This window comes from Streptomyces sp. NPDC056231 (assembly GCF_048270745.1).
Classification (GTDB): Bacteria; Actinomycetota; Actinomycetes; order Streptomycetales; family Streptomycetaceae; genus Streptomyces.
The window spans coordinates 1-41,215 of sequence record NZ_JBLVKW010000069.1; the positions used below are offsets into that span (position 1 = coordinate 1).

Consider the following 41,215-nt stretch of genomic DNA (forward strand, 5'->3'; position numbering starts at 1 on the left):
TCACCATGGCTCCGCCATGCCTCAATCCTCCGCCTTGCAGCTGCACGCACCCAGCCCCGCTCCTTCTCCCACCTCCCATTTGCCGGTCGGTCTTAGTACCGCGTGGTACCACGCGGTGCCGTCCGCACATGGCCGGTCTGAAGCTGGTCGTGCCGGATGTGTGCCAGGGGGCACTGGAGATGCCCAAGATCGCGGAGCAGCTGCCTGGGTTCGCCAGGTAGACGTTCCCTGTGAAGAGGGTCTCAACGGAGCCGAACCACGGTTCGTTCATACGGGGTTCCAACCGGGCCCCCGGTAAGGTGGCCCGGTTGTCGTATCGCGTACGAGCCTCTCCCGCGGCCCGTACGGGCAGCACACCACGTACCCGAGAGACCCGAACCGGAGACCGTGACTACTACCGCCTCCCACCACCTCTCACCCGCCTATCCCGGCCGCGCCCCCTGGGGCACGGCCGGCAAGCTGCGAGCCTGGCAGCAGGGCGCCATGGAGAAGTACATCCAGGAGCAGCCGCGTGACTTCCTCGCGGTCGCCACGCCCGGCGCGGGGAAGACCACCTTCGCGCTGACCCTCGCGTCATGGCTGCTGCACCACCACGTCGTGCAGCAGATCACCGTCGTCGCGCCGACCGAGCATCTGAAGAAGCAGTGGGCCGAGGCCGCGGCCCGGATAGGCATCAAGCTCGACCCCGAGTACAGCGCCGGTCCGCTGAGCCGGGAGTACGACGGCGTCGCGGTCACCTACGCGGGTGTCGGCGTCCGCCCGATGCTGCACCGCAACCGGTGCGAGCAGCGCAAGACCCTCGTGATCCTCGACGAGATCCACCATGCCGGTGACTCGAAGTCCTGGGGCGAGGCGTGTCAGGAGGCGTTCGACCCGGCGACCCGGCGGCTCGCGCTCACCGGTACGCCGTTCCGGTCCGACACCAACCCGATCCCGTTCGTCCTTTACGAGGAGGGGAACGACGGGATCCGGCGCTCCTCGGCCGACTACACCTACGGCTACGGGAACGCGCTCGCCGACGGCGTCGTCCGCCCCGTGATCTTCCTCAGCTACAGCGGCAACATGCGCTGGCGTACCAAGGCCGGTGACGAGATCGCCGCGCGGCTCGGCGAGCCGATGACCAAGGACGCCATCGGCCAGGCGTGGCGGACCGCGCTGTCGCCGACCGGGGACTGGATCCCCAATGTGCTCGCCGCCGCCGACAAGCGGCTGACCGAAGTGCGCAAGGGCATTCCGGATGCGGGCGGGCTCGTGATCGCCACCGACCAGGAGTCCGCGCGCGAGTACGCCAAGATCCTCAAGAAGGTCACCGGCGAGAAGGCGACCGTGGTCCTCTCCGACGAGAAGGCCGCGTCGAAGAAGATCGACAAGTTCAGCGAGGACGACTCGCGGTGGATGGTCGCGGTCCGGATGGTGTCGGAGGGCGTCGACGTGCCGCGTCTCGCGGTCGGCGTGTACGCCACCACCATCTCGACCCCGCTCTTCTTCGCCCAGGCCGTCGGGCGCTTCGTGCGGTCGCGTCGGCGCGGCGAGACCGCTTCCGTCTTCGTGCCGACCATCCCGATGCTCCTCGACTTCGCCAACGAGATGGAGGTCGAGCGGGACCACGTCCTCGACAAGCCCAAGAAGGGCAGCGACGAGGAGAACCCGTTCTCCGAGGAGGACAAGCTCCTCGCCGACGCGGAACGCCTGGAGGACGAGGAGACCGAGGACCAGCTGCCGTTCGAGGCGCTGGAGTCCGACGCGGTCTTCGACCGGGTGCTGTACGACGGCGCCGAATTCGGCATGCAGGCGCACCCGGGCAGCGAGGAGGAGCAGGACTATCTGGGGATTCCCGGGCTGCTCGAACCCGACCAGGTGCAGTTGCTGCTGCAGAAGCGGCAGACCCGGCAGATCGCGCACAGCAGGCAGAAGCCGGCCGGGGAGGCCGATCTGCTGGAGAAGCCGGCGGAGGCCCGGCCGGTGGTCACGCACAAGCAGCTGCTGGGGCTGCGCAAGCAGCTCAACACGATGGTGTCGGCGTACACGCACCAGAGCGGCAAGCCGCACGGGGTGATCCACACCGAGCTGCGGCGGGTCTGCGGAGGGCCGCCGAGCGCTGAGGCGACGGCGGGACAGATCCAGCAGCGGATCAAGAAGGTGCAGGAGTGGGCCACCCGGATGAGGTGAGTCCGCTCGTGTCGGGTGCCGGCCCGGTACGGGGACAGGGATCCTCGTACCGGGCCGGCGTCGTCCGGTGGCCGGGTCAGGCCGCCGGGGTTTGTCCGTGAGCCTCCAGCGTGAGGTCCTGCCAGTCGGCCCAGGTCTTGAGCCGGTCGGTGTAGACCTGCTGGACGATCTGGTTGCCCTGGGTGCCGAAGAACACGCGCAGGGGCGGGTTCTCGGAGTCGACGATCTTGAGGAGTGCCCGGCCTGCGGCAGCCGGGTCGCCGAAGTCGAGCGTCTTCGCGAACGCGGCGAAGGTCTCGCGGAGACCGTCGTAGAGCGGGTCGGCCGGGGCGTGGACGGCGGAGGCGATCGCGTCGGTGGCATACGAGCCGGGCTCGACCAGGGTCACTTTGATGCCGAAACCGGCGACCTCTTGGGCGAGGGATTCGCTCAGGCCTTCGAGGGCCCACTTGGAGGCGCAGTATCCGCCGCTGAGCGGAAAGGCGGAGACCCCGGCCACCGAGGAGATCTGAATGATGCGCCCTCCGCCCTGCTCGCGCAGGTGAGGCAGTGCGGCCTGGACGACCCACACCGGGCCGAACAGGTTGGTCTCCAGCTGGTCCCGCAATTCCTGCTCGGACAGCTCCTCCACAGCGCCGGACAGGCCGTAGCCCGCGTTGTTCACGATGACGTCGAGGCGGCCGAAGTGCTCCTTGGCCCGCTTCACGCTCTCGTGGACGGCGGCCTTGTCGGTCACGTCCAGCTCAAGCGGGAGCACCGCCTCGCCATAGGCGGTGACCAGCTCATCGAGGTGTTCGGGGTTCCGGGCGGTCGCCGCCACCTTGTCGCCGCGGGACAGGGCGGCCTCGACGAAGTTGCGGCCCAGGCCGCGGGACGAACCGGTGACGAACCAGACCTTGCTCATGATGTCCTTCCGTTCCTTCTGCGGTGACGGTTACAGCCGTGAGGGACGAGGCGGGGACCGATCCTGGGACTGGGCGGCCGGCGGGCAGCCTGGTCCAGGAAGCGGGCCAACTCCCTTGCGGTTGTGGGTGGATATACCTCTGGGACGAGACAGCCCGGCGAGCTGTGACGTGGGCGAATGTGACGCGCGTCTCCCTCGTCGCACCGCGGCGCGGCCACCCGAGAACGGACGGACGAGCATGCGCGTGGGCGTATCCTCCGGCCCCGCAGAGGGTGTGTCAGGCCCGCCGGATCGCTGTGATGTCGAGCTCGAGCGTCACCTTTGCGCTGACCATGAGTCTGGTCGCGGCATTCCAGTTCACCCCCCAGTCGTTGCGGTCGATCGTGACGCCGCCCTTGAAAGCGACCCGGGTGCCGCCCCGTGGGTCGTTCTCGGCGCCGGTCAGCTCGAAGTCCACGGTGACCGGCTTGGTCACACCGCGGATGGTCAGGTCACCGGTGACCCTGAATCCGGTGTCGGCGAGCTGTTGCACCGTGGTCGAGGTGAAGGCGAGGGTGGGGTGATGGTCCGTGTCCAGGAACGTGCCGCACAGGTGGTCGTCACGCCGCCGGTCGCGGGTCTTGATGCTCTTCGCCTGGATCGTGAGCCGGGCACTGGACTTCGACGGGTCGTCGCCGTCGAAGTGCGCACTGCCCTCGAAGTCATCGAACTGGCCACGCACCCTGGTGGCCATCGCGTGCCGGGCGACGAAGCCGATCCGCGTACGGGTGGTGTCGAGCACGTAGTCGCCGGTCAGCTCGCTGAGTGTGGTCATGGTTGACATGCTGGGTCGCTCCTGGTGGGAAAGCGGGTAGGTGATCTCTCGGTTTCGGCCGGTCACGACGTGCGGACGGACCCGGGCGCTGCGTGGGGTGCCGAGCCCGCCGGCGGGGAGGCGTCGAAGTACCTGACCTCGTAGCGACGTTCGGTGAACTCGCCGCGCAGCGCCTCGATCTCGACACGGTCCGCAAGGGCCTGAAGGTCGGTCATGGCATCCAGGGCCTTCCTGTTCGATGACTGGTGTGAGCAGATGCGACCACGGAGAGTCGGTAACACCATGAACACCTTGTCCGAGCCGGAAGTCGATGGGCTCGATCCGGGCCTGAGCGCGATCATGAGCGAGCGGCATCAGCTGATCGGCGTGGCGTATCGGCTCCTCGGTTCGCTGGCCGATGCCGAGGACGTCGTACAGGAGACCTACGCGCGCTGGTACGCGATGTCCCGGCAGCAGCAGGAAGCCATCAACCGTCCCGGTGCCTGGCTGACGAAGGTCGCCAGTCGCATCTGCCTCGACCTGCTCGGCTCGGCACGGGCCAGGCGCGAGAGCTACGTGGGCGAATGGATCCCCGAGCCGCTGCCCGGACGTCCGGAGTGGATCAACGAGAGGCCGGGCGACACCACGGTCGACCCGGCTGAGAGGGTCACCCTCGACGAGTCGGTCCACATGGCCTTCCTCGTCGTCCTCGACTCGATGACTCCGGCCGAGCGCGTCGCGTTCATCCTGCACGACGTCTTCCGCTACTCCTTCGCCGAAGTGGCCGAGGTCGTCGGCCGCACTCCGGCCGCATGCCGCCAGCTGGCCTCTTCGGCCCGCCGGCGCATTCGTGCGTCGCAGGATTCCGAGGCTACGGCCGCTCGGCGGGCCGGCATCGTCCGGGACTTCAAACGGGCTTGGGAAGCCAAGGACATCGACGCGCTCATCGGCCTGCTCGACCCCGATGTTTGTGCGATCGGCGATGGTGGCGGCCTCGTGAGCGCCGAGTTGCGCCCCGTCGAAGGCGACGGGCAGGTCGCGCGCTACCTGGTCGATCTCGTCGGCAGGGTTCCCGACCTGACGATCCTGGAGCGGACGGTCAACGGTCAGGCCGGTCTGACGGTGCAGCAGGACGGCGCCACCGTGGCGGTCTTCGCGTTCGACGTCACCGATGACCGGATCGCGCACATCTGGGCGGTCCGGAACCCCGAGAAGCTCCGGCCCTGGACGGCGCAGACGGACTAGACCGGCCCCGCTCCTTCTCCCGCCCCCCATGTGCCGGTCGCGGGATTTGCCATTCGTGTCACAGGCGGGCGGGTTGTCTCGTCTCGGTTTTCGCAGACAGGTTCTGATCAGAAAGGTGATGATCATGCGGGTATTCGTGGCAGGGGGGACCGGTGTTCTCGGGCGGCGGCTGGTGCCGCAGCTGGTGGCGAGGGGGCACCAGGTGACGGCGACGACGACGACCGCGACCAAGCTGGGCCTGCTGCAGCGGCTGGGCGCGGACGGCGTCGTCATGGACGGTCTGGACGCGGCATCGGTCGGTGAGGCGGTGGCCCAGGCGCAGCCGGACACGATCGTGCATCAGATGACCGCCATCGCGGGCAAGCCCGACATGAAGCACATGGACCGCTGGTTCGCCACCACCAACCGGCTGCGTAACGAGGGGACGGACCACCTGCTTGCCGCCGCTCAGGCGACCGGCGTGTCCCACGTCGTCGCGCAGGGGTATGCGAACTGCAACGGCATCCGTGAGGGCAGCTGGGTGAAGACCGAGGAGGACCCACTGGACCTGATGGCAGGTACGTCCGCGGCCCCCGGCATGGCGGCGATACGCCACCTCGAGGAGAGGGTCGTGGGGGCCGGGGGCGTGGTCCTGCGCTACGGCGGGCTCTACGGGCCGGGCGCCACCGACGACCAGGTCGAGTTGATCCGGAAGCGGCAGTTCCCACTGGTGGGGCGCGCCACCGGCTACAGCTCGTGGGTGCATCTCGACGACGCGGCGAGCGCCACGGTCCTGGCCGTGGAGCAGAAGGCGCGGGGTGTGTTCAACATCGTCGACGACGAGCCGGCCCCGGCCGCCGAGTGGCTGCCGTTCTTGGCGGCGTGCGCGGGGGCCAAGCGGCCGATGCGGGTTCCGGTCTGGCTGGCCCGGCTGCTGGCCGGGGAGGTGGCCGTGGTGATGATGACCGAGGGGCGCGGCTTCTCCAATGCCAAGGCCAAGCGGGAGCTCGGCTGGCAGCTGCGCTACCCGTCGTGGCGGCAGGGCTTCAAGCAGGAGCTGGCGTGACCCGGGCAGAGGAGTTCGAGGAACTGCGGCCGCTGCTGTTCTCGATCGCCTACCGGATCCTGGGCAGCGTGAGCGAGGCCGAGGACGCGGTCCAGGAGGCCTGGCTGCGCTACGAGGGCTCGCCTGCGCAGCCGGTCTCGGTCAGGGCATTCCTGTCGGCTGTGGTGACCCGGGTGTCGATCGACGTGCTGCGCTCGGCCCGGGTGCGGCGGGAGGAGTACGTCGGGGCATGGTTCCCCGAGCCGCTGCTGACCGACCCCTACGAGGATCCGGAGCGGTCCGCGGAGCTGGCCGACTCGGTGTCGATGGCGGCGCTGTTGCTGCTGGAGCGGCTCAGCCCGCTGGAGCGTGCGGTGTTCGTGCTGCGGGAGGTGTTCGGGTTCGGGTACCCGGAGGTCGCGTCGGCGGTGGGGCGTTCGGAGGCGGCGTGCCGTCAGCTCGCGGTGCGCGCCCGCCGCCACATGGACGCAGGGCGCGCCCGGTACGAGACCGACCGGAAGGAACGTGAGGCACTCACCGAGCGGTTCTTCGAGGCATTCCGGGAAGGGGACGTCGACGGGCTGTGCGAACTCCTCGCCGCCGACGTCCAGATGGCCGGCGACAGCGGCGGCAAGGCCCCGCTGTGGGGCACGGGCGTCATCGGCGCCGAGAAGGTGGCCCGGCTGCTCGCCGCGCTCGTCGCGTCGTTCGCCCGGATCGGCGGCGTGGTGGAGCCGCATGAGGTGAACGGCCAGCCGGGTGCGATTTTCCGCGACCGGGACGGCAGGGTTCTCAACACCTGGACGCTCGACGTCCTCGACGGACAGATCCAGACCATCCGCACGGTGCTCAACCCCGACAAGCTCGGGCACGTGGGTCCGGTGGCGGACGCCTGGTCGGTCCTGCGCGAGGCGCACGAGGCTCGCCGGACCGCGGACTGACCGCATACTCCTGGCCGAGCCGGGGTCGGCCGCGCGTTTTGCGCAGGTGGTCGCGGTAGGGGCGACCCTGACCGAGGAGTTCGTGGACCTTGCGCCGCGCCCCGGCGGCCTCCGCCCACAACGCTCCACGCAGCAGCGTTGAAAAATTCAACATTCGTTCACGGTGGGTTTGCGGTGGATCACATTGGGCGTCGCGATGGCGTCGGTCGACGTGAACGCGCGTAGATGCTCTTACGCTTCTGCGGCACAGCCGCTCTTCCGTAAGCGCCCGGATTCTGAACGAGGTCTTCCGCTGAGCGGACTGGCTCGCTACTGTCCCCAAAAAGTGAACGCCCCGTGGCAGCGCCGCCGCGGAGCGCAGCCGGTGCCTTGGCCGCCGGCGGCCTCTCCGTGCGTCGCCGCTGGGACCGGCGATGCAACCTCCGTGAGGGTGCCGCCACTCACCGAAGAGGAGTGGGCGTCGTGACCGCGGAGACCTCCCAGACGCTCGACCGGGGACTGCGTGTCCTCAAGCTGCTCGCCGACACCGACCACGGGCTGACCGTCACCGAGTTGTCCAACAAACTCGGCGTCAACCGCACCGTCGTCTACCGGCTGCTGGCCACACTGGAGCAACACGCCCTGGTGCGCCGCGACGTGGGCGGCAGGGCCAGGGTGGGACTCGGCGTGCTGCGCCTGGGCCGCCAGGTGCATCCGCTGGTACGGGAGGCTGCGCTGCCCGCGCTGCGGTCCCTGGCCGAGGACATCGGAGCCACCGCCCACCTGACGCTGGTCGACGGCAGCGATGCGCTGGCGGTTGCCGTCGTCGAACCGACCTGGACCGACTATCACGTGGCCTACCGGCCCGGCTTCCGTCATCCGCTCGACAAGGGCGCCGCGGGCCGGGCGATCCTGGCTGCACGGGCGAAGCCGGTGCCCGAGCCCGCGTTCACGCTCACGCACGGCGAGCTGGAAGCGGGCGCGAGCGGCGCGGCGGCGGCCCTGATCGGGGTCACGGGCGTGGAGGGCAGCGTGGGGGTGGTGATGCTGGCGGACGCGATACCGGAGCGGGTCGGCCCGCGAGTCGTCGACGCGGCGCGCGAGGTCGCGGACGCGTTGCGGTAGTACCGGGCGCGTCCGGTGGCCGCTTTGTCCCCCGCCGCCGGACGGGGGAGATCATGTTCGGGCGGGCTGTGTCCGTGCTCCGGGGCGGCCTGCCGAACCCGTCCGGAGCCCGAGGACGAACCGGCCGGGCGGGCGGACCACCGGCCGGGGGGACGGGTTCGCCCCTCCCCGGACCGGCCGGGCGGATGAACCCGGCCAGGTTAGATTGGGAGGGTGCTCACTCGTCTCTCGCGCCCCCGCGCCCTCGCCCTGTGCGCCCTGCCCGTAGCCGCCCTCTTCGGCGTCGCCGCCTTCGCGCCGTTGCCGTTCACCGTGGCGCAGCCGGGCACGACCGCGAACGTACTCGGGGACGTCCGGGGCACGCCCGTGATCAGCATCAAGGGCGCGCCGACCCGCTCCACCAGCGGTCAGCTGCGGATGACGACCATCGTCGCGACCGGGCCGAGCGCCGACGTCGGCATCGGCGACGTGATCGACGGCTGGTTCCGGACCGACCGGGCGATCATGCCCCGCGAATCGGTCTACCCGACCGGCGGCTCCGAGAAGGAGATCGAGAAGCACAACCTCGAGGACATGAAGAAGTCGCAGAACTCCGCCGTGGACGCGGCCCTGCAGTACCTCGGCAAGGCGCCCGGATCGGTGGACGTGACCCTGCACCTCGCCGATGTGGGCGGGCCCAGTGCCGGTCTCTTCTTCGCGCTCGGCATCGTCGACAAGCTCAACGGCAACGGTTCCGGCGGGGATCTCACCGGTGGCCGCACCGTTGCCGGCACGGGCACGATCGAGGCGGACGGTACGGTCGGCGCGGTCGGTGGCGTGTCGCTGAAGACGCAGGCCGCCCGGCGCGACGGCGCCACTGTCTTCCTCGTCCCGAAGGCCGAGTGCAAGGCGGCGGGCGCCGAACTCCCCAAGGGGCTCAAGCTGATCCCGGTCACCACACTGAAGAGCGCGGTGTCCTCGCTCACGGCCCTGGACAAGGGGGCCAAGGTTCCGAGCTGCTGACGCGGGGCGAGACCGGAGCTCCACTAAGTGCGGGCGGCGTCGGTCGTCGCCTCCGCACGCTCCTCCACGGCCGGCCGGTCGTCGATCGTGCGCCATACCGGGAAGATCATCGGGCTCACCGTCGCCAGCGTGTAGACCGCCCCCAGCGCCAGGAGCGCTCCGTCCGCCCCGATGCTCTCCACGAGCAGCCCCGCCAGCAGCCCGCCCACCGGCATCGCCAGCTCGCAGCCTGCGGTGAGCGCCCCGGACACCCGGCTGCGCAGCTGCTGCGGTACGCGTTCGTACGTCATCGTCGTCAGGATCGGGTTCAGGACCCCGCCCGCGAGGCCGCCCAGCAGCATCGTCACCGCGAGCGGCAGCGTCGTGTCCGTCAGTGCGGCAACCACGAATCTCGGTCCGCCGCACAGCACCACGCACACGGTGAACACCGCACGCCGCGAGAACCGGTGTCCCACCGCCCCGTACACCAGCGCGCCCGTCAGCCCGCCGGCCCCGAACAGTGCGGTGAGCAGGCCGAGTTGGGGTGCTCCACCCAGTTCGCGCTCGGCGTGCACAGGGAGCAGTACAGCGCTCCAGCCCTGATCGGTGCCGTTCATGAAGAGCACCATCACCACGACGGCCAGCAGCAGCCGGTTGGAGAACAAGTAGGCGTATCCCTCACGCAGTTCATGGCGGTACGTGCGCAGTGAGGCCGGTGCCGCCGCCTTTCGCGGCTCGGCCGCCCGTACCCCTCGTACGCCTGCCGCGACGAGCAGCGCGGACGCGCCGAAGGTCGCCGCGTCCAGCAGCAGCACGGTCTCCGCGCCGACGAGCGCGATCAGCACCCCGGCCAGTGCCGCGCCGGTCATCCTGGCGCCGCGCGAGGCGGCGTCGAAGAGGCTGGCGGCGCGGGTGACCGTGGTCCCGGCGTGTTCGGCGAGGTCCGGCAGCAGGACATAGCGCGCGGTGTTGCCAGGGGTGTGGACGAGTCCGTTCAGCGCCATCAGGGCGCAGAGCATCCAGAATTCGAGCGCCCCGGCGTAGTGGAGCAGTGGAATGGTGGCGATGGCGAGTGCGCAGACGGTGTCGGTGGCGATGGAGATCCTGCGCCGTCCGATCCGGTCGATGACTGGCCCGCCGATGACCGCGGAGATGATGACCGGCAGTGTGGCGCAGAAGGCGACGACGCCGGCCCGGCCGGCGCTGCCCGTGGTCTGCAGGACGAACCACGGGACCCCGATCAGGGTGAGCGAAGTGCCTGCGGTGGATATGCAGTTGGCCGCGAGAAGCGCGGCGAGCGGCTTGCGGTTCCCCCCGGCCATGGCTAAACCGCGCGGGGGGAGGGCGTGGACAGGGCGTGCCGGTTCGGCAGGACGTGCAGGCCCAGCTCGACCAGTCCCCAGCCCAGCTGTGTACGCAGGCTCCGGCGCGGCGCCCGCACCGTACGTGCCATGCGGAACTCGTCGGCCTGCCGGTGCAGTTCGGTGCTGCGGAGCCGCTGCAGCGTCAGGTGCGTGTCGGAGTGCATGGTGGATTCCTCTCAGTCGGTGGGGCGCGGGAACATGTGCAGATGGGTGCGGACGACGGCCGAACCCTCGGTGCCTTCGGGGACCCGGTCGCGGTAGCTGTCGACCAGGGAGTGGATCTTCTGGGCCAGCTCCAGTGAGAGCTCCGGGGTGAGCCGCATCTTGAAATTGCTGACGTCGAAGCCGCGCACCCACTCCTCGGGCCATTCGTGCATGGTGCCGAGCCAGGTGTTGAGCTCCTGGGTGTGCGCGTTGGCGATCTCGTGCAGGACGACTCCGATGGCGCCGCGCACCTCCGGGTCGGGGTCGCGGAGGAAGTCCGCACTGCGGTCGAATGCGGTGCCCATGTGCACGGCCCGCCACCACCGTTCGCGTCCCTTGCCGAGCGTCGGGTCGTCCTCGACCAAGCCGTGCGCGGCCAGTTGCCGCAGGTGGTAGCTGGTGGCGCCGCTGGACTCGCCGAGCCGGTCGCCGAGCTTCGAAGCGGTCGCGGGGCCGAACTCCCGGAGGGCGCCCAGCAGGCGGATCCGGAGGGGGTGGGCCAGCACGCGCAGGGTGCGGACGTCGACACGGTGGATGTTCGGGTCGAGCGGCTTCTCGCCGCCCGCTTCGTTCGCTGCCATGTCTCGACTGTAGACTTGCAAAGACTCCTTTGCAACGCTTCTTTGCAACCTATTCTTTGTAACTCCGGGAGGCGTCGGGCCCCGGCTGCCCACTACCCCTTCTTGATGAACCCCTCCGCGATCAGCCAGTCCTTCGCCACCTTGTGCGGATCCTCCCCGTCCACATCCACCTTCGCGTTCAACTGCTGCGCGACCTCGGTCGTCAGCCGCTTGCTGAGCGGGTCCAACAGCTCGGCGATCTCCGGGTACTTGTCGAAGGTCGCGGTGTGGATGACCGGCGCGGCGTTGTAGTTGGGGAAGAAATGCCTGTCGTCGACGAGGACGTCGAGATCCATCGCCTTGATCCGGCCGTCCGTGGTGTACACCTCGCCCAGCAGGCAGGAGTTGGACTTCGAGACCTGGGTGTAGATGATCCCGGCGTCCATCTTCCTGATGTTGGAGGCCGGGATCGACATCCCGTAGGCCTTCTCCATCCCCGGCAGTCCGTCGTCGCGCGAAGCGAACTCGTTCTCCACGCAGATCGTCACCGCCGCCGGGTCCATCTTCGACAGCGCGGCGACATCGGAGAGCGTCTTCAGGTGGTGCTCCGCGTTGTTCTTCTTGCTGATGGCCAGCGCGTAGGTGTTGTTGAGGGTGGACTGCGGCAGCCAGGTCACCCCGTTCTTCCGGTCCTCGTCCCGGACCGCCTCCCACTGCTTCAGCGGGCTGGCGATCGGCTTCGCATGGCCGAGGTAGGTGATCCAGGCGGTGCCCGTGTACTCGTACATCGCGGCGGCGCCGCCCTTGACGATGGCCTCGCGCGCGCTGATCGAACCCGGCAGGTTGGTCCGGTCGAGGACCTCGGCACCGGCGGCCTTGAACACCAGGCCGATCATCTGGCCGAGGACGATGTTCTCGCTGAAGTTCTTCGAGGTGACGGTCAGCGAGGCACCGTCCAGTGGCTTCCCCCGGCCGACCGAGCCCGGCACCACGTTGTCCACCATCGGCGAACCGCTCTTCAGTCCGCACCCGTCGAGCGTCGCCCCGAGCAGCACCAGGGTCCCGAGGAGACCGGCCGCCCTGAGCCCCCGTGCCGCCCCCTTCCCCGCGCTCACGCCCCCAGCTCCAGCCCACGCGGCGTCAACGCCACCTCGACCAGGGAGGCCAGCCAGTCCACCAGCAGCGCCAGCACCACCGTCAGCACGGAACCGAGCACCAGCACCGGCATCCGCTGCGTCTGGATGCCCGACGTGATCAGGTCCCCCAGCCCGCCGCCGCCGACGAACGTCGCCAGCGTCGCCGTACCGACATTGAGGACCAGCGCCGTCCGTACCCCCGCCAGGATCAGCGGGACGGCGAGCGGCAGTTCGACCTTCGTGAGCGTTCCCATCGCCGACATGCCGATGCCGCGCGAGGCCTCGACCAGATTCGGGTCGATCGCCCTGAGACCGGCCACGGTGTTGGAGAACACCGGCAGCACCGCGTAGATCACCATGCCGATGATCGCGGTCGACGGGCCGATGCCCAGCCAGATCACCAGCAGTGCCAGCAGGCCGATCGCCGGGGTCGCCTGGCCGACGTTGGCGAGGGCCGTGACCAGCGGGGCGCCCCGGCGCAGCCTGCGCCGGGTCAGCGCGATCCCGAGCGGAATGGCGATGATCAGCACCCAGAAGGTGGAGATCGCGGTCAGCTTGACGTGCTGCCACCAGCGCAGCTGCACATTGCCGCCGACCAGCGCGTTCTTGGCGATCGAGTCGAGGTGGACGTTGGTGATCCACAGATAGGTGAGGGCGAGGACGACCGCCAGGGCGGCCGGCATCAGCACCAGCTTGCGCCAGGTGATCCGGCGCCGCGGCCCGGCGGGCGGCGGCGCGGGTTCCTCCTCGTCGCGGAAGACGTCCTGGGCGTCGTGCTCGTCCGGCAGCCGGGACGACGACGGGCGTTCCCCGGGACCCGGCGGCACCGACCGGTGGGAACTCATGTCAGGGGGATTCATGCGCCCCACCGCCCTCCAGCTCCTGCTCGGTCTGATGGGCGCGCAGTTCCTCCAGATCGTGCTGGTGCTCGATGGCGGTGAGCCGGTCGGCCTCCAGGAGCTCATGTACGGAGTTCATCAGGGTCTCCATGTCGACGACCCCGATGAACTCGCCGCGTCGCCCCGTCGCCGCGACCCGCCCGCTGCTGTCGAGCAGTACGGCCTCCAGCGCGTCGTGCAGTGTGGCGTCCAGGGTCACCGTGTCGTGGACCAGTTGCCCGGCGCGCGCCAGCGAGCCCCGGGCCCGCATCAGGTCGCCGCGCCTCAGCCACTTGTACGGGCGGCTCCTGCGGTCCAGCATCAGGAGCTCGTTGTGCGGGCTGCTGCGCAGCTTGTTGAAGATCGACTGGAGCGGGTCGTCGACCGTCACCGTGGGGAACTCGGCGATCCCCACATCCCGTACGCGGGTCAGATTGAGCCGCTTCAGCGCCGCGCCCGCGCCGACGAATCCGGAGACGAAATCGTCCGCCGGGTTGGTGAGGATCGCCTCCGGGGTGTCGAACTGCGCGATGTGCGATCGCTCCCGCAGCACGGCGATCCGGTCGCCCAGCTTGATCGCCTCGTCGAAGTCGTGGGTGACGAACACGATCGTCTTGTGCAGCTCGTGCTGCAGCCGGATCAGCTCGTCCTGGAGGTGGTCGCGGGTGATCGGGTCGACGGCGCCGAACGGCTCGTCCATCAGCAGCACCGGCGGATCGGCAGCCAGCGCCCGCGCCACGCCCACCCGCTGCTGCTGACCGCCGGACAGCTGCCGCGGATAGCGCCCGTGGAACTCCCTCGGGTCGAGACCGACCAGATCGAGCATCTCCTCGACCCGGTCCTTCACCTTCGACTTCGACCAGCCGGCCATCTTCGGTACGAGGGCGATGTTCTCGGCGACCGTCATGTGCGGGAACAGCCCGGACGACTGGATCGCGTACCCGACCTTGCGGCGCAGCTTCACCGGGTCGATGCGGGTGACATCCTCGTCGTTGATCCTGATCCGGCCGGACGTCGGTTCGATCAGCCGGTTGATCATCTTCAGGGTGGTGGACTTCCCGCAGCCGGACGGCCCGACGAAGATCACCGTCTCACCGGCCTTGATGTCCATCGAGACGTTGTCCACGACCGGGCTCGGATTGCCCGGGTAGAGCTTGGTCAGATCCTCCAGCTGGATGGTGGCACCCGAGGTGGCGGTGGGTGTCCCGGCTGCCCCGGCGTCGGTCTCAGGCACGGATCCCCCTGGGAATGGTCAGCCGCCCGAGCAGGACGTACGCGGCGTCGAAGAGCAGAGCGAGGACGACGATGCCGAGCGTGCCGGCGAGGACCTGATTGAGCGCGTTGGCGCTGCCCAGTGAGGCGATGCCGCGGAAGATCTCGTTGCCGAGTCCGGGCCCGGAGGCATACGCGGCAATGGCGGCGATCCCCATCAGCATCTGCGTGGAGACGCGGATGCCGGTGAGGATCGGCGGCCAGGCGAGCGGCAGTTCGACCCTGCAGAGCCTGGAGATCCGTGACATCCCGATCCCCTTCGCCGCCTCGACGACGGACGGGTCGATGCCGCGCAGCCCGACGATGGAGTTGCGGACGACGGGCAGGAGCCCGTACATCGTCAGAGTGATCACGGTGGGCGGGACGCCGAGACCGACCAGCGGGATCAGCAGACCGATCGCGGCGAGGGACGGGATGGTGAGGATGACAGCCGTGGTGGTGACGGCCAGCGAACCGCCCCAGCTGCTGCGATAGGTGGCGATCCCGATCAGGATGCCGAGCGCGGTGGCGATGACCATGCACTGGAACACGGCGCTGACGTGCTGGTACGCGTCGGTGAGCAGCTGCTGGTGCTGATTGCCCAGATACTCCCAGAAGCTCACACGTCACTCCTCGGCTCAGTCGCTGTCCTCCGCGGCCTGCTCGACGAGCGGGATGATGCGCAGAGGCACCGGGTTCTCCATGACGATCGCGGTGGAGGCCCGGACAATGCCATCAAAGCCGACGACCCGGTCGATCACCCGCTGAAGGTCGGCGTTGGACCGGGCGACGAGCCGGCACAGCATGTCGCCGTGCCCGGTGGTGGTGTGCAGCTCCAGAACTTCCGGAACGCCGTCCAAATGGGCCCGCACATCGGCGCCTTGGCCCTGTTTGATCTCCAGGGTGGCGAAGGCGGTGACGGGGTAGCCGAGGGCCGCCGGATCGACATCGGGGCCGAATCCGCGGATGACTCCATTCGACTGAAGCCGGTCGAGGCGCGCCTGCGCGGTGCCGCGGGCCACCCCGAGCCGACGCGACGCTTCCAGCACCCCGATCCGGGGCTCGCGCGCAAGCAGCACGATGAGCCGCCCGTCCAGATGATCGATCGCCATAGGGGTCCCCCATAGTCACCATGTACAGATAGTCCGCCCATCTCAGCAGACCTGTGTACAGACTGCTCAGCAAAAACGCGAACTATTGCGCACCTTGCGATGCGGGGAGAGCCTTCCCTTATGACTGAGACGCTGTACAACACTCCTGACACCGCCCGGCAGGCAGACCCCTTCCCGGTCAAGGGAATGGACGCGGTCGTCTTCGCCGTGGGCAATGCCAAGCAGGCCGCGCACTACTACTCGACCGCCTTCGGCATGAAGCTCGTCGCCTACTCCGGACCGGAGAACGGCAGCCGCGAGACCGCCAGTTACGTGCTGACCAATGGTTCGGCACGCTTCGTCCTCACTTCCGTCATCAAGGCATCCACCGACCACGGCCGCTTCCTGGCCGACCATGTCGCGGAGCACGGCGACGGCGTGATCGACCTGGCCATCGAGGTCCCCGACGCGCGGGCGGCATATGCGTACGCCGTCGAGCACGGCGCCCTGGGTCTCACCGAGCCGCACGAGGTCACGGACGAGCACGGCACGGTGGTGCTCGCCGCGATCGCCACGTACGGCCAGACCCGCCACACCCTCGTCGAGCGCTCCGGCTACGACGGCCCGTACCTCCCCGGCTTCGTGGCCGCTGCCCCGATCGTCGAACCGCCCGCCAAGCGCACCTTCCAGGCCATCGACCACTGCGTCGGCAATGTGGAACTGGGCCGGATGAACGAGTGGGTCGGCTTCTACAACAAGGTCATGGGCTTCACCAACATGAAGGAGTTCGTGGGCGACGACATCGCCACCGAGTACTCCGCCCTCATGTCGAAGGTCGTCGCCGACGGCACCCTGAAGGTGAAGTTCCCGATCAACGAACCGGCGATCGCGAAGAAGAAGTCGCAGATCGACGAGTACCTGGAGTTCTACGGCGGCGCGGGCGTCCAGCACATCGCCCTCGCCACCAATGACATCGTCGCGTCGGTCCGCGCGATGCGTGCGGCCGGCGTCCAGTTCCTGGACACCCCCGACTCGTACTACGACACCCTCGGCGAATGGGCGGGCGAGACCCGCGTACCGGTCGAGACGCTGCGCGAGCTGAAGATCCTGGTCGACCGCGACGAGGACGGATACCTGCTGCAGATCTTCACCAAGCCGGTCCAGGACCGTCCGACGGTCTTCTTCGAGATGATCGAACGCCACGGCTCGATGGGCTTCGGAAAGGGCAACTTCAAGGCCCTGTTCGAGGCGATCGAGCGCGAGCAGGAGAAGCGCGGCAACCTCTGAGCCCAGGTCCTGTCCAGGCGTTCCGGGCCCACGCTGATCGACAGGACAGGACCTACGTGACGGCGGGGTCTCCGACGGTTCCGGAGGCCCCGTCTCCCGTGCTCCCCGCCACGTCCGTCTCCGCCACCGCCACGGGCGGGGCCTCGGACGGTTCCGGGGACTGCTGAGCGGGTTCCGGGGGAGGCATCGGTTCGGGTGCCGGGGTCACCTCCGGCGGGTGGCCCGCCGGGGCGCCGCCCAGCTGGTCCAGGGCCTTCTGGGCCGACGGGGCGTCCAGAGGGCTGAAGTGGGGGTTCGTGCGCAGCGCCTCCTCCAGGTGGCGGCGGGCCGGGCCGAGGTTCCCCAGCCTCTGTTCGATCACGCCCAGGTGGTACGCGTAGCGGGCCGTCCCACCACCCGTGTCCGCAGCCTGTTGCGCGTATGCCAGCGCACTCTGCGAGTCGCCCGATCTGTACAGCGCCCAGCCCAGTGCGTCCGCCACTGCCGCGCTGTGGTGCTGCCGGTCCCACTCCGCCCGCAGCAGCTCCACCGCCCGCGACGCATCACCGTGGTCGGCCTCGAAGCGGCCGAGGAGGAGGGACTCGTCGACCCCGTGGCCGCTTTCCTGGGTCAGGGTGCTGCGGAGCTTCGTGTACTGGCCCCGGGATTCGTCGTCCAGCCCCAGTGACTCGTACAACTCACCGAGTTCCAGCATGTATGCGGGGCTCGGGCGCCGGGACAGCGCCGCCCGGTAGTCGCGCTGCGCCTCCTGCGTACGGCCCAGGGCCGCCAGCGCCCGCGCCCGGCCCGCGAGCGACGGAGGGTGGGCGCGGTCCGTCCGCAGGGCCGCGCTGTACTGCGCCACCGCCTCCTCGGACTCGCCCCGCTCCCAGGCCAGTTCGCCCAGCCGGAACAGGCAGTCCGTCTTCTCGGCAGGGGTGGCGGCCCGGTTCGCCGCATCCTGCGCGACCGCCCGGGCGTCCTCGCGCCGGCCCGCGTTCCGGTACATCTGCGCCGTCCGTGAGAGCGCCGGTACGCCCGAGCGGAGCGCCCTGAACTTCTCCACCGCCCGGCCCGCAGCCGCGTACTGGCCGAGCCCGTCGTACGCGTCGATCAGGACCGGGTACGCCGTCCAGTCCTTCGGCCGCCGGGCCCGTACCGTCTCGCCCCACTTCTTCGCCGTGACGAAGTCGTGCCGCGCGTTGGCGAGCGCCGCCAGCCCCACCCAGGCCGCCGTGTTCCCCCGGTCACCCGGTTGTACGTCCAGCGAGCGCCTCAGCGCCTGCTCCGCCCGCCCGTAGTACGCCACGTCCGCGGAACGCCGCCCCCACTCCACGTACGCCGATCCGAGCACCGCCCACGACCGCGCGTCGGACGGATGCGTGCCCACCCAGCTCTGCCGGTCCCCGATCAGCGCCGTCAGATCGGCGAGGGAGGCGGGGGCGCCCGCGTTCGTCGCCGTCAGGGCGCGCATGACCGGTCCCGGCACGGGCGGCGGCGCGGCTTCCTTCTCCTCGTCCGGTACGGACACGACCGCACCCGTGACCAGCACGGCAGCCGCCACCGCACCGACCGCGGCCCGGCGCAGCGTCGTGTGCAACGAGACCGGTGGTAGTTCGGCCGGCGCCGCGGGGGCCGGGGCGGGCGGCGGTTCGGAGCCGGGGCGCGGCGACGTCTGCGGCGGGCAGTCGTACGGATCGGACGAAGGGGGCGCGTGATCCGACTGGGGGGACTCCGGAGGCTGCTGCGGCATGACATCCATGCTGATCACTCTGCGTCAGTGTGAAGATCACACCGTGCTGTGCGCAGGTTGCCGCAGACGGGTTCACACCATTGGCCCCGGGTGCCACGCTTAAATCATGGACGATCTTCTCGAACGACTGCGCGCGGGCCTTCCTGCCGAGGCCCTGATCGCCGATCCGGACGTCACGGCCTCGTACGCCCACGACATGGCGAGCTTCTGCGACGCGGGCGCCCCGGCCGTGGTGGTGCTGCCGCGCACGGTCGAGCAGGTCCAGCACGTCATGCGCACCGCGACCGCGCTGCGTGTGCCGGTCGTCCCGCAGGGTGCCCGTACCGGCCTGTCGGGCGCGGCCAACGCCTCCGACGGCTGCATCGTGCTGTCCCTGGTGAAGATGGACCGGATCCTGGAGATCGACCCGGTCGACCGGATCGCCGTCGTCGAACCGGGCGTCATCAACGCCGTGCTGTCCCGCGCGGTCAACGAACACGGCCTGTACTACCCGCCGGACCCGTCAAGCTGGGAAATGTGCACCATCGGCGGCAACATCGGCACCGCGTCCGGCGGGCTGTGCTGCGTGAAGTACGGCGTCACCGCCGAGTACGTACTCGGCCTCGAGGTCGTCCTTGCCGACGGACGCCTCCTGACGACCGGCCGCCGGACAGCGAAGGGCGTCGCCGGATACGACCTCACACGGCTCTTCGTCGGCTCCGAGGGCAGCCTCGGCATCGTCGTCCGCGCCGTGCTCGCCCTGAAACCGCAGCCGCCGCAGCAGCTCGTCCTTGCCGCCGAATTCCCGTCCGCGACAGCCGCCTGCGACGCCGTTTGCCGGATCATGGAGCGCGGACATACTCCGTCACTCCTCGAACTGATGGACCGTACTACGGTCCAAGCCGTCAACACGATGGCCCACATGGGCCTCCCCGACTCCACCGAGGCGCTGCTCCTCGCCGCCTTCGACACCCCGGACCCCACCGCGGACCTCGCCGCCGTCGCCGCACTCTGCACCACTGCCGGTGCCACCGAAGTGGTCCCCGCGGCCGACGCAGCCGAGTCCGAACTCCTCCTCCAGGCCAGACGGATGTCGCTGACCGCCCTGGAGGCCGTCAAGTCGGCCACGATGATCGACGACGTGTGCGTACCGCGCTCCAGGCTCGGCGCCATGATCGAGGGGACGGCGGCCATCGCACAGAAGTACGACCTCACCATCGGCGTCTGCGCCCACGCGGGCGACGGCAACACCCACCCCGTCGTCTGCTTCGACCACACCGACGCCGACGAGTCGCGCCGGGCCCGCGAATCCTTCGACGAGATCATGGCGCTGGGCCTCGAACTCGGCGGCACCATCACCGGCGAACACGGCGTCGGCATCCTGAAAAAGGAATGGCTGGCCCGCGAACTCGGCGAGGTGAGCGTCGAGATGCACCGGGGCATCAAGGCGGCATTCGACCCGCTGGGGCTGCTCAACCCCGGCAAGGTCTTCTGACGCCGCCGCCGGACCGCCCATCAGACCTCGCCGTCCGTCGACTCGTCCGACGGCCACGGGTCGCTCAGCCACGGGTCGCACAGCCACAGGTCGTCGGCCGGCAACGGCGCGAGCAGCTCGGCGAGAGCCGCGTCGATGCCGAGCCGCTCGGTCTCGGTGCCGGGCGGCACCAGCCGCAGCGTCCGCTCCACCCACGTGGCCACGGCCGCGGACGACACCTCCAGCAGCGCATCGCCGTCGGGCGAGCGCAGCGCCACGCAGAGGACGTTGCGCCGCTCGGTCTCGGCCGGCCAGATCCGCACGTCCCCGTGCCCGCAGGGCCGGAACACGCCCTCGACCAGCAGATCGCGGGCGAACGTCCAGTGCACCGGGAAGTCGGAGCCGATGTGAAAGGTGACGTGCACGGCGTACGGATCCTCCGTGCGGTACATCAGCCGGGCCGCGACGGGGATGCTCCGCTCCGGCGACAGGACCAGCCTGAGTTCCAGCTCGCGTTCCACGACGGTCTGCATGAGTGCGTCCTTTCGGTGCCTGTGGACCGGTCCCCTGACCGGCCCGCACGTGGAGAGAGCGCCTTCCCCGCCGCCTATGACGCGACTTCCGGAAAGAACTTCACCCTGACCGGAAGGTGCACCAAACGACGGGACCGGCCCGGGGGTACGCGGCTGTCTGATAGATGTGGTCCGTTGACTTGAGGCTTCGAAGAGATACGGGACCACGGTGATGAGCGCCCCAACCCCGGCACCCGGTGACGACAGGCCCCGCGAGGGGTATTACCCCGACCCGTCCATTCCCGGATATGTCCGGTACTGGAACGGCACTTCATGGGTTCCCGGTACGAGCCGTCCTGCGCCCCAGCAGGGCGAACCGGCGGCCGTGACGCCCTCCGAGGGGGCAACGCCCGAACCGCAGCCGCAGCCTTCGGCACCGATGCCCGCCCAGGCGTCCGGCCCGACCTACGCGCCGGTGGACGAAACCGGTCCGGTCTTCCTCGACGAGGAGCCGAACGACAGCAACCGACCCGAACCGTCGTCCGTCTGGCAGGCCGACGCCTCCCGGCAGACCGGCTTCGGCGGGGAACGCGACCGGCGGGTGTCCTGGGGCGGCACAGGCGGTACGGGGCAGCCGGGCGGGGCCGGAGCGGCGGGCCAGGTCCCTGCGGACCGGGCACCGGGAAACGAGGCGCCCGCCGACCGGGCCCCCGTGGACCCGCGCCTGCCTGCGCCGCAGGACCCCACGGGCGGTGCGCTGCCGGGCATGCGGGGCGGCAACCGCCAGGTCCCCGAGCGAACGGTCGCGATCCGGGCCGACCGCCCGGCCGAGCCCGGAGGCGGCAGCGGTGAGGCGGGGCGTCCGCCCGCCGACGGTACGGTCGTGATCCGCCCCGCGGGACAGGGGGGCCGGTCGCCCCGTCCCCGCAACGCGGAACAGGAACCGGCCGACGGGACGATGGCGATCCGCGCGGTTCCCCCCGGCACCAGCGCCCCGCAGCCCTCCGAAGCAGCACCTGCTCCGGCCCTCGCACCCGCTCAGGCCGCCGCGCCTGTGCCCGCACCCGCACCCGCCCCGGCCGATCCGCTCACCCCGGGTCCCGGCGGCGCCGCCTCCTGGCCGCAGCAGGCCTCCCAGCCGGCCGCGCATCCGCAGCCCTCGCAACAGCAGCAACTCGGGCCCAGGCAGTCCCAGCAGGCCGTGCCGTCCCAGCAGCGTGTCAGTGCGCAGGCGGCTCAGCCGGACGGCCCTGTCGTGCCCTGGAAGCCCCCGGTCAACGACCACTTCCAGCAGCTCGCACAGGCGCAGGCGGCCGCCCGCCCCGCCGGGCTCGGCAAGCGATTCGCCGCCCGGCTCGTCGACACGGTCGTGCTGGGCGCGCTCGTCGGCGCGATCGGCTTCCCGCTCGTCTCGCAAGCGATGGACCACATCGGCGACAAGATCGACGCGGCGAAGCTGTCCGGCCGGACGGTCACCGTCTGGCTGGTGGACTCCACCACGGCCGGGCTGTTCGGCGGGGTGCTCGGTGCGTTCCTGGTGTTCGGCGTGCTGCTGGAGGTCCTGCCGACCGTGAAGTGGGGTCGTACGCTCGGCAAGAAGCTCTGCGGTCTGGAGGTTCGGGACATCGAGTCCCACGGGACCCCCTCCTTCGGTGCCGCGCTCCGCCGCTGGCTGGTTTACGGCGTGCTCGGTCTGCTGGTCGTCGGTGTGGTCAATGTCCTGTGGTGCCTGTTCGACCGCCCGTGGCGGCAGTGCTGGCACGACAAGGCAGCACACACCTTCGTGGCGGGCTGAGGACGAGCACGGCGACGCCGCGCGGGCGACCCGCGCGGCTGACGGCTCATCGGGTGAGCGGCGGCTGCTTTGTGCCCCGTTCCCCCGAACGCACCTGAGCCGTTGCGGGCACCCATGGGCCGGGGTGCACTGCCCCCATGAGCAATGATCAGCCGACGTCCGGCCAGCCTCCCGAGGACGACCCGTTCCTCAAGAAGCCGCAGGAGCCGCAGCCGCCGTCGTCGGGTTCGCCCTACGACAGCGCTCCGCCGCCGCCTCCTCCGCCGCCGTATGAGCCCGGGCCCTACGGCGGTGGCCCGTACGGCGGCCCGGACCCGCTGGCGGGCATGCCGCCGCTCGGCGAGCCCGGCAAGCGGATCCTGGCCCGGCTGATCGACTTCCTGATCATCTCGATCCCGCTGTATCTGATCTCGCTGCCGTTCGGCGGTCCGGTCGAGGTGTCGTCGAACAACGCCAACAGCAACTACGACAACTTCAGTAACGCCTTCAACCAGACCTACAGCGCCCGTCAGCTGCTCTGGTCGCTGATCGGGCTCGTGGCCTACGTGGCGTACGACACGTACTTCACGCACAAGGACGGCCGCACCATCGGCAAGCGGCTGCTGAACCTGCGGGTCGCGATGCTCAATGACGGCCGGGTGCCGGACACCAGTAGCGCGTTCCTGCGGGCCGTGGTGCTGTGGCTGCCGGCGCTGCTGTGCTGCCCGTGCCTGTGGTGGCTGATCAACATCGTGCTGATGTTCACGGACAAGCCGTACCGGCAGGGGCTGCAGGACAAGGCGGCCAAGACGGTGGTGGTCTCGACCGCATAGCCGACGTCCGCAGACGGTCCGCCCGAGCGGCACGCGGCCGGTCGGTCTGAGCTCCTCTTAGTGGCGCAGGGAGTGCTCGCCCACCCGCTCGGCGGCGCGGGCGGCCGGGATCCTGGCCGGCTGGAGGTCGTCGACCTCGATGGCCTCGGCCGCGCCGACGGTGCCGTGGTTCGTACGAACCGCGGTCGCCGTCTTTGCCGTCTTTGCCGCATTCCTTGTCTTCATCCACAGCGGCTGGGGTACGGTGACGGCCACCAGCAGACCGAGCGCCAGCGCCGCCGTGCCGATGACGGCGATGCCGATGCCCGAACTCGTGCGGGACAGCAGGAGCATGGCGAGCGTCGAGAAGACGACGGTGACCGATCCGTAGGAGAGCTGTGCAGCAGTGGGACGCGGCATGGCGGTATCCGTCCTCGGGACATCGGAAGGGGCAGTCTCTCAACGCGGTCGCACTGTCAACCGACTCTACGACGGTGGATGCCCTGGCGGAACCTGTAGTAAGCGTGACCTAACCCACGGTGCCGATGCATAGGGGGCGCACTGGGTCATCAAGCGCGCCAAAGGGGGGCATTGGCGCGCCGGTCGTCCGTTCGGTGAACGTCCGTATAACGGAACTGCACTCCCGCATAATGCACTTGGCCTGTTCAAGTCAAGGTCTGTCTTTTCTCGTTTAACTCCGGTCGAATGGCGTCTCTTGTGACGCGTATCCGCGCGCGGCCTCCTCATCACTCCCAGGCCGCAGCCGCGGGCGCCGGGGAGGACTGCATCAAGTGACCACTAAGAGACGGACGCTCCGCACCGCAGCGATTGTCGTGGCCATGGCCGCCACCGCTGCCACGGCGTCGACCTTCGCCACCGCACAGGCGAATGACAAGGCGTCAGACGTCAGCGCGTCCAGCATCGATCGCCGTGACCCGGCGTCGGCCGAGGGCAACGCACACAACCTGAAGGGCCCCTTCAGCGAGCAGCAGGACGCACAGCGTCAGGCGGCCCTGGAGCAGGTCGTGTCCGGCGACAAGAAGGTGTCGACGCGCAACGGCTCCAAGGTCGTCAAGCTCGACGACAAGAAGTACGTCGAGCTCGGCCGCAAGAAGACGGACAAGATCTTCACGATCCTGGTGGAGTTCGGCGACAAGGTCGACGACACGACCATGTTCGACCCGGACGGCGACGGCCCCAAGCCGCCCGTCAAGAAGTACGGCGGCACGCCCGGACCGCTGCACAACAAGATAGCCAAGCCGGACCCGGCGAAGGACAACAGCACCGCCTGGCAGGCCGACTACAACCAGGCCCACTTCCAGGACCTCTACTTCGGTGAGGGCGCCGGCAAGGACTCGCTGAAGACGTACTACGAGAAGACGTCCTCCGGGCGCTACTCGGTCGACGGCCAGGTCTCCGACTGGGTCAAGGTCCCGTACAACGAGGCCCGTTACGGTTCCAACTACTGCGGTTCGTCCAACTGTGCCAACGCCTGGGACATGGTCAGGGACGGCGTGAACGCCTGGGCTGCCGACCAGAAGGCCAAGGGCCGCACGCCGGAGCAGATCAAGGCGGACCTGGCGCAGTACGACCAGTGGGACCGCTACGACTACGACAACGACGGCGACTTCAACGAGCCCGACGGCTACATCGACCACTTCCAGGTCGTGCACGCGGGTGAGGACGAGTCCGCGGGCGGCGGCGTCGAGGGCGCGAACGCCATCTGGGCACACCGCTGGTACGCGTACGGCACCAACGCCGGTGCGACCGGCCCGGCCGACAACAAGGCCGGCGGCACCGAGATCGGTGACACCGGCATGTGGGTCGGCGACTACACCGCGCAGCCCGAGAACGGCGGCCTGGGTGTCTTCGCCCACGAGTACGGCCACGACCTCGGTCTGCCGGACCTCTACGACACCACCAACCGCGCCGAGAACTCGGTCGGCTTCTGGTCCCTGATGTCGGCCGGCTCCTGGCTCGGCACCGGCAAGAACGCCATCGGTGACATGCCCGGCGACATGACCGCCTGGGACAAGCTGCAGCTGGGCTGGCTCGACTACGCCTCGGCCAAGGCCGCGACGAACTCGGTCCACAAGCTGGGTGTCTCGGAGTACAACACCAAGGACAAGCAGGCGCTCGTCGTCTCGCTGCCGGCCAAGCCCGTCACCACCGCTGTCACGACGCCCGCCGAGGGCGCCAAGCAGTGGTGGAGCGACATGGGTGACAACCTCAACAACACCCTGTCCCGCTCGGTCGACCTGACCGGCAAGTCCAAGGCGTCCCTGGACCTTTCGGGCTGGTGGGACATCGAGAAGGACTACGACTACCTCTACACCGAGGTCTCGGAGAACGGCGGCGCCAGCTGGACCGCGATCGACGGCACCGCTGACGGCAAGGCGATCCCGCGTGACGCCAGTGACAAGCCGGCGCTGACCGATGTCTCCGGCACGTACCAGAAGCTGTCGTACTCGCTGGACGCCTACGCGGGCAAGAAGATCGACATCCGCTTCCGTTACGCCACCGACGGCGGCGCGGGCGGCGTGGGCTTCGCGGCCGACACCATCGCGGTCAACGCCGACGGTGCGGTGCTCTTCTCGGACAACGCCGAGGGCGACGACAACGGCTGGACCGCCAAGGGCTTCTCCCGGGTCGGTGCGTCGTTCACCAAGGACTACCCGCAGTACTACATCGCGGAGAACCGCCAGTACGTCTCGTACGACAAGACCCTGAAGGTCGGCCCGTACAACTTCGGCTTCGCCAACACCCGTCCGGACTGGGTCGAGCACTACCCGTACCAGAACGGTCTGATGATCTGGCTCTGGGACCAGTCCCAGAAGGACAACAACGTCTCCACCCACCCGGGCCAGGGTCTGATCCTGCCGATCGACGCGCACGCCAAGCCGCTGAAGTGGGCCGACGGCACCGTCATCCGCAACAAGATCCAGCCCTTCGACGCCCCGTTCAGCTGGCGGCCGACCGACGCCTTCACGCTGCACAAGGCCGACGTGGCGACCAAGATCAAGTCCCAGCCGGGCGTCCCGGTCTTCGACGACCACAAGGGCACCTACTGGTACGCCGAGAACAAGACCGGAAGCGTGAAGGTCGCTGACACCAACACCCGGATCACGATCGTCAGCGAGCCGCTCAGCGGCTCGACGATCACGGTCAAGGTTGGCGCCTCGCACAAGTAGTTCCGCATCACCGCAGGTCAAAGCATGATCGGCCGTCGCCCTCTAGCGGGCGGCGGCCGATCGTGTTTAGGTGCCTCTTATTCGGATTCTTATTGACACGATGTCTCACGGGGGAGTGCAGAGCATGGCCGGCGGAGGATTCAGCAAGTTGCCGAACGGCAGTGTGGTGGTCGCGATCACCCTGAACGGCCCGGCGGACGGGACGGGCCCGGGAACCCCGGTCCGGGTCCTGGTGCACGCGGCGAACCGGGCCCGCGCACTGACCCGCCTGCGCAATGTGGGCCTCCGGGCGGTCTACCTCCGCGGCAACGCGGAACCGCCCACGCCCGACGAGATCACGGCGGTGCTGCACCACCCGGACGGCCTGCTCTGGCGAGCGAGACCGGCGAACGCCCAGGAACTCTGGCACCCCATCCGGGCACTCCTGCGCCCGCCGGTACCGGTCCACCAGTCCTGAGGGCGCTACAAGCCTGTCCGGCGGCTGAGGACGATGCGGCCGCCGGACGACCCCGGAACCACTCCCCGCCGCCCTACACCACCGGCTTGCCGGAGAGCTCCACTCCGGCCTCCCGGAGCTCCTCCAGCGCCCGCCCCGTGCTCGCGGCGGCGACCCCCGCGGTCAGGTCCAGCAGCACATGCGTCGCGAACCCTTCCCGGACCGCATCCAGCGCCGTCGCCCGCACACAGTGATCCGTGGCGATGCCGACGACGTCGACCTCGGTGACCTTCCGGTCCCGCAGCCACTGCGTGAGCCCCACCCCGTTCTCGTCGACCCCCTCGAAGCCGCTGTACGCCGCCGCGTACGCCCCCTTGTCGAACACCGCATCGATCGCGCCGGAAGCGACCGCCGGGGCGAAATTGGGGTGGAAGCCCACCCCCTCCGTGCCGGCGACACAGTGCGCAGGCCAGGAGTGCTCGAAGTCGGGCTGTGCGGAGAAGTGGCTGCCCGGGTCGACATGGTGATCACGGGTGGCGACCACATGGCGGTATCCGGCCTGGGCCTCACCGATCAGGTCGGTGATGGCGGCGGCGACATCCGCGCCGCCCGTCACCGCGAGGCTGCCGCCCTCGCAGAAGTCGTTCTGAACGTCCACGACGATCAACGCGCGGTGCATGGCGGGTGTCCTTCGATGGGGGAGAGAAGCGGGGGAGAAGAGCGGAGCGGTGACATTCGGGGGCCGTAAATCGAGCCTAGAGACAAAGACCGCCTTGCGGGAGGGGGCGTATCGCTGCTACGGGACAGTCCTCAGGGCGGGCCGGACGCCGATCCTCATGGGGCAGACGCTGCCGGTCACGGCACTGGCTGCGACCGTCACCTTCCCCGCCGAGGCGCGTTCACACGAATTCCGTCGGAATCACCGGCTCCCCCTTGGACAGCTGGATCGCCGACATCGGCAGCCCCCGCCGCGCCGCCATATGCCGCTCCCGCGCCGTGTCCAGCGACTCGCGCGCGATCACCTCACCACCCCGGACCAGCTCGACCAGCAGTTGCCGGTCGGCCAGCCCGTCGGGCACCGGTCCGGTGCCGACCACCTCGGCCTCGGCCACTCCGCTCTCGTCCAGCCGCCGCGCGGCCCACTTGCGACCGCCCATCGAGGACTTCGCCCCCAGCGACTTCTTCGCAACGGGCCGCAGCGGTTCCGCGGGATCGGCGGAGCTGGCCCGGGCGACGAGCTTGTAGACCATGGAGCAGGTCGGCTGCCCGCTGCCGGTGACCAGCTGCGTGCCCACGCCGTACGCGTCGACCGGGGCCACGGCCAGCGACGCGATCGCGTATTCGTCCAGGTCCGACGTCACCACGATCTTCGTCTCGGTGGCGCCCAGCTCGTCCAGCTGCTGCCGCACCCGGTGCGCGAGGAGCAGCAGGTCCCCGGAGTCGATCCGGACGGCTCCCAGCCCGGTCCCGGCGAACTCGACCGCCGAACGGACCGCCTCGGCGACGTCGTACGTGTCGACCAGCAGCGTCGTCTTCCGGCCCAGCGAGTCGACCTGCGCCCGGAACGCGTCGCGCTCGCTGTCGTGCAGCAGCGTGAACGCGTGCGCGCTCGTCCCGACCGTCGGGATGTGGTAGCGGAACCCGGCCGCCAGATCGGACGTCGCGTCGAAGCCGCCGACGTACGCGGCCCGGGCCGACGCCACCGCGGACAGTTCATGGGTGCGTCGTGCACCCATCTCGATCAGCTTGCGCCCGCCCGCCGCCGCCGACATCCGGGACGCCGCCGCGGCGACCGCCGAGTCGTGATTGAGGATCGACAGGATGACCGTCTCCAGCAGCACGCATTCGGCGAAGGAGCCCTCGACCCGCAGGATCGGCGAGCCCGGGAAGTACACCTCGCCCTCCGGGTAGCCCCAGATGTCACCGCTGAAGCGGTAGTCCGCCAGCCAGGCGAGCGTCGGCCCGTCGACGATGTTCCGGTCGCGCAGGAAGGTGAGTATCTCGTCGTCGAAGTGGAAGTTCTCCACTGCGTCCAGGACGCGTCCGATGCCCGCGACGACGCCGTAGCGCCGCCCCTCGGGCAGTCGGCGGGTGAACGCCTCGAAGACCGAGTGCCGGTCGGCGGTGCCCGCCTTCAGTGCCGCCTGCACCATCGTGAGCTCGTACTGGTCGGTGAAGAGCGCTGTCGACGGCACACCGACCCGTCGCCCAAGGTCCGCAGAGTTCATGGCTCGGATGCTACCTCTATGTCGTCAGAGTGACGAGATCTAAGCCGTTTGTGCGATGCTCCCTCCCGGGTGGCAGCATGGGGTAGGTGAGTGTCGCCCCTGTAGAGATCGAGCGCCCCGAAGCGGCCGAGGAGAACCTTGTCGTCCCCGAGCCCGACGTGCCCTGGGTGACGCTGGTCCACAACGACCCGGTCAACCTCATGAGCTATGTGACCTATGTCTTCCAGGCCTACTTCGGCTACTCCAAGGACAAGGCCCACAAGCTGATGCTCGACGTCCACCAGAAGGGCCGCGCCGTCGTCTCCAGCGGCAGCCGCGAGGAGATGGAGCGTGACGTCCAGGCCATGCACGGTTACGGGCTCTGGGCCACCCTGACTCAGGACCGCAACTAGCCTCCACCTCTGCCCCGCCCGACCCACCATCGGAGATAACCCATGGCCGGCCACTTCGAGGCCACCCCCGGCGGCGGCGCGGCCGTCGCGCTCGACGAGGTGGAGATCGCGATCCTGCGCTCCCTCGCCGTCCAGTTGCTGGAACTGATCGGACCCGGCGACGAACCGGCCGACGGTGAGGACCCGCTCGCCGCCCTGTTCGCCGAAGGGCCCAGCGAGCCGCCGACCGACCCGGCTCTGGCCCGCCTCTTCCCGGAGGCGTACGGCGACGAGGACAGCGAACTGCGCGCCGCGTCCGCCGAGTTCCGCCGCTTCACCGAGAACGACCTGCGCACCCGCAAGCGCAACGACGCGCTCACCGTCGTGCGCACCCTCGACGCGCTCCCGTCCGGCGCGGAAGGTGCCGTCCTCACACTCAGCGCCGACGAATGCCGCAACTGGCTCGGCGCCCTCAACGACCTCCGCCTCACCATCGGCGCCCGCCTGGAGGTCTCCGACGAGGACGAGGGTGGTGAGGGCTCGCTCTACCGGCTGCCCGACAGCGACCCGCGCAAGCCGATGGTCATGGCATACCTCTGGCTGGGCGCGCTCCAGGAGACGCTTGTCGAGACCCTGATGCCGTAGGAGGCGTCCGGCGGATCAAGGCCGGGTCCGCCCACACGCTCGGCTTCGCCCGAACGGGGGAGGCCCCACTCCCGGCGTTGCCGGAACGCCCGTACAGCTCTGCTGTGCGCATGCTCCGGTGCCCCCGGAATCGCCCCGCGGTGATGCACCGTGCCGGGCGCCGCGACTCACCCGCCTTCCCTTGATCGGGTTTTACCTCCCCTTGGGGCCGAGCCGAGGTGTTCGCTCAACGGACACTCAAATCAACATAACGATCCCGTCACCTGAATGGCCTTTTTTGTGGTGGCTGGGAACTCTTGTCCGCTTTTTCCTGTGGTGTCCACCACACAATGTCCGGTGGACCACTGGTGGCTCCGTGATAAATCTTCACGACCACCCGGGGACGCCATCCCTGTTTCCGGGGGCGCTATCACCGGCGGACCGCCGGTCGCACTCCATCCATATCCGGGGGGATCAGGACCTGATCCGCAGCCGTCAGGCGCGGATCAGCGTGGAGAAAGGCGCAACACATGACATCGGCGCAGGTCGACAAGGGACAAGGCGGCCCGCAGCAGGCCGCGGAAGCCGCAGATGCCACCACCTCGGGCGAGGGCTACCAGCGCGCCCTGGGCGCCCGCCAGATCCAGATGATCGCGATCGGCGGGGCCATCGGAACCGGCCTCTTCCTCGGCGCCGGCAAAGCCATCGCCAAGGCGGGACCCAGCCTCATCCTGGCCTATGCCATCGCAGGCCTGGTGATCTTCTTCATCATGCGGGCCCTGGGTGAACTCCTCATGTACCGCCCGGTCTCGGGCTCATTCTCGGAATACGCACGCGAATTCGTCGGCCCCTTCGCAGGCTTTGTCACCGGCTGGACCTACTGGCTGTTCTGGGTCGTCACCGGAATCACCGAAGTCACCGCGGCAGCCCAGTACATGACATTCTGGTTCGACATTCCCCAATGGGTGTCCGCCCTGCTCTTCACGATCATCCTGTACGGCGTGAACCTGATCTCCGTGAAGCTCTTCGGGGAACTCGAATTCTGGTTCTCGATGGTCAAGGTCACTGCCATCGTCGGCATGATCCTCATCTGCGCCGGAATTCTCACCCTCGGCTTCTCCGACGCCGGCGACAGCGCGTCCGTCACCCACCTGTGGGCCGACGGCGGCTTCTTCCCGCACGGCATCAAGGGCACCTTGATGACCCTGCAGATCGTGATGTTCGCCTTCCTCGCCGTCGAACTCGTCGGCGTCACCGCAGGTGAGTCCAAGGACCCGAAGACCGTCCTGCCCAAGGCCATCAACACCGTGCCGTGGCGCATCGCCGTCTTCTACGTCGGCGCCCTCATCATGATCCTCGCCGTCGTCCCGTGGACGGAATTCCAGCCCGGCATCTCGCCGTTCGTCGCCGCCTTCCAGAAGATGGGTCTGGGCATCGGCGCAGGCATCGTCAACTTCGTCGTGCTGACCGCGGCCCTCTCCTCCTGCAACTCCGGCATGTACTCCACCGGCCGCATGCTGCGCGACCTCGCGCTCAACGGACAGGGCCCGACGTTCTTCACCCGGCTGACCAGGAGCGGCACCCCGCTCGTCGGCACCACCTTCTCCGCCGCCCTCATGCTCGTCGGCGTCTGGATCAACTACCAGTGGCCCGGGGACGCCTTCACCTACGTCGTCTCCTTCGCCACCATCTCCGGCATGTGGGCCTGGATCATGATCCTCGTCTGCCAGATCCGCTACCGCCGCCAGGCCGACCGCGGAGTGCTCCCGCAGTCCGCCTTCCGGGCCCCCGGCGCCCCGTACACCAGCGTCTTCGCCCTCGCCTTCATCGGCATGGTGATCGTGATGATGGGCATCGACAAGGACGCCAGGATCTCGCTGTACTGTGCCCCGCTCTGGGCCCTGATCCTCGGCGTCTCGTACCTGGTCCTCAAGGCCCGTAACCCCCAGAGCACGGCCTTCGCCAAGCGCTGACCCGACCCGGCCGTCCGGCATACGGACCCCCGCGTACCACTCCTCGGTGCGCGGGGGCCCTCTGCTTATCCTGGCGCCATGCTGACCATCACCCAGGAGCTGTACGACCAGATCGTCGCGCACTCCCGCGCGGACCACCCCGACGAGGCGTGCGGCGTGGTCGCGGGCCCGGCCGGAACCGGCCGGGCCGAACGCTTCATCCCCATGCTCAACGCCGCCCGCTCGCCCACGTTCTACGAGTTCGACTCCGCGGACCTGCTGAAGCTCTACCGCGAGATGGACGACCGCGACGAGGAGCCGGTGATCGTCTACCACTCGCACACGGCGACCGAGGCGTACCCCTCGCGCACCGACATCACGTACGCCAATGAGCCCGGCGCCCACTACGTGCTCGTCTCCACCGCCGACGCCGACGACGCGGGCCCCTTCCAGTTCCGCTCCTACCGCATCGTGGACGGCGTGATCACCGAGGAGGACGTCAAGGTGGTCGAGGCGTACGAACCCGCCTGATTTCCAGCGGGCCGGGGCGAATCCCCGCCCCCGGCCCGCCGCAGCTCCCCGCCCCGCACCCGACAGTCCACCAAGCGAACACTCACCATCCACCAGGTGAGATCACATGCCGGAATCCGGGCCGGGAATCGATACGATGAGCCCATGGTTCTCCATGACGTGAGCGACAAGACGCCGGGCACGCTGCTCGTCGCACGCCTGCACGTCGACCTGTGCAGGCTCTCCAGCGCGATCTGTACGCGCCGCCTGCCCGCCGGCCGCAAGGCCTGAGCCGGGCCGCGGCCCCGAGCACCGTCCGGACACACCACCCCTGCGCGGGGGCAGAGCCGCGCGCCACCACTCCGCTTTCGACAGGAGCCCACGCCATGGCCATCGAGGTCCGCATCCCGACCATCCTCCGCACCTACACCGACGGCGCCAAGGCCGTCGACGCCACCGGAGAGACCCTCGCCGACCTCTTCACGGACCTCGACAGCCGCTACAACGGCATCCGTGAGCGCATCGTCGACGGCGACCAGCTCCGTCGCTTCGTGAACGTCTACCTCAACGACGAGGACGTCCGCTTCCTCGACGGAATCTCCACCAAGCTCAGCGACGGCGACAGCGTCACCATCCTTCCGGCCGTCGCCGGCGGCATGAACTGATGCGGTACGACAGCCCGCTCGCCGCGGTGGGCAACACCCCGCTCGTCCGCCTGCCGCGGCTGTCACCGTCGGACGACGTCCGCATCTGGGCCAAGCTGGAGGACCGCAACCCCACCGGCTCGATCAAGGACCGCCCCGCGCTCCACATGGTCGAACAGGCCGAGAAGGACGGCCGGTTGACCCCCGGCTGCACCATCCTGGAACCCACCAGCGGCAACACCGGCATCTCGCTCGCCATGGCGGCCAAGCTCAAGGGCTACCGCATCGTCTGCGTCATGCCGGAGAACACCTCGCAGGAACGGCGCGACCTGCTCGCCATGTGGGGCGCCGAGATCATCTCCTCCCCGGCGGCCGGCGGCTCCAACACAGCCGTCCGCGTCGCCAAGGAACTGGCCGCCGAGCACCCGGACTGGGTGATGCTCTACCAGTACGGCAACCCGGACAACGCGGGCGCCCACTACGCCACCACCGGTCCCGAAATCTTCGCCGACCTGCCCTCCATCACCCACTTCGTGGCGGGCCTCGGCACCACGGGCACGCTCATGGGCGTGGGCCGATACCTGCGCGAACAGAAGCCCGACATCAAGATCGTCGCCGCCGAGCCGCGCTACGACGACCTCGTCTACGGGCTCCGCAACCTCGACGAGGGCTTCGTCCCCGAGCTCTACGACGCCTCGGTTCTCACCACCCGCTTCTCCGTCGGCTCCGCCGACGCCGTCACCCGCACCCGCGAACTCCTCCAGCAGGAGGGCATCTTCGCGGGCGTCTCCACCGGCGCCGCACTCCACGCGGCGATCGGAGTCGGTACCAAGGCGGTCAAGGCGGGGGAGCCGGCCGACATCGTCTTCGTCGTCGCCGACGGCGGCTGGAAGTACTTGTCGACGGGCGTCTACACGGCCCCCACGACGGAAGCGGCCATCGAAACGCTGCACGGCCAGCTCTGGGCGTAACACCCAGTGCCGTGACCCGCAAAGCTTGCCGGGACCGGGCGCCGTCCCGCCCTCGGCCGCCGGACCCGCTGGAATTCCAGCCGGTCCGGCGGCCGAGGACTTTTCCGGCCGTCAGCCGATCCCGCGCACCCGCTCCCACACTGCCGGGTCCACCGTCCCCACCCGCCGCCGGAACCCCCGCACCGCCACATCCCGCAGCTCGTCCGTCTCCAGGAAACTCGCGCGCCCCTGCGCATCCCCCACCGAACCCGGCGGCAGCGCGATCACCCCGGGCCGCTCCTCGTGATGCTTGCTGGTGATCTTCGCGACGAGCGCCGCACCACCCCGCACCGACAGCACCAGGCAGGGCCGGTCCTTCGCCCCGGGCCCGTCCTCATACGGAACCTCCGCCCACCAGATCTCACCCGGTCGCGGCGCCCGCTCCGGCCCGCCCCGCAGCCCTTCCCGCCTGCCCGGCGGACGCGTCTGTTGCGCGGGACGCCCACCAGGGCGCTGACGCCCCCGCCCGAGCCGCCCCCGCCCGTCGGCAATCGCGGCAATGAGAGCGAGCAGTACGACCACGGCCAGAGCCGGCCACCAGGACATGTCCATGCCCCGACGGTACCGGCGCCCCCGTCGGCCCGCTCCCCGCACCCCGCCCTCCGCACCTGCCCTCCGCACCCGCTTCCATCGAACCGGTGACAGAGCAGGTGAGTTCGCCCACAACGGCAGGCCTCAGAGGAGCGACCAGGTGTTTCGCGCCTTACGCTCAACAAATCGCACGAACCCTCCCCGTTCCCACGTCTCGGAGGTTCACGCTCCATGAAGCTCACCGTCGTCGGCTGCTCCGGCTCGTTCCCGTCCACGGGTTCGGCATGTTCGAGCTACCTCGTAGAGGCCGACGGCTTCAGGCTGCTCCTCGACATGGGCAACGGCGCCCTCGGCGAGCTGCAGCGCCATGTCGGTCTCTATGACCTCGACGCCATCTTCCTCAGCCATCTCCATGTCGATCACTGCATTGACATGTGCGCGTACTTCGTCGTCCGCTACTACCGGCACGACGGCGGACGTCCCGCGTCCATCCCGGTCTACGGCCCCGACGGCACCGAACAGCGACTGACCACCGCCCACGCCGACACCCCGTCCGACCGGTCCATGGGCGAGGTCTTCGACTTCCACACGCTGAAGCCCGGCTCGTTCGACATCGGCCCCTTCTCGGTCCGTACGGAGAAGGTCCGTCACCCCATCGACGCCTTCGGTATCCGCATCGAGCACGGCGGCCGCACCCTCACGTACTCCGGCGACACCGGCGTCTGCGAGGCGCTGGACGAACTCGCGGAGGGCGCCGATCTGTTCCTCTGCGAAGCATCGTTCGTCTACGGCAAGGAAGACATCCCGGACCTCCACCTCAACGGCCGCGAAGCAGGCGAGATCGCCGCACGCGCGAAGGTGGGACGGCTCGTCCTCACTCACATCCCGCCGTGGACGGACGCGGACCGCAACCTGGCCGACGCCCGCACGGTCTACCACGGACCGGCGGAGCTGGCGGTGCCGGGCGCGGTCTACGAGATCTAGGACGTGACGAAGCCCCTCCACCTTCCGCCCGGAAGGCGGAGGGGCTTCGTCCTCGGCCGAAGACCTACTTCACAAGGTCTTTCTCGATCTGTGCCTCCAGTTCGTCGGGCTCGCGCCCGGGGGTCTGAAGGTTGAACCGGGTGATGGCGAACCGGAAGATCACGTAATACACCGCTGCGAAGCAGAAGCCGATCGGAATGATCAACCAGGGCTTCGTGGCCAGGCTCCAGTTGATGACGTAGTCGATCAGACCCGCCGAGAAACTGAAGCCGTCCTTCACCCCGAGCCCCCAGCTCACCGCCATCGAGACGCCGGTGAGCGCCGCGTGGATCGCATACAGAAGGGGGGCGACGAAGAGGAACGAGTACTCGATCGGCTCGGTGATGCCCGTCACGAACGACGTCAGACCGACCGAGAGCATCATGCCGCCGACCGCCTTCCGGCGATGCGGCTTGGCGCAGTGGTAGATCGCCAGCGCCGCAGCCGGAAGCGCGAACATCATGATCGGGAAGAAGCCCGTGGTGAACTGCCCGGCCGTCGGATCGCCCGCCAGGAACCGGTTGATGTCACCGTGCACGACCGTCCCGTCCGGTTTGGTGAAGTCGCCGAACTGGAACCAGACGAACGTGTTCAGGAACTGGTGCAGGCCGACGACCAGCAGTGCGCGGTTGGCAACACCGAAGATGCCGGAGCCCAGCCAGTTCAGGTCCACCAGCCACTTGGAGAAACCGGTCAGACCGTCACCGATCGGCGCCCACAGCCAGGCGCACAGGGCGGCGAAGGCCAGACCGACGAACGCCATGATGATCGGCACGAGGCGGCGGCCGTTGAAGAAGCCCAGCCAGTCGACCAGCTTGACCCGGTGGTACCGCTGCCAGAACCACGCCGACATCAGCCCCATCACGATGCCGCCGAACACCCCGGGGTTCTGGTACTGGGCGACCGTCACCTTCGCGTTGCCGGTGACACAGGTGCCGAACCACGTGCCGCCCGCGGTGAAAGTGGAACCCGGTGGGCAGTCCACCGGGAAGGCGTGCAGCACCGCGTAGTAGACGAGGAAGCCGACCACCGCCGCGAGCGCCGTCGAACCGTCCGACTTCTTCGCCATGCCGATCGCGACCCCGACGCAGAACAACAAGGGCAGTCCGAGACCGGAGTCGAGGAGCGCCCCACCGGCAGCGGCGAAGACCTTCGCGACGTCGTTCCAGCCGAGCCCCTCGTCGCCGAACACGTCCGGCTGGCCGAGCCGGTTGAGAATGCCGGCCGCCGGCAGCACCGCGATCGGAAGCTGGAGGCTCCGCCCCATCTTCTGGAGGCCCTGGAAGAAGCCGTGCCACCACATCTTCCGTGGTGCTGCGGCGCTGCTCGAGCTCATCGGCATCCTCCCGGAACAGGCGGCGTCTGGCGGTCGTCGCGAAGTGGCACAGACCAGTTGCGGTGCGGTTCGTCACCCGCCCGGAGGACAGAGCACCCATGATCGTCATCATTGGTGATGATCAGGTTGATCGCTCGTGAAGTTGGGCCAACCGTGCGTTACTTTGACGAAACGGACCCATGGTGGGTCGGCACCGGACGTGAAGAACCAGGGAGAACCACATGGCCAGCAAGGCTGAGAAGATCGTCGCCGGGCTCGGCGGGATCGACAACATCGAAGAAATCGAAGGGTGCATCACCCGCCTCCGCACCGAGGTCGTCGACCCGAGCAAGGTCGACGAAGCCGCGCTCAAGGCCGCCGGCGCCCACGGCGTCGTCAAGATGGGCACCGCGATCCAGGTCGTCATCGGCACCGACGCCGACCCCATCGCCGCCGACATCGAAGACATGATGTGACGGCCACTCGCGGAGCCGGCCCGGCTCCGCGCCCCCAGGCCCCGATCCCACCAGAACGGGGCCTGCGGCAGACCCCCACCAGCCCCGCTCTGCACCCCCACCCGGCCCCCGGCACACCCCGGCCGGCGCTCATGGCCCAGCCGATAGGCTCGACGCCATGTCTCGTATCGACGGCCGCACCCCCGAAGAGCTCCGCCCCGTCACCATCGAACGCGGATGGAGCAAGCACGCCGAGGGCTCAGTCCTCATCTCCTTCGGCGACACGAAGGTCTTCTGCACCGCCTCCTTCACTGAAGGCGTCCCGCGCTGGCGCAAGGGCAGCGGCGAAGGCTGGGTCACCGCCGAATACTCCATGCTGCCCCGCTCCACCAACACCCGCGGCGACCGCGAAGCCGTACGCGGCAAGATCGGTGGCCGCACCCACGAGATCAGCCGCCTCATCGGCCGGTCCCTGCGCGCCGTGATCGACTACAAGGCACTCGGCGAGAACACCGTCGTCCTCGACTGCGACGTCCTCCAGGCCGACGGCGGCACCCGCACCGCCGCCATCACCGGTGCGTACGTCGCCCTCGCCGACGCCATCACCTGGGCCCAGGGCAAGAAGCTCATCAAGCACGGCCGCAAGCCGCTGACCGGCACCGTCTCCGCCGTCAGCGTCGGCATCGTCGGCGGCACACCACTCCTCGACCTCTGCTACGAGGAGGACGTCCGCGCCGAGACCGACATGAACGTCGTCTGCACCGGCGACGGCCGCTTCGTCGAGGTCCAGGGCACCGCCGAGGCCGAGCCCTTCGACCGCAAGGAACTGAACGCGCTCCTCGACCTCGCCGCCAGCGGCTGCGTCGACCTCCGCGCCATCCAGCAGGCGGCCCTCGCCCGCACGCTCGGCGAGTAAAGAAGCAACCAAGTACGCCCCACAGGGCGTCGTCACGAGTACGGACGCACGGGTCGAACCGTGCGTCCGTCCGCGTATCCGCACCCGGGGAGGAACCGCACCATGGCCAAGGCCGCCCGCCACCGCCGCATCACCGTCGCGCTGACCCTGACCGCTCTCACCCTCACCGCCGCGGCCGGCTGCGGCGCCGTCGACAAGGCCCTCGACTGCGTCCGTACCGCCGACGCCATAGCCACCAGCGTCGACAACCTCCAACAGGCCGTCTCCAACGCATCGAACGACCCCACCCAGGCATCCGAGGCCCTCGACGAGATAGACAAGGAACTCGGTAACCTCGGCGACAAGACGGACAACGCCGACCTTTCCAAGGCCGTCGACGACCTCCAGGCCGGCGTCAAGAACGTCCGTGATGCCATCGACAAGGGCGACGCCACCCCGGACATCACCCCGGTCACCGACGCCGCCAAGGAGATCGGCAACGTCTGCACCTCATAGCGGACGCCACCCGGCACCCCGCGATAATCGGCACATGACCCGCCTGATCCTTGCCACCCGCAACGCCGGGAAAATCACCGAACTCCACGCGATCCTCGCCGACGCGGGGCTCACCCACGAACTCGTCGGTGCGGACGCGTACCCCGAGATCCCCGACGTCAAGGAGACCGGCGTCACCTTCGCCGAGAACGCCCTCCTCAAGGCCCACGCCCTGGCCCAGGCCACCGGCCACCCCGCGATCGCCGACGACTCCGGCCTCTGCGTCGACGTACTCGGCGGCGCCCCCGGCATCTTCTCGGCCCGCTGGGCCGGCACCCATGGCAACGACCGCGCCAACCTGGACCTGCTGCTGGCCCAGCTCTCCGACATCGACGACGCCCACCGCGCCGCCCACTTCGCCTGCGCGGCGGCCCTCGCCCTCCCGGACGGCACGGAACGCGTGGTCGAGGGCCGTCTCCTGGGCACCCTCCGCCACGCCCCGGCCGGCACGAACGGCTTCGGCTACGACCCGATCCTGCAGCCGGAGGGCATGACCCGGACCTGCGCGGAACTGACCCCGGCCGAGAAGAACGCGATCAGCCACCGGGGGAAGGCGTTCCGGGCGCTGGTGCCGGTGGTGCGGGAGCTGGTGGGGTGACATGCAGATGGTCGCCACCTTCGAAACGAAGGTGGCGACCACTTCTTGCCTGTGGGCCCGGTGGGATTCGAACCCACGACACACCGGACCTAAACCGGCGCCCTCTAGCCAGCTGGGGTACGGACCCGCGCGCGCCCACTCTACTGTGTGCGGCTACGTCGGTTCGAGAAGGATTCGGTCTGGCTGTGACAGGACGGACACAGGTATCGCAGGTTCTCGCGGCGGTTATCGATCCGGTCGCCATTGATGTGGTCGATTTCCAGGACAAGGCGCTTGCCTCGCCAGGCATCGCCGATGCCGCACGCAGCACACTCGTGCGGGACGTCCAGATCATCAAGTGCGCGTCGGAGAAGAGCGGTTTTCGTCCGGGGTGCGGCTGGGTTGAGCCGCCTCAGTATCTCCTGTGCAGGCTTGCGGCGAGGGGAGGAGGCTCCGAGGAAGTGGCCTTGTCCCGTGAAGTGTTCGGTCGATATGCCGTGCGCTTCGATGCTCCGCTTCACGAGGGCACGACCGGCGCCGTTGTCGGCACGACCGAGAAGCCTGAGTGTGCCGGCGAGGCTGAATGATGCCTTCACGGCCGCCACCAGCTCGTCTCGGGCAAGGATTTCTGTTCCGTATCGGCGGCCACTCGTGAAATGCGAGGTGTCGATGCCGTACCGATCGAGCTTCTTGCGGATATGGCCGTACGGGCTGTCCTGTGGTGGGAGGCCCATGTACTCCAGCACCTCCCGGATGCTGTGCGAGTGTGCCGCAGCCTCGGCGAGGAGTGCTTTCGAGTACGAGCGACGTTCTCGCTCCGGCAGTAGTTCCTCGCGGAAATGGGATGTGTCTATGCCGTAGTGCCGCAGGCGCCGGTTCAGGTAGGAGCGCGCTCCGCTGCCGAGCGAGGCGCCGAGTCTGCGCATCAGATCCACCATGCTGGATGACTCGGCTGCAGCCGCCGCCAGCCGCTCGCGCGTGTACTGGGGACTGTTCACGCCGCCCTCCGCTTGCGCCCGCGATAAGTGTCCGTCGCCGAGTGGCAGTTGGGGCCTCCAGCTGTAGCGGTTTGTTGTTCCATACGGTGCCGATGCCGCACTCCGCGCAGCGTTGCGGTATTCCGACCCGAATGAGTTCTCGATGGAGCCGCGCGCTGCCGATCCGTCCGTCCCGCGGAGAGCCCAGCACGAGCACGTTGCCGCGGGAGCCCTTGGCTCGGCCTCGGCGCACCGTGAAGTGGGATGTACAGATGCCCAGAGACGCGATCCGCCTGCTGATATGCGTGTGGCTGCCGCCGACAGGGTTGATCCCCAGTCGTTGCAAGACCTCCGTGACCGAGGCGGAAGCTGCGACCGAATCGCGCAGAGATTCATCGGAGTAGCGCACCCGCTTCTTCGCGAAGTGCGAGGTGTCGATGTCGGCCTGCGCCAGCTTCTGGCGTAGGTAGCGCCTGCTGCCCGCCGTCGGCGTGCCCCCGCACCACCGGACCGCATCGTCGAAGTTGGTCGTTTCACGTGCTGCCTCTTCAAGCAGCTCTCGCGTGTATCGAACCGCCATCGATCTCCTCCGTTCCCGACCGCACGTTCGCGGCCTCGTACGGAGTAACGAACCGTTTATCGGAGAGTCACGTCCGATGAACGGCGAGATGTGGAACGGCCCGCGCCGCTTCGGCTGAAGCGGCGC

At 69.1% G+C, this 41,215-nt stretch carries 42 protein-coding genes, 1 tRNA gene and 1 pseudogene; 24 read left to right on the forward strand and 20 right to left on the reverse strand.

Annotation, left to right across the window (positions count from 1 at the left end; translation table 11 throughout):
- Positions 1 to 387 precede the first annotated feature (387 nt).
- On the forward strand, positions 388 to 2,169 hold the full coding sequence (locus ACNPQM_RS34355) for a DEAD/DEAH box helicase (protein WP_358857674.1): 1,782 nt from the start codon (positions 388 to 390) through the stop codon (positions 2,167 to 2,169).
- 76 nt (positions 2,170 to 2,245) lie between these two features.
- Here the strand turns inward: ACNPQM_RS34355 and ACNPQM_RS34360 are convergent, their stop codons facing one another.
- The 3 genes from ACNPQM_RS34360 to ACNPQM_RS34370 form a co-directional block, all read right to left on the reverse strand.
- Positions 2,246 to 3,073 (reverse strand): SDR family NAD(P)-dependent oxidoreductase, encoded by an 828-nt coding sequence (locus ACNPQM_RS34360; protein WP_418087049.1) that lies wholly within the window; start codon positions 3,071 to 3,073, stop codon positions 2,246 to 2,248.
- Between the two features lie 277 nt (positions 3,074 to 3,350).
- Positions 3,351 to 3,887, reverse strand: a complete 537-nt coding sequence (locus ACNPQM_RS34365) for a YceI family protein (protein WP_418087050.1) — start codon at positions 3,885 to 3,887, stop codon at positions 3,351 to 3,353.
- A 62-nt stretch (positions 3,888 to 3,949) separates the two neighbouring features.
- Positions 3,950 to 4,102, reverse strand: a complete 153-nt coding sequence (locus tag ACNPQM_RS34370) for a hypothetical protein (protein ID WP_418087051.1) — start codon at positions 4,100 to 4,102, stop codon at positions 3,950 to 3,952.
- Between the two features lie 67 nt (positions 4,103 to 4,169).
- Between ACNPQM_RS34370 and sigJ the strand changes: the two genes are divergently transcribed.
- The 5 genes from sigJ to ACNPQM_RS34395 all read left to right on the forward strand — a co-directional run bounded on the left by sigJ (position 4,170) and on the right by ACNPQM_RS34395 (position 9,182).
- On the forward strand, positions 4,170 to 5,111 hold the full coding sequence (sigJ, locus tag ACNPQM_RS34375; RefSeq protein ID WP_418087052.1) for an RNA polymerase sigma factor SigJ: 942 nt from the start codon (positions 4,170 to 4,172) through the stop codon (positions 5,109 to 5,111).
- Between the two features lie 118 nt (positions 5,112 to 5,229).
- Complete coding sequence (locus ACNPQM_RS34380) at positions 5,230 to 6,156, forward strand: NAD-dependent epimerase/dehydratase family protein (RefSeq protein WP_418087053.1); 927 nt, start codon at positions 5,230 to 5,232, stop codon at positions 6,154 to 6,156.
- Positions 6,153 to 7,076, forward strand: coding sequence for an RNA polymerase sigma-70 factor (locus ACNPQM_RS34385; RefSeq protein ID WP_418087054.1), 924 nt, complete (start codon positions 6,153 to 6,155; stop codon positions 7,074 to 7,076). Before ACNPQM_RS34380 ends, ACNPQM_RS34385 begins: the two co-directional genes overlap by 4 nt.
- A 462-nt stretch (positions 7,077 to 7,538) precedes the next feature.
- On the forward strand, positions 7,539 to 8,180 hold the full coding sequence (locus tag ACNPQM_RS34390) for an IclR family transcriptional regulator (protein ID WP_358857679.1): 642 nt from the start codon (positions 7,539 to 7,541) through the stop codon (positions 8,178 to 8,180).
- A gap of 213 nt (positions 8,181 to 8,393) precedes the next feature.
- On the forward strand, positions 8,394 to 9,182 hold the full coding sequence (locus ACNPQM_RS34395) for a S16 family serine protease (RefSeq protein WP_418087055.1): 789 nt from the start codon (positions 8,394 to 8,396) through the stop codon (positions 9,180 to 9,182).
- Here the strand turns inward: ACNPQM_RS34395 and ACNPQM_RS34400 are convergent.
- The 8 genes and pseudogenes from ACNPQM_RS34400 to ACNPQM_RS34435 all read right to left on the reverse strand — a co-directional run bounded on the left by ACNPQM_RS34400 (position 9,142) and on the right by ACNPQM_RS34435 (position 15,666).
- Positions 9,142 to 10,483 (reverse strand): annotated as a pseudogene (locus ACNPQM_RS34400) (MFS transporter). The gene ACNPQM_RS34395 and the pseudogene ACNPQM_RS34400 sit on opposite strands and share 41 nt — an antisense overlap.
- A 2-nt stretch (positions 10,484 to 10,485) precedes the next feature.
- Entirely contained in the window at positions 10,486 to 10,689 is a 204-nt protein-coding gene (locus ACNPQM_RS34405; RefSeq protein ID WP_418087056.1) for a hypothetical protein, read from the reverse strand.
- A gap of 12 nt (positions 10,690 to 10,701) precedes the next feature.
- Positions 10,702 to 11,310 carry an ArsR/SmtB family transcription factor gene (locus ACNPQM_RS34410; RefSeq protein ID WP_418087057.1) on the reverse strand — a complete coding sequence of 203 codons (609 nt, stop codon included), beginning with the start codon at positions 11,308 to 11,310 and terminating at the stop codon, positions 10,702 to 10,704.
- Positions 11,311 to 11,402: 92 nt separating this feature from the next.
- Positions 11,403 to 12,347 (reverse strand): glycine betaine ABC transporter substrate-binding protein, encoded by a 945-nt coding sequence (locus ACNPQM_RS34415; RefSeq protein WP_418087071.1) that lies wholly within the window; start codon positions 12,345 to 12,347, stop codon positions 11,403 to 11,405.
- 53 nt (positions 12,348 to 12,400) lie between these two features.
- Positions 12,401 to 13,270 (reverse strand): ABC transporter permease, encoded by an 870-nt coding sequence (locus ACNPQM_RS34420; protein ID WP_418087058.1) that lies wholly within the window; start codon positions 13,268 to 13,270, stop codon positions 12,401 to 12,403.
- A 1-nt stretch (position 13,271) separates the two neighbouring features.
- Positions 13,272 to 14,537: an ABC transporter ATP-binding protein gene (locus ACNPQM_RS34425; RefSeq protein ID WP_418087059.1), complete on the reverse strand. Its 1,266-nt coding sequence runs from the start codon at positions 14,535 to 14,537 to the stop codon at positions 13,272 to 13,274.
- Positions 14,530 to 15,177, reverse strand: coding sequence for an ABC transporter permease (locus ACNPQM_RS34430; protein WP_418087060.1), 648 nt, complete (start codon positions 15,175 to 15,177; stop codon positions 14,530 to 14,532). The genes ACNPQM_RS34425 and ACNPQM_RS34430 overlap by 8 nt, the downstream gene beginning before the upstream one ends.
- 15 nt (positions 15,178 to 15,192) lie before the next feature.
- On the reverse strand, positions 15,193 to 15,666 hold the full coding sequence (locus tag ACNPQM_RS34435; protein ID WP_266985129.1) for an Lrp/AsnC family transcriptional regulator: 474 nt from the start codon (positions 15,664 to 15,666) through the stop codon (positions 15,193 to 15,195).
- A gap of 120 nt (positions 15,667 to 15,786) precedes the next feature.
- Between ACNPQM_RS34435 and hppD the strand changes: the two genes are divergently transcribed.
- On the forward strand, positions 15,787 to 16,932 hold the full coding sequence (hppD, locus tag ACNPQM_RS34440) for a 4-hydroxyphenylpyruvate dioxygenase (RefSeq protein ID WP_358857686.1): 1,146 nt from the start codon (positions 15,787 to 15,789) through the stop codon (positions 16,930 to 16,932).
- A 52-nt stretch (positions 16,933 to 16,984) separates the two neighbouring features.
- On the opposite strand, the gene ACNPQM_RS34445 is transcribed toward hppD, so the two are convergent.
- Positions 16,985 to 18,673 (reverse strand): tetratricopeptide repeat protein, encoded by a 1,689-nt coding sequence (locus tag ACNPQM_RS34445; RefSeq protein WP_418087072.1) that lies wholly within the window; start codon positions 18,671 to 18,673, stop codon positions 16,985 to 16,987.
- Between the two features lie 97 nt (positions 18,674 to 18,770).
- Here ACNPQM_RS34445 and ACNPQM_RS34450 point away from each other — a divergent pair, with 97 nt between their 5' ends.
- The gene (locus ACNPQM_RS34450; RefSeq protein ID WP_358857688.1) at positions 18,771 to 20,138 is read left to right on the forward strand and encodes an FAD-binding oxidoreductase; all 1,368 of its coding nucleotides are present in this window, start codon (positions 18,771 to 18,773) and stop codon (positions 20,136 to 20,138) included.
- A 20-nt stretch (positions 20,139 to 20,158) separates the two neighbouring features.
- On the opposite strand, the gene ACNPQM_RS34455 is transcribed toward ACNPQM_RS34450, so the two are convergent.
- Entirely contained in the window at positions 20,159 to 20,650 is a 492-nt protein-coding gene (locus ACNPQM_RS34455; protein WP_418087061.1) for an SsgA family sporulation/cell division regulator, read from the reverse strand.
- Between the two features lie 211 nt (positions 20,651 to 20,861).
- On the opposite strand from ACNPQM_RS34455, the gene ACNPQM_RS34460 reads away from it, so the two are divergent.
- Together ACNPQM_RS34460 and ACNPQM_RS34465 are read left to right on the forward strand one after the other, a co-directional pair.
- Complete coding sequence (locus tag ACNPQM_RS34460; protein ID WP_418087062.1) at positions 20,862 to 22,424, forward strand: RDD family protein; 1,563 nt, start codon at positions 20,862 to 20,864, stop codon at positions 22,422 to 22,424.
- 137 nt (positions 22,425 to 22,561) lie between these two features.
- The gene (locus tag ACNPQM_RS34465; RefSeq protein WP_418087063.1) at positions 22,562 to 23,236 is read left to right on the forward strand and encodes an RDD family protein; all 675 of its coding nucleotides are present in this window, start codon (positions 22,562 to 22,564) and stop codon (positions 23,234 to 23,236) included.
- Between the two features lie 57 nt (positions 23,237 to 23,293).
- Here the strand turns inward: ACNPQM_RS34465 and ACNPQM_RS34470 are convergent, their stop codons facing one another.
- Positions 23,294 to 23,635, reverse strand: a complete 342-nt coding sequence (locus ACNPQM_RS34470) for a hypothetical protein (protein ID WP_418087064.1) — start codon at positions 23,633 to 23,635, stop codon at positions 23,294 to 23,296.
- Between the two features lie 371 nt (positions 23,636 to 24,006).
- Between ACNPQM_RS34470 and ACNPQM_RS34475 the strand changes: the two genes are divergently transcribed.
- Together ACNPQM_RS34475 and ACNPQM_RS34480 are read left to right on the forward strand one after the other, a co-directional pair.
- The gene (locus ACNPQM_RS34475; protein WP_418087065.1) at positions 24,007 to 26,406 is read left to right on the forward strand and encodes an immune inhibitor A domain-containing protein; all 2,400 of its coding nucleotides are present in this window, start codon (positions 24,007 to 24,009) and stop codon (positions 26,404 to 26,406) included.
- 124 nt (positions 26,407 to 26,530) lie between these two features.
- A complete protein-coding gene (locus ACNPQM_RS34480; protein WP_358857694.1) occupies positions 26,531 to 26,863 on the forward strand; it encodes a hypothetical protein in 333 nt (110 codons plus the stop codon).
- A gap of 73 nt (positions 26,864 to 26,936) precedes the next feature.
- On the opposite strand, the gene ACNPQM_RS34485 is transcribed toward ACNPQM_RS34480, so the two are convergent.
- Together ACNPQM_RS34485 and ACNPQM_RS34490 are read right to left on the reverse strand one after the other, a co-directional pair.
- Complete coding sequence (locus ACNPQM_RS34485; protein WP_358857695.1) at positions 26,937 to 27,521, reverse strand: isochorismatase family protein; 585 nt, start codon at positions 27,519 to 27,521, stop codon at positions 26,937 to 26,939.
- Positions 27,522 to 27,741: 220 nt separating this feature from the next.
- On the reverse strand, positions 27,742 to 29,070 hold the full coding sequence (locus ACNPQM_RS34490) for a nicotinate phosphoribosyltransferase (protein ID WP_358857696.1): 1,329 nt from the start codon (positions 29,068 to 29,070) through the stop codon (positions 27,742 to 27,744).
- A gap of 86 nt (positions 29,071 to 29,156) precedes the next feature.
- Here ACNPQM_RS34490 and clpS point away from each other — a divergent pair, with 86 nt between their 5' ends.
- From clpS to ACNPQM_RS34525, 7 genes are all read left to right on the forward strand, one after another.
- Positions 29,157 to 29,462 carry an ATP-dependent Clp protease adapter ClpS gene (gene clpS, locus ACNPQM_RS34495; RefSeq protein ID WP_358857697.1) on the forward strand — a complete coding sequence of 102 codons (306 nt, stop codon included), beginning with the start codon at positions 29,157 to 29,159 and terminating at the stop codon, positions 29,460 to 29,462.
- A 42-nt stretch (positions 29,463 to 29,504) separates the two neighbouring features.
- On the forward strand, positions 29,505 to 30,086 hold the full coding sequence (locus ACNPQM_RS34500; RefSeq protein WP_358857698.1) for a DUF2017 domain-containing protein: 582 nt from the start codon (positions 29,505 to 29,507) through the stop codon (positions 30,084 to 30,086).
- A 509-nt stretch (positions 30,087 to 30,595) separates the two neighbouring features.
- On the forward strand, positions 30,596 to 32,038 hold the full coding sequence (locus ACNPQM_RS34505; RefSeq protein ID WP_418087066.1) for an amino acid permease: 1,443 nt from the start codon (positions 30,596 to 30,598) through the stop codon (positions 32,036 to 32,038).
- A 78-nt stretch (positions 32,039 to 32,116) separates the two neighbouring features.
- Positions 32,117 to 32,548 (forward strand): M67 family metallopeptidase, encoded by a 432-nt coding sequence (locus ACNPQM_RS34510; protein WP_358857700.1) that lies wholly within the window; start codon positions 32,117 to 32,119, stop codon positions 32,546 to 32,548.
- Positions 32,549 to 32,692: 144 nt separating this feature from the next.
- Positions 32,693 to 32,818: a putative leader peptide gene (locus tag ACNPQM_RS34515; RefSeq protein WP_358857701.1), complete on the forward strand. Its 126-nt coding sequence runs from the start codon at positions 32,693 to 32,695 to the stop codon at positions 32,816 to 32,818.
- Between the two features lie 95 nt (positions 32,819 to 32,913).
- Positions 32,914 to 33,192: a MoaD/ThiS family protein gene (locus ACNPQM_RS34520; protein ID WP_418087067.1), complete on the forward strand. Its 279-nt coding sequence runs from the start codon at positions 32,914 to 32,916 to the stop codon at positions 33,190 to 33,192.
- Positions 33,192 to 34,142 carry a PLP-dependent cysteine synthase family protein gene (locus ACNPQM_RS34525; RefSeq protein ID WP_358857703.1) on the forward strand — a complete coding sequence of 317 codons (951 nt, stop codon included), beginning with the start codon at positions 33,192 to 33,194 and terminating at the stop codon, positions 34,140 to 34,142. Before ACNPQM_RS34520 ends, ACNPQM_RS34525 begins: the two co-directional genes overlap by 1 nt.
- Before the next feature lie 111 nt (positions 34,143 to 34,253).
- Here ACNPQM_RS34525 and ACNPQM_RS34530 read toward each other — a convergent pair whose 3' ends face one another.
- Positions 34,254 to 34,733, reverse strand: coding sequence for a type II toxin-antitoxin system PemK/MazF family toxin (locus tag ACNPQM_RS34530; RefSeq protein ID WP_418087068.1), 480 nt, complete (start codon positions 34,731 to 34,733; stop codon positions 34,254 to 34,256).
- A gap of 210 nt (positions 34,734 to 34,943) precedes the next feature.
- Between ACNPQM_RS34530 and ACNPQM_RS34535 the strand changes: the two genes are divergently transcribed.
- The gene (locus ACNPQM_RS34535) at positions 34,944 to 35,696 is read left to right on the forward strand and encodes an MBL fold metallo-hydrolase (protein WP_358857705.1); all 753 of its coding nucleotides are present in this window, start codon (positions 34,944 to 34,946) and stop codon (positions 35,694 to 35,696) included.
- Positions 35,697 to 35,760: 64 nt separating this feature from the next.
- Here the strand turns inward: ACNPQM_RS34535 and ACNPQM_RS34540 are convergent, their stop codons facing one another.
- Complete coding sequence (locus tag ACNPQM_RS34540) at positions 35,761 to 37,071, reverse strand: PTS transporter subunit EIIC (protein ID WP_418087069.1); 1,311 nt, start codon at positions 37,069 to 37,071, stop codon at positions 35,761 to 35,763.
- Positions 37,072 to 37,292: 221 nt separating this feature from the next.
- Here ACNPQM_RS34540 and ACNPQM_RS34545 point away from each other — a divergent pair, with 221 nt between their 5' ends.
- The 4 genes from ACNPQM_RS34545 to rdgB all read left to right on the forward strand — a co-directional run bounded on the left by ACNPQM_RS34545 (position 37,293) and on the right by rdgB (position 39,553).
- Entirely contained in the window at positions 37,293 to 37,526 is a 234-nt protein-coding gene (locus ACNPQM_RS34545; RefSeq protein WP_142217368.1) for a glucose PTS transporter subunit EIIB, read from the forward strand.
- 157 nt (positions 37,527 to 37,683) lie between these two features.
- On the forward strand, positions 37,684 to 38,421 hold the full coding sequence (gene rph / locus ACNPQM_RS34550) for a ribonuclease PH (RefSeq protein ID WP_358857707.1): 738 nt from the start codon (positions 37,684 to 37,686) through the stop codon (positions 38,419 to 38,421).
- 102 nt (positions 38,422 to 38,523) lie between these two features.
- The gene (locus tag ACNPQM_RS34555; RefSeq protein WP_418087070.1) at positions 38,524 to 38,916 is read left to right on the forward strand and encodes a hypothetical protein; all 393 of its coding nucleotides are present in this window, start codon (positions 38,524 to 38,526) and stop codon (positions 38,914 to 38,916) included.
- Positions 38,917 to 38,950: 34 nt separating this feature from the next.
- On the forward strand, positions 38,951 to 39,553 hold the full coding sequence (rdgB, locus tag ACNPQM_RS34560; protein ID WP_358857709.1) for an RdgB/HAM1 family non-canonical purine NTP pyrophosphatase: 603 nt from the start codon (positions 38,951 to 38,953) through the stop codon (positions 39,551 to 39,553).
- A gap of 52 nt (positions 39,554 to 39,605) precedes the next feature.
- Here rdgB and ACNPQM_RS34565 read toward each other — a convergent pair.
- Positions 39,606 to 39,680 (reverse strand) — tRNA-Leu (locus ACNPQM_RS34565).
- 13 nt (positions 39,681 to 39,693) lie between these two features.
- Positions 39,694 to 40,470: an HNH endonuclease gene (locus ACNPQM_RS34570; RefSeq protein WP_418087073.1), complete on the reverse strand. Its 777-nt coding sequence runs from the start codon at positions 40,468 to 40,470 to the stop codon at positions 39,694 to 39,696.
- Positions 40,471 to 41,215: the final 745 nt, after the last annotated feature.

What these genes read in the sequence shown, in the direction of transcription:
- ACNPQM_RS34360 (WP_418087049.1), bottom strand. Translation starts at nt 3,073, where the DNA reads ATGAGCAAGGTCTGGTTCGTCACCGGTTCGTCCCGCGGCCTGGGCCGC.
- ACNPQM_RS34365 (WP_418087050.1), bottom strand. Translation starts at nt 3,887, where the DNA reads ATGACCACACTCAGCGAGCTGACCGGCGACTACGTGCTCGACACCACC.
- ACNPQM_RS34370 (WP_418087051.1), bottom strand. Translation starts at nt 4,102, where the DNA reads ATGACCGACCTTCAGGCCCTTGCGGACCGTGTCGAGATCGAGGCGCTG.
- sigJ (WP_418087052.1), top strand. Translation starts at nt 4,170, where the DNA reads ATGAACACCTTGTCCGAGCCGGAAGTCGATGGGCTCGATCCGGGCCTG.
- ACNPQM_RS34380 (WP_418087053.1), top strand. Translation starts at nt 5,230, where the DNA reads ATGATCATGCGGGTATTCGTGGCAGGGGGGACCGGTGTTCTCGGGCGG.
- ACNPQM_RS34405 (WP_418087056.1), bottom strand. Translation starts at nt 10,689, where the DNA reads ATGCACTCCGACACGCACCTGACGCTGCAGCGGCTCCGCAGCACCGAA.
- ACNPQM_RS34410 (WP_418087057.1), bottom strand. Translation starts at nt 11,310, where the DNA reads ATGGCAGCGAACGAAGCGGGCGGCGAGAAGCCGCTCGACCCGAACATC.
- ACNPQM_RS34420 (WP_418087058.1), bottom strand. Translation starts at nt 13,270, where the DNA reads ATGAGTTCCCACCGGTCGGTGCCGCCGGGTCCCGGGGAACGCCCGTCG.
- ACNPQM_RS34435 (WP_266985129.1), bottom strand. Translation starts at nt 15,666, where the DNA reads ATGGCGATCGATCATCTGGACGGGCGGCTCATCGTGCTGCTTGCGCGC.
- hppD (WP_358857686.1), top strand. Translation starts at nt 15,787, where the DNA reads ATGACTGAGACGCTGTACAACACTCCTGACACCGCCCGGCAGGCAGAC.
- ACNPQM_RS34445 (WP_418087072.1), bottom strand. Translation starts at nt 18,673, where the DNA reads ATGGATGTCATGCCGCAGCAGCCTCCGGAGTCCCCCCAGTCGGATCAC.
- ACNPQM_RS34450 (WP_358857688.1), top strand. Translation starts at nt 18,771, where the DNA reads ATGGACGATCTTCTCGAACGACTGCGCGCGGGCCTTCCTGCCGAGGCC.
- ACNPQM_RS34455 (WP_418087061.1), bottom strand. Translation starts at nt 20,650, where the DNA reads ATGCAGACCGTCGTGGAACGCGAGCTGGAACTCAGGCTGGTCCTGTCG.
- ACNPQM_RS34460 (WP_418087062.1), top strand. Translation starts at nt 20,862, where the DNA reads ATGAGCGCCCCAACCCCGGCACCCGGTGACGACAGGCCCCGCGAGGGG.
- ACNPQM_RS34465 (WP_418087063.1), top strand. Translation starts at nt 22,562, where the DNA reads ATGAGCAATGATCAGCCGACGTCCGGCCAGCCTCCCGAGGACGACCCG.
- ACNPQM_RS34470 (WP_418087064.1), bottom strand. Translation starts at nt 23,635, where the DNA reads ATGCCGCGTCCCACTGCTGCACAGCTCTCCTACGGATCGGTCACCGTC.
- ACNPQM_RS34480 (WP_358857694.1), top strand. Translation starts at nt 26,531, where the DNA reads ATGGCCGGCGGAGGATTCAGCAAGTTGCCGAACGGCAGTGTGGTGGTC.
- ACNPQM_RS34485 (WP_358857695.1), bottom strand. Translation starts at nt 27,521, where the DNA reads ATGCACCGCGCGTTGATCGTCGTGGACGTTCAGAACGACTTCTGCGAG.
- ACNPQM_RS34490 (WP_358857696.1), bottom strand. Translation starts at nt 29,070, where the DNA reads ATGAACTCTGCGGACCTTGGGCGACGGGTCGGTGTGCCGTCGACAGCG.
- ACNPQM_RS34500 (WP_358857698.1), top strand. Translation starts at nt 29,505, where the DNA reads ATGGCCGGCCACTTCGAGGCCACCCCCGGCGGCGGCGCGGCCGTCGCG.
- ACNPQM_RS34505 (WP_418087066.1), top strand. Translation starts at nt 30,596, where the DNA reads ATGACATCGGCGCAGGTCGACAAGGGACAAGGCGGCCCGCAGCAGGCC.
- ACNPQM_RS34510 (WP_358857700.1), top strand. Translation starts at nt 32,117, where the DNA reads ATGCTGACCATCACCCAGGAGCTGTACGACCAGATCGTCGCGCACTCC.
- ACNPQM_RS34515 (WP_358857701.1), top strand. Translation starts at nt 32,693, where the DNA reads ATGGTTCTCCATGACGTGAGCGACAAGACGCCGGGCACGCTGCTCGTC.
- ACNPQM_RS34520 (WP_418087067.1), top strand. Translation starts at nt 32,914, where the DNA reads ATGGCCATCGAGGTCCGCATCCCGACCATCCTCCGCACCTACACCGAC.
- ACNPQM_RS34525 (WP_358857703.1), top strand. Translation starts at nt 33,192, where the DNA reads ATGCGGTACGACAGCCCGCTCGCCGCGGTGGGCAACACCCCGCTCGTC.
- ACNPQM_RS34530 (WP_418087068.1), bottom strand. Translation starts at nt 34,733, where the DNA reads ATGGACATGTCCTGGTGGCCGGCTCTGGCCGTGGTCGTACTGCTCGCT.
- ACNPQM_RS34535 (WP_358857705.1), top strand. Translation starts at nt 34,944, where the DNA reads ATGAAGCTCACCGTCGTCGGCTGCTCCGGCTCGTTCCCGTCCACGGGT.
- ACNPQM_RS34540 (WP_418087069.1), bottom strand. Translation starts at nt 37,071, where the DNA reads ATGAGCTCGAGCAGCGCCGCAGCACCACGGAAGATGTGGTGGCACGGC.
- ACNPQM_RS34545 (WP_142217368.1), top strand. Translation starts at nt 37,293, where the DNA reads ATGGCCAGCAAGGCTGAGAAGATCGTCGCCGGGCTCGGCGGGATCGAC.
- rph (WP_358857707.1), top strand. Translation starts at nt 37,684, where the DNA reads ATGTCTCGTATCGACGGCCGCACCCCCGAAGAGCTCCGCCCCGTCACC.
- ACNPQM_RS34555 (WP_418087070.1), top strand. Translation starts at nt 38,524, where the DNA reads ATGGCCAAGGCCGCCCGCCACCGCCGCATCACCGTCGCGCTGACCCTG.
- rdgB (WP_358857709.1), top strand. Translation starts at nt 38,951, where the DNA reads ATGACCCGCCTGATCCTTGCCACCCGCAACGCCGGGAAAATCACCGAA.
- ACNPQM_RS34570 (WP_418087073.1), bottom strand. Translation starts at nt 40,470, where the DNA reads ATGGTGGATCTGATGCGCAGACTCGGCGCCTCGCTCGGCAGCGGAGCG.